At 28.9% G+C, this 42,421-nt stretch carries 40 protein-coding genes, 1 pseudogene, 3 riboswitches and 1 other annotated feature; of the genes and pseudogenes, 31 read left to right on the plus strand and 10 right to left on the minus strand.

Going from position 1 to position 42,421, the window contains the following annotated elements:
• Positions 1-99: riboswitch (SAM riboswitch) on the plus strand. This riboswitch is flagged as partial in the annotation.
• Positions 100-212: 113 nt separating this feature from the next.
• The 9 genes and pseudogenes from B2671_RS13165 (at position 213) to B2671_RS13205 (ending at position 10,391) form a co-directional block, all read left to right on the plus strand.
• Positions 213-1,512, plus strand: a pseudogene (locus tag B2671_RS13165) (O-acetylhomoserine aminocarboxypropyltransferase/cysteine synthase family protein).
• 4 nt (positions 1,513-1,516) lie between these two features.
• Positions 1,517-2,401 (plus strand): homoserine O-succinyltransferase, encoded by an 885-nt coding sequence (locus B2671_RS13170; protein ID WP_346870819.1) that lies wholly within the window; start codon positions 1,517-1,519, stop codon positions 2,399-2,401.
• A gap of 40 nt (positions 2,402-2,441) precedes the next feature.
• Positions 2,442-3,668, plus strand: coding sequence for a homoserine dehydrogenase (locus B2671_RS13175; RefSeq protein ID WP_346870820.1), 1,227 nt, complete (start codon positions 2,442-2,444; stop codon positions 3,666-3,668).
• Between the two features lie 35 nt (positions 3,669-3,703).
• Positions 3,704-4,591 (plus strand): methylenetetrahydrofolate reductase [NAD(P)H], encoded by an 888-nt coding sequence (metF, locus tag B2671_RS13180; protein WP_346870821.1) that lies wholly within the window; start codon positions 3,704-3,706, stop codon positions 4,589-4,591.
• Positions 4,592-4,627: 36 nt separating this feature from the next.
• Positions 4,628-5,308, plus strand: coding sequence for a methionine synthase (locus tag B2671_RS13185; RefSeq protein WP_346870822.1), 681 nt, complete (start codon positions 4,628-4,630; stop codon positions 5,306-5,308).
• Positions 5,298-7,676 (plus strand): homocysteine S-methyltransferase family protein, encoded by a 2,379-nt coding sequence (locus B2671_RS13190; protein WP_346870823.1) that lies wholly within the window; start codon positions 5,298-5,300, stop codon positions 7,674-7,676. Before B2671_RS13185 ends, B2671_RS13190 begins: the two co-directional genes overlap by 11 nt.
• A gap of 125 nt (positions 7,677-7,801) precedes the next feature.
• Positions 7,802-8,033: a binding site (T-box leader), on the plus strand.
• 131 nt (positions 8,034-8,164) lie between these two features.
• Positions 8,165-8,686, plus strand: coding sequence for a serine O-acetyltransferase EpsC (epsC, locus tag B2671_RS13195; protein WP_346870824.1), 522 nt, complete (start codon positions 8,165-8,167; stop codon positions 8,684-8,686).
• 36 nt (positions 8,687-8,722) lie between these two features.
• Entirely contained in the window at positions 8,723-9,652 is a 930-nt protein-coding gene (gene cysK / locus B2671_RS13200; protein ID WP_346870825.1) for a cysteine synthase A, read from the plus strand.
• Between the two features lie 154 nt (positions 9,653-9,806).
• Positions 9,807-10,391, plus strand: coding sequence for a hypothetical protein (locus B2671_RS13205; RefSeq protein ID WP_346870826.1), 585 nt, complete (start codon positions 9,807-9,809; stop codon positions 10,389-10,391).
• A gap of 224 nt (positions 10,392-10,615) precedes the next feature.
• Here B2671_RS13205 and B2671_RS13210 read toward each other — a convergent pair whose 3' ends face one another.
• Positions 10,616-11,095, minus strand: coding sequence for a TspO/MBR family protein (locus tag B2671_RS13210; protein WP_346870827.1), 480 nt, complete (start codon positions 11,093-11,095; stop codon positions 10,616-10,618).
• Between the two features lie 170 nt (positions 11,096-11,265).
• Here B2671_RS13210 and B2671_RS13215 point away from each other — a divergent pair, with 170 nt between their 5' ends.
• The 4 genes from B2671_RS13215 to B2671_RS13230 all read left to right on the plus strand — a co-directional run bounded on the left by B2671_RS13215 (position 11,266) and on the right by B2671_RS13230 (position 15,862).
• Entirely contained in the window at positions 11,266-11,787 is a 522-nt protein-coding gene (locus B2671_RS13215) for a hypothetical protein (protein ID WP_346870828.1), read from the plus strand.
• A 102-nt stretch (positions 11,788-11,889) separates the two neighbouring features.
• The gene (locus B2671_RS13220) at positions 11,890-12,750 is read left to right on the plus strand and encodes a rubredoxin-like domain-containing protein (RefSeq protein WP_346870829.1); all 861 of its coding nucleotides are present in this window, start codon (positions 11,890-11,892) and stop codon (positions 12,748-12,750) included.
• A 128-nt stretch (positions 12,751-12,878) separates the two neighbouring features.
• On the plus strand, positions 12,879-13,532 hold the full coding sequence (locus B2671_RS13225) for an FMN-dependent NADH-azoreductase (RefSeq protein WP_346870830.1): 654 nt from the start codon (positions 12,879-12,881) through the stop codon (positions 13,530-13,532).
• Between the two features lie 341 nt (positions 13,533-13,873).
• Positions 13,874-15,862, plus strand: coding sequence for a methyl-accepting chemotaxis protein (locus B2671_RS13230; RefSeq protein WP_346870831.1), 1,989 nt, complete (start codon positions 13,874-13,876; stop codon positions 15,860-15,862).
• 81 nt (positions 15,863-15,943) lie between these two features.
• On the opposite strand, the gene B2671_RS13235 is transcribed toward B2671_RS13230, so the two are convergent.
• The 3 genes from B2671_RS13235 to B2671_RS13245 form a co-directional block, all read right to left on the minus strand.
• Complete coding sequence (locus tag B2671_RS13235; protein WP_035132043.1) at positions 15,944-16,708, minus strand: ABC transporter ATP-binding protein; 765 nt, start codon at positions 16,706-16,708, stop codon at positions 15,944-15,946.
• Positions 16,708-17,745 carry an iron ABC transporter permease gene (locus B2671_RS13240; protein WP_346870880.1) on the minus strand — a complete coding sequence of 346 codons (1,038 nt, stop codon included), beginning with the start codon at positions 17,743-17,745 and terminating at the stop codon, positions 16,708-16,710. Before B2671_RS13240 ends, B2671_RS13235 begins: the two co-directional genes overlap by 1 nt.
• A gap of 18 nt (positions 17,746-17,763) precedes the next feature.
• Positions 17,764-18,789 (minus strand): ABC transporter substrate-binding protein, encoded by a 1,026-nt coding sequence (locus B2671_RS13245; protein ID WP_346870832.1) that lies wholly within the window; start codon positions 18,787-18,789, stop codon positions 17,764-17,766.
• A gap of 133 nt (positions 18,790-18,922) precedes the next feature.
• Positions 18,923-19,091, minus strand: a riboswitch (cobalamin riboswitch).
• 251 nt (positions 19,092-19,342) lie between these two features.
• On the opposite strand from B2671_RS13245, the gene B2671_RS13250 reads away from it, so the two are divergent.
• The 8 genes from B2671_RS13250 to B2671_RS13285 all read left to right on the plus strand — a co-directional run bounded on the left by B2671_RS13250 (position 19,343) and on the right by B2671_RS13285 (position 25,835).
• A complete protein-coding gene (locus B2671_RS13250; protein ID WP_346870833.1) occupies positions 19,343-19,663 on the plus strand; it encodes a (2Fe-2S)-binding protein in 321 nt (106 codons plus the stop codon).
• Positions 19,664-19,822: 159 nt separating this feature from the next.
• Positions 19,823-19,999 (plus strand): (2Fe-2S)-binding protein, encoded by a 177-nt coding sequence (locus B2671_RS13255; protein WP_346870834.1) that lies wholly within the window; start codon positions 19,823-19,825, stop codon positions 19,997-19,999.
• 190 nt (positions 20,000-20,189) lie between these two features.
• A complete protein-coding gene (locus B2671_RS13260; protein ID WP_346870835.1) occupies positions 20,190-20,579 on the plus strand; it encodes a hypothetical protein in 390 nt (129 codons plus the stop codon).
• A gap of 97 nt (positions 20,580-20,676) precedes the next feature.
• A complete protein-coding gene (locus B2671_RS13265) occupies positions 20,677-22,287 on the plus strand; it encodes a DUF4118 domain-containing protein (protein ID WP_346870836.1) in 1,611 nt (536 codons plus the stop codon).
• Positions 22,250-22,951, plus strand: coding sequence for a response regulator transcription factor (locus B2671_RS13270; RefSeq protein WP_346870837.1), 702 nt, complete (start codon positions 22,250-22,252; stop codon positions 22,949-22,951). Before B2671_RS13265 ends, B2671_RS13270 begins: the two co-directional genes overlap by 38 nt.
• 271 nt (positions 22,952-23,222) lie before the next feature.
• Positions 23,223-23,705, plus strand: coding sequence for a potassium channel family protein (locus tag B2671_RS13275; protein ID WP_346870838.1), 483 nt, complete (start codon positions 23,223-23,225; stop codon positions 23,703-23,705).
• A complete protein-coding gene (locus B2671_RS13280; RefSeq protein ID WP_346870839.1) occupies positions 23,705-24,385 on the plus strand; it encodes a potassium channel family protein in 681 nt (226 codons plus the stop codon). Before B2671_RS13275 ends, B2671_RS13280 begins: the two co-directional genes overlap by 1 nt.
• A gap of 154 nt (positions 24,386-24,539) precedes the next feature.
• Positions 24,540-25,835 (plus strand): TrkH family potassium uptake protein, encoded by a 1,296-nt coding sequence (locus tag B2671_RS13285; RefSeq protein ID WP_422653243.1) that lies wholly within the window; start codon positions 24,540-24,542, stop codon positions 25,833-25,835.
• Positions 25,836-25,897: 62 nt separating this feature from the next.
• Here the strand turns inward: B2671_RS13285 and B2671_RS13290 are convergent, their stop codons facing one another.
• On the minus strand, positions 25,898-26,182 hold the full coding sequence (locus tag B2671_RS13290; RefSeq protein WP_346870841.1) for a hypothetical protein: 285 nt from the start codon (positions 26,180-26,182) through the stop codon (positions 25,898-25,900).
• Between the two features lie 559 nt (positions 26,183-26,741).
• On the opposite strand from B2671_RS13290, the gene B2671_RS13295 reads away from it, so the two are divergent.
• Positions 26,742-28,103, plus strand: a complete 1,362-nt coding sequence (locus tag B2671_RS13295; RefSeq protein ID WP_346870842.1) for a short-chain fatty acid transporter — start codon at positions 26,742-26,744, stop codon at positions 28,101-28,103.
• A gap of 193 nt (positions 28,104-28,296) precedes the next feature.
• Here B2671_RS13295 and B2671_RS13300 read toward each other — a convergent pair whose 3' ends face one another.
• From B2671_RS13300 to B2671_RS13315, 4 genes are read right to left on the minus strand one after another with little or no spacing between them, the layout of a single operon-like run.
• Positions 28,297-29,211 carry a DUF4097 family beta strand repeat-containing protein gene (locus B2671_RS13300; protein ID WP_346870843.1) on the minus strand — a complete coding sequence of 305 codons (915 nt, stop codon included), beginning with the start codon at positions 29,209-29,211 and terminating at the stop codon, positions 28,297-28,299.
• Positions 29,212-29,238: 27 nt separating this feature from the next.
• Positions 29,239-29,955: a hypothetical protein gene (locus B2671_RS13305; protein WP_346870844.1), complete on the minus strand. Its 717-nt coding sequence runs from the start codon at positions 29,953-29,955 to the stop codon at positions 29,239-29,241.
• 9 nt (positions 29,956-29,964) lie between these two features.
• Positions 29,965-30,732, minus strand: a complete 768-nt coding sequence (locus B2671_RS13310) for an ABC transporter ATP-binding protein (protein WP_346870845.1) — start codon at positions 30,730-30,732, stop codon at positions 29,965-29,967.
• A gap of 2 nt (positions 30,733-30,734) precedes the next feature.
• A complete protein-coding gene (locus tag B2671_RS13315) occupies positions 30,735-31,100 on the minus strand; it encodes a GntR family transcriptional regulator (protein WP_150841796.1) in 366 nt (121 codons plus the stop codon).
• Positions 31,101-31,494: 394 nt separating this feature from the next.
• Here B2671_RS13315 and B2671_RS13320 point away from each other — a divergent pair, with 394 nt between their 5' ends.
• The 8 genes from B2671_RS13320 to B2671_RS13355 all read left to right on the plus strand — a co-directional run bounded on the left by B2671_RS13320 (position 31,495) and on the right by B2671_RS13355 (position 41,125).
• Complete coding sequence (locus B2671_RS13320) at positions 31,495-33,912, plus strand: PAS domain S-box protein (protein WP_346870846.1); 2,418 nt, start codon at positions 31,495-31,497, stop codon at positions 33,910-33,912.
• Positions 33,913-34,068: 156 nt separating this feature from the next.
• Positions 34,069-34,638: a TetR/AcrR family transcriptional regulator gene (locus B2671_RS13325; RefSeq protein WP_035132024.1), complete on the plus strand. Its 570-nt coding sequence runs from the start codon at positions 34,069-34,071 to the stop codon at positions 34,636-34,638.
• Positions 34,639-34,842: 204 nt separating this feature from the next.
• Positions 34,843-37,329, plus strand: a complete 2,487-nt coding sequence (locus tag B2671_RS13330) for a YhgE/Pip domain-containing protein (protein ID WP_346870847.1) — start codon at positions 34,843-34,845, stop codon at positions 37,327-37,329.
• 69 nt (positions 37,330-37,398) lie between these two features.
• Positions 37,399-37,500: riboswitch (purine riboswitch) on the plus strand.
• Positions 37,501-37,637: 137 nt separating this feature from the next.
• Positions 37,638-38,990 carry a nucleobase:cation symporter-2 family protein gene (locus B2671_RS13335; RefSeq protein ID WP_346870848.1) on the plus strand — a complete coding sequence of 451 codons (1,353 nt, stop codon included), beginning with the start codon at positions 37,638-37,640 and terminating at the stop codon, positions 38,988-38,990.
• Complete coding sequence (locus B2671_RS13340) at positions 38,990-39,565, plus strand: xanthine phosphoribosyltransferase (protein ID WP_346870849.1); 576 nt, start codon at positions 38,990-38,992, stop codon at positions 39,563-39,565. The genes B2671_RS13335 and B2671_RS13340 overlap by 1 nt, the downstream gene beginning before the upstream one ends.
• 298 nt (positions 39,566-39,863) lie before the next feature.
• Positions 39,864-40,124, plus strand: coding sequence for a hypothetical protein (locus tag B2671_RS13345; RefSeq protein WP_035133860.1), 261 nt, complete (start codon positions 39,864-39,866; stop codon positions 40,122-40,124).
• Positions 40,125-40,185: 61 nt separating this feature from the next.
• The gene (locus tag B2671_RS13350) at positions 40,186-40,617 is read left to right on the plus strand and encodes a DUF2752 domain-containing protein (protein ID WP_346870850.1); all 432 of its coding nucleotides are present in this window, start codon (positions 40,186-40,188) and stop codon (positions 40,615-40,617) included.
• 106 nt (positions 40,618-40,723) lie between these two features.
• Positions 40,724-41,125 carry a hypothetical protein gene (locus B2671_RS13355; RefSeq protein WP_346870851.1) on the plus strand — a complete coding sequence of 134 codons (402 nt, stop codon included), beginning with the start codon at positions 40,724-40,726 and terminating at the stop codon, positions 41,123-41,125.
• Positions 41,126-41,244: 119 nt separating this feature from the next.
• Here B2671_RS13355 and B2671_RS13360 read toward each other — a convergent pair whose 3' ends face one another.
• Positions 41,245-41,904, minus strand: coding sequence for a GTP pyrophosphokinase family protein (locus B2671_RS13360; protein WP_346870852.1), 660 nt, complete (start codon positions 41,902-41,904; stop codon positions 41,245-41,247).
• 118 nt (positions 41,905-42,022) lie between these two features.
• Here B2671_RS13360 and B2671_RS13365 point away from each other — a divergent pair.
• A partial coding sequence (locus B2671_RS13365; RefSeq protein WP_346870853.1) for a dihydrofolate reductase family protein occupies positions 42,023-42,421 on the plus strand: 399 nt, incomplete at its 3' end.

The raw sequence follows: 42,421 nt of genomic DNA on the forward strand, positions 1-42,421 counted from the left end.
AGGGATAGGCCCTATGAAACCTCGGCAACCTTCAGACCCATTTGTCTGAAAAGGTGCCAATTCCTACTCTAATTTTATAAATTTAGAGAAAGATGAGAGGGAGCTATAACATGGGTACCCTTGTATGTAAATCCCCTTTCATCTAGATTATTTAAATTTAGATGAAAGGGGATTTTATGTTATCTAATAAAATATTTTAAGGAGAGATTAAAATGGGAGAAAGAAAATTAAAATTTGATACGTTACAAGTTCATGGAGGTCAGGAAGTAGATAGTGCAACAGGCTCTAGAGCAGTTCCCATATACCAGACTACATCCTATGTTTTTAATAGCGTTGAGCATGGAGCTAATCTATTTGCTTTAAAGGAAGAAGGAAATATTTACACTAGAATAATGAATCCAACAACGGATGTTTTTGAAAAAAGAGTGGCAGCTTTAGAAGGGGGTGTGGGTGCTCTTGCAGTTGCATCTGGTTCTGCTGCAATCACATACGCAATAATTAATATAGCAGGAGCAGGAGACGAAATAGTTGCAGCTAGCACTTTATATGGAGGCACATACAATCTTTTATCTACAACTCTTACTAAGTTAGGTATTAAAACCGTATTTGTAAATCAAGATATCATAGAAGATTTTAGAAAGTCTATAAATAACAAAACTAAGGCTATTTATTTGGAAACCATAGGAAATCCAGGGATAAATCTTATTGATATTGAAGAGGTAGCCAACATTGCTCATGAGCACAATATACCACTAATTGTAGATAATACNNTTTGGGACACCATACCTTATACGTCCAATAGAACATGGAGCTGATATTGTAGTTCATTCTGCAACAAAGTTTATAGGGGGACATGGAACTTCAATAGGTGGAATAGTTGTAGATTCTGGAAAATTCCAATGGTTGAATAACTTGAAATTCCCTGATTTTAACAAACCAGATTCTAGTTATAACGGTATAGTATATGCAAAAGATATAGGAGCAGCAGCTTATATTGTAAAAGCTAGAGTGCAACTTTTAAGAGATACAGGAGCATCCTTAAGTCCTTTCAACTCATTTTTATTTTTACAAGGACTGGAGACTCTTTCATTGAGAGTAGAAAGACATGTGTCAAATGCTAAAAAGATTGCGCAGTTTTTACAACAACATCCACTTGTATCATGGGTAAATTATCCTAGCTTAGAAGGTAATAAATACTATGATCTTTCAAAAAAATATTTTCCAAAGGGTGTTGGTTCCATATTTACATTTGGGATAAAAGGTGGAGTAAAGGAAGGCGTAAGATTTATTGAATCACTTAGCATATTTTCACATCTTGCTAATGTTGCAGATGCAAAATCTCTTGTAATACACCCAGCAAGTACTACTCATGCTCAATTAAATGAAAAGGAACAATTAAATGCCGGAGTTACATCAGATATGATAAGACTTTCTATTGGAATAGAAGATGTGGATGACCTTATAGAAGATATAGATCAAGCTCTTAAAAAAGCAGTTTTAAAGGAATGGTGATGGAATGTCCTTAATAATAGATAAAAATCTTTTATCAGTAAATAAGTTAATTGAACATGGAATTCAAATTGAAGATGCTTCTCACAGTTACAATTCAGATGTGATACGTATTTTAATTGTAAATTTAATGCCTAAAAAGTGTGAAACAGAATTTCAGTTTTTAAGTATATTTGGCAATATGAATACAAGTATAAAGGTAGATTTCTTGTATATGGAAACACACACACCACTAAATACAGATAGAACCTATTTAGAGAGAAATTATAAAACCCTAAATCAGGTAGCAAATAGTAATTATGACGGGGCTATTATTACGGGAGCTCCCTTAGAATTTTTAAATTTTAATGATATAGAATACTGGAAGGAACTACAGAGAGTAATTGATTATTCTAATAAAAAAGTTAAGTCTACATTATATATATGTTGGGCAACAATAGCAGGATTATATCACAATTATGGAATAAATAAATGTGTAACAACAGAAAAGATTTTCGGAGTTTTTCCTCATGTAATTGTAAATAAAAAGGAGCCCCTATTAAAAGAACTTAATGATGGATTTATAGTTCCTCATTCAAGATATGGGAGAGTTAGAAAACAAGATATAGAAAAAATAAAAGAATTAGAAGTCCTATGCGAATCAGAAGAATCAGGTATCTATATAGTAAGCACTAGAGATAAAAAACAAATCTATATTACAGGACATCCTGAGTATGAGAACTGTACTTTAAAAAAGGAATATGAAAGAGATATAAAAAGTGGATTTAATATAAGCGTACCTAAAAATTATTTTCCTAATGATGATTCGAACCAAGAAATTAACTTAGATTGGAGTAGTAATTCACAGCGTTTATTCTCAAATTGGGTAAGAGAATGTTTAGTAAAAAGTTAAAATATACAACTAATTATATTAAAAGAGGAGTGATATTTTTATGAATATAGGATTATTAGGATTTGGAACTGTAGGTACAGGAGTTTATGAAATTATATATAAAAGAAAAAGGATTTTTAGAACATTAGTGGGTGATGAACTATCTATAAGTAAAATTCTTATTAAAGATATAAATAAGGATAGGAGTATAAAGGATTGTAAAAATAAACTAACAGATAATCCTTATTTTATTTTAGATGATCCAGATATAGATATAGTCATAGAAGCTATAGGAGGAATAAAAGAAGCTTATGAATATATAAAATATGCTTTAACAAAAGGGAAACATGTTATAACTGCAAATAAGGCGGTCGTTGCAAGGCATATGAAGGAATTTATAGATTTAGCGAATAAAAATAAAAGAGCATTTTTATATGAAGCTAGTGTGGCAGGTGGTGTTCCTATTGTTAAACCTTTAAAACAACAAGTAACCTTAAATGATATTAAAGAGATAAATAGTATATTAAACGGTACTTCTAACTTTATATTAAGTAAGATGATTAAAGAAAACCTAGACTTTTCACAGGCACTGGATATTGCTCAAAAGTTAGGTTATGCGGAAGCGGATCCAACAGATGATATTGACGGATATGATGTTAGAAGAAAATTAGCAATTTTATCTACCATAGCCTTTAAAAGAGAGATAAAAGAAGAAGATATTTACTGCAGAGGCATTAGAACTATTAAGTCAGTAGATATAAAGGCAATAAAGGAATTAGGATATACGGTAAAACTATTAGCAAAGGCTTTATTTAAAGAAAATAACTATTATTTATCTGTAGAACCCAATATTTTGTCTAAGGATTCATTTTATGCAAAGGTAGAAGATGCTAATAATTTAGTGTCTATTATTGGGAATGATATAGGGGAGCTGAAATTTTATGGTGCAGGTGCGGGTAAACTACCTACAGCAAATGCTGTGGTAAGTGATGTTCTTGATATTATATATAATAATTATGGAAGTTGTGGAATAAATCAGGAAGAAGATAGATTATGCAATAATACAGATTTAGTTAAAGATATATATTATATAAGAATAAGTCCTAAATATGGATTAAATGAGAAGGTATTAGCCGTTATTAAAGAAGAAAAAATAGTTGATAAAATGATAAAAATTGGTGAAAATATTATATTTACCTCTAAAGATATAGATTGTGTAAAAATAAGTAAATTTATTAGTAACATTAAAAACTCCATTAATGATGAGTTTTATGCTGTTATTAGATAACAAATATTGTATTATTCTAAGAGGGGGTATAGTAAATGCATATAAAAGAGTTATTTAAGGAAAAAGAAGTAGTTTTTTCTTTTGAAATATTTCCACCTAAACCTACATCACCAATAGAGACTGTATACGATACTTTAGAGGGATTACAAGGTTTGAATCCTGACTATATTAGCATTACCTATGGAGCTGGTGGGAGTGTTAATAATAATAGAACATGTGAGTTATCATCTTTAGTTAAAAATAAATATGGTATAGAGGCATTAGCACATTTAACGTGTATAGGTTCTACAAAAAGTGAAATAAATAGAATTTTAGAAAATTTAAATGAAAATGGAACCGAAAATATATTAGCTTTGAGGGGAGATGTTCCTGAAGGAAATCGCTCAATAGGGGAGTTTAATAATTCTCAAGAACTAATAAACCATATAAAGGAAACCAAGGAATTTGGAATAGCAGCAGCGTGCTACCCTGAAGGACATATTGAAAGTAGAGATATAGATAGGGAAATTGAAATATTAAAGTTAAAGGAGAATGCAGGAGCAGAATATTTAATTTCCCAGCTATTCTTTGATAATAATTATTTCTATAAATTTTTAAATTCTGTAGAGAAAAGTAGTATAGAGGTACCTATTCAAGCAGGTATTATGCCAGTAACCAATAAAAAACAAATTGAAAGGATAGTTTCTCTTTGTGGAGCTAATCTACCCTCAAAGTTCATAAAAATAATAAATAGATATGAGCATGATAAGGATGCACTGAGGGATGCAGGAATAGCCTATGCATTAGAACAAATAGTAGATTTAGTTTCTACTGGTGTAAGGGGAATACATCTTTATACAATGAACAATCCATATATAGCTAAAAGAATTACTAATAGCATTGGCTCAATACTAAATTCTATAAATAAAAGACAAGTAATTTAATATATAATTAATGAATAAGGGAGGTGGAGCTTGCCCATGAATAAATTTCTACAAAATAAAGATGAGGTCTTAAGATATTTAGGCTATAAAAATCAAGTTTTAGACAAAGTTACTAATGCTTTAATTGATGAATTAATGGATGAAATGAGAAGTTTAATCAAAGCTAGATATATATATAAATTCTTTAACATTAGGAAAGAGAAGGATAGAATATGTATTTTAAATAGCAATTTTAGTATAGCAGGAGAAAATATTAGAAAGCACTTAGATAAATCAGAAGTCTGTATCTTAATGGCTGCAACTCTAGGAAATAGTGTAGATGAAAAAATAAGATATTATGAAAAGATAAGCATGACTAAGGCGTTGATACTAGATGCTTGTGCTACAACAGCTATAGAAGAACTATGTGATAGAATATGTGAAGAGTTGGAGGAAGTTGTACAAAATGAAAACAATACACTAACATCTAGGTATAGTCCTGGATATGGGGATTTACCAATAGATATACAAAAAAAATTTCTCACTATGCTTAGTGCAGAAAAATCTATAGGGCTTACTGCATCCTCTAATAGTATTTTAATACCAAGAAAATCAGTTACAGCCATAGTAGGGGTTGTTAAAAGAGAGAAAAATAGCATAAAAAATATAAGCTGTTTACAGTGTAATAAATATTCTAATTGTATGTTTAGAAAAGGGGATGATAGATGTGGGAATTAAAGAAAAATTGAAAGAAGGAATTTTAATTTTTGATGGTGCTATGGGTACTATGTTGCAAAGTAGTGGATTACAGTTAGGTGAATTACCAGAAATGTTAAATATTACTGATTCAAAAATAATAATTGAAATACACAAAGCTTATATTGAAGCTGGTGCAAATGTTATTACTACCAACACATTTGGAGCTAACGAAATTAAGCTTAAAAATAGTAATTTTAGTGTAGAGAAAATAATTCATTCAGCAGTAGAAAATGCAAAAATAGCTACTAAGAATAAACAAGTATATATAGCTTTAGATATAGGTCTCATTGGTGAACTATTAGAGCCCATGGGGACTTTAACCTTTGATGAAGCCTATAATATTTTTAAAAGGCAGATTATTCAAGGGGTAAAAAGTGGTGTTGATTTAATATTAATAGAAACCATGACAGACTTATACGAAGCAAAGGCCGCAGTATTAGCAGCTAAGGAAAATTCAGATTTGCCAGTATTTTGTACAATGAGCTTTGAGGCAGACAAGAGGACTTTTACAGGGTGCAATGCAACATCTATGGTAATGGTACTAGAAGGGTTAGGCGTAGACGCTCTTGGAGTTAACTGTTCTTTAGGACCTAAAGAAATAGAACCTATAATAGATGAAATATTAAACATATCTAAAGTGCCTGTAATGGTCCAGCCTAATGCAGGATTACCTAATATTATAAAGGGTGATACGATATTTAATATTTTGCCAGAAGAATTTGCAGTTTACGGATCAAAGTTTAAAGAAAAAGGTGTAAAAGTAATAGGAGGATGCTGTGGTACAACAGATAGACATATAGAAAGTCTAGTAAAAGCTTTAAAGAAAGTAGAAATAAAAGACAAGAAATATAGTCCTTTAAGTGGTGTATGCACTCCTACTAAAGCAGTAATTATTGATCAGGTCAAAGTAATAGGAGAAAGGATAAATCCTACAGGTAAAAAATTATTTAAGGAAGCATTAAGAAATGGAGATTTAGATTATATTCTTAGAGAGGCTATAGCTCAAGTTGATGCAGGAGCCCATATTTTAGATGTTAATGTTGGTCTTCCAGAAATAAATGAAGAAGAAATAATGGTTAAGGTTATTAAAGAAATACAATCCATATTGGACGTACCTCTTCAGATAGATTCTACAAATTCTAAAGCTATAGAAATGGGATTAAGATATTATAATGGTAAGGCTATAGTTAATTCAGTAAATGGAGAAAATAAAGTTTTAGAAAGTATATTACCTATAGTAAAAAAATATGGAGCTGCTGTAGTGGGGCTTACTTTAGATGAAAGAGGAATACCTTCAAGTGGGGAAGAAAGATTTAGAATAGCTGAAAAAATAGTAAATACAGCAGAAAGTTATGGTATAGATAAAAAAGACATATATATAGATTGCTTAACATTAACAGCTGCTGCTCAACAGGAAGATGTTAAAGAAACTTTAAAAGCACTTTCCTTAGTAAAAGAGAAGTTAAATGTAAAGACTGTACTTGGAGTATCCAATGTATCTTTTGGATTACCTAATAGGGAAATTCTAAATAAAACATTTTTAGCAGCAAGTTTATTTGCGGGTTTGGATTTACCTATAATAAATCCCTTAAATAAAGAAATCATGGACACTATCGTAGCCTCTAAAGTTTTATGGGATGAAGATAAGGGCGCAAAGGAATATTTAAAATATAATGGAAATATATCTAAAGAACAAATACCTATAAAAAAAGATGTGAACAATATTCAAGAGGATTTATTTAAAATAATATTAAAAGGTATTAAAGAAGAAGCTAAAATAGCTACAGTAAAGTTATTAGAAAATAAACAACCACTAGAGATTGTAAATGAATATATAATTCCTGCCTTAGATATTGTAGGGGAAAAATATGAAGATGGAAATATATTTCTTCCACAACTAATACAATCTGCAGAAACAGTAAAAGAATCTTTTAAGGTTATAAAAAATAAGTTAAGTAAAGGAAATGATACTGAGATTTCAAAAGGAAAGATAGTATTAGCTACTGTAAAAGGTGATATACATGATATAGGAAAAAATATAGTAAAGGTACTTCTGGAAAATTATAATTATGAGATTATCGATTTAGGAAAAGATGTTTCTAAGGAGAAAATAGTAGACGCTGTTATTAAGAATAATGTTAAATTAATAGGACTTAGTGCCCTAATGACTACTACCGTTAAAAATATGGAAGAAACCATATTTGAACTAAAAAGGACTAAGCCAGATTGTGTAGTTATGGTGGGTGGAGCGGTACTTAATGAGGAATATGCAAATATGATTAAAGCAGATTTTTATGCTAAAGATGCAAAAGAATCTGTAACCATAGCTAGGAAAGTATTGGGATAAAGCAAGTTACATCTTATTAAAAATTAAAAATTAAAAATTAATAATAAAAAAATATATGTACATAAATAAAATCAGTTGACATTTTTTATTTATGTGCATATAATAAAATATAATAATTTAAATATACAAATACATTGAAGAAGGAAAGTAATATTTAATGAAGATTCAGAGAAAATATCCATTAGCTGAAAGGATATTTATTGGAATTATATATGAAGTGCCCTTTGGAGTACGATACCGAATTAAGTAGGCTATCGCGGTTTTAACCGTTATATTAATAGAGTATGATAGTACTTGAAGAGTGGGGTTATTTTTTTACCAAATAGAGTGGAACCGCGGATATTATCCGTCTCTAAGTTTATCTTAGAGGCGTTTTTTTTAACTCTAAAATCGCTTAAATATAGTATGAAGTTAATTATTTAGATTAAAAATAAGTATATTGTTGATTTATGGTTTTACAATTGAAATTTTTATGGAGGAAGTTTATTATGAAATTTTTTAGAGTGCTTAAATATGATATAGACTCAGTTTTTCCAAGAGATCCTGCAGCTAGAAGTAGGATTGAGATATTTTTATTATATCCTCACATAAAGTCTCTTATATTTTATAGAATATCTAATTTTTTATATAGAAAAAAATTATTCTTTTTAGCAAGATTTATTTCAAATATCAGTAGATTTATTACAGGTATAGAAATACATCCAGGAGCTAAAATAGGAAGAGGTTTATTTATTGATCATGGAATGGGGGTGGTAATTGGTGAAACAGCAGAAATTAAAGATAATGTAACTATGTATCATGGAGTTACACTTGGTGGAACGGGTAATGAAAAGGGAAAACGGCATCCAACTATAGGAGAGGATGTAATTATTGGAGCTGGTGCTAAGGTTCTAGGAAATATATATATTGGTAAAGGAACCAAAATAGGAGCTAACTCAGTAGTACTACAATCTACAGAAGAAAATTCAACTGTAGTAGGAATAGCTGCAAAACCTTTAAATAAAAAATAATATTAAATTTTAGTAAAATATAGGGAGGAATTACTCATGAAAAAGATTTATAGGAGTTTAACAGAATTAATAGGAAATACACCATTGCTAGAGCTTTCGAATTATAATAAAAAGCATAATTTAAAAGCAACTATAGTTGCAAAATTAGAATACTTTAACCCAGCGGGAAGTGTAAAGGATAGAATTGCAAAGGCAATGATTGATGATGCAGAGGCTAGGGGAATTTTAAATGAAGATTCCGTTATTATAGAACCAACTAGTGGAAATACTGGTATAGGGCTTGCTTCAGTGGCATCAGCAAGAGGATATAAAATTAAATTAGTGATGCCAGAAACCATGAGTATTGAAAGAAGAAACTTGATGAAGGCTTACGGAGCTGAGATTGTGTTAACTGAAGGTGCTAAAGGAATGAAGGGAGCCATAGCTAAGGCTGAAGAATTAGCTGGTGAAATTCCAAATTCATTTATTCCCGGACAATTTGTAAATCAAGCTAATCCAGCAATTCATAAAGCAACTACAGGACCAGAAATTTGGGAAGATACTGATGGTGAAGTAGATATTTTTGTAGCTGGAGTTGGAACAGGGGGGACTATAACTGGAACGGGTGAATTCTTAAAGTCAAAAAATTCAAATGTGTCAGTTGTAGCAGTAGAACCAGAAGATTCACCTGTGTTATCAGAGGGTAAAGCAGGACCTCATAAAATTCAAGGAATAGGTGCTGGATTTATTCCAGAGACTTTAAATAAAGAAGTTTATGATGAAATCGTAAAAGTATCTAATGATGATGCTTTTGATACAATTAAGGAACTAACAAAGACAGAAGGATTGTTAGTTGGAATATCTTCAGGAGCTGCATTAAAAGCAGCTACAGAATTAGCTCTTAAGCCAGAAAATGAAGGGAAAACTATAGTTGTTTTATTGCCAGATACTGGAGAAAGATATTTATCAATTCCAAATTTTATATAGAGTATAACTAGTTAAGGAGAAGGGATAAATTTATACCCTTCTTTTTGTTAATTGAAATTTAAATAATTCGTATTGTATTGAAATAATATTTAATATAACATTATATATAGAAATAAATGATAATAGTTAAATTAAATGTTAGGGGCGAGGTCTAGTGGCAGATAAAAATGGAGATGAATATGTAGTTTTATCCTTAAACCAATTAATAATAGACAATGAGGGGAAAGCGGGGATACCTTTCGAGGTACTGAGAAAGGTATTTGGGTTTTCCATAAATGTAAAGGGACCTCATATTTATGTTAAAAGTGTCTCAGATAAATTTGAAATTGCTACAGATAAATATAATAGGAAAGAGGGATCTACAGATAATTTTTTAGAAGACTTTAAATTTTTAAAGGAGAAATTTTCTTTTAAAGAATATTACCAGGGCTCTCTAATATATAGCTCAGACTTAAGGGGGCTTAAGCACTATGATGTATTAATTACGGAAAATTCAACTTGGTGTAATATAACCCTAAGAGGAGACTATGTGAATTATTGTGATTTCTCAAGTAATAAAAATATAATAGCTCCACTTATGAAATTTTACTTTCCTAAGGAATATGATAAAATTCTTAAGGATATTTTAGAAAAGGAAAATGCAAGATACATATGTGATGAAAGAGATGTACTTATAAGAAAAGATTTTGATGGTAATACCAAAGAAATCGTATTTTCTCAGTTAGGTGGAAGTTTGTAAAATAAAAAGAGATTTTTTAGTAGAATCTCAATGAGAAATAAATAGGATTGATTTTAAATTTGAAACTTAGGAAAAATACAAAATAAGGAATACTCTTATATGGTATTCCTTGTTTTGAGAGAAAATATTTATATTTAATCTTATTTTAATTTGTTCTTACGTGGTAAGTTCCAAATTGATGAAATGTAAAATAAAAGAGTGATAGCAATTAAAATTTGAATATATTAAATGTTTAAAAGAATTATATTAAAATTTAAGTACGCAGCAAATATTAGCCATAAAAGATATGGTATCTGTAAATATGCAGCAAATTTATTTATCTTATAAAAATTAAATATCATAAAGGAAACTAATACTATCAATACGAAAATCCAAATGAATGCAAAGGTAAATTGATTTAAATTGAAAAATATTATAGACCAAAAGAAGTTGACTATAAGTTGAGCTATATAAAGTTTAAGACTATATTCTTTATATGGAGAATTTGATTCATAAACTATATAGGCAGAAATACCCATAAGTATAAAAAGAATAGTCCACACAATTGGAAAGACAATAGCTGGAGGAGCTAAATTAGGCTTTATAAGATTAGCATAAACTTCTCTACTATTTTTTGTAAGTAGTGAAGAAAGAAATCCGGTTCCTAAACTGAGTATTAAACTAATTATTAATGGTTTTAATTTAATGGAATATATATTTGACATATTTTCACCTCCTTAATGCTATAGAATTTAAATTTAGAGTTTATATAAAGTATATTAAAACTATTATAAATTAGTACTTATATAATAATCATATTATTATGAATATATTTTAGATATAATTACATAATATTTATTTGTGAGTGAAACTCATATTATAGAAGGGGATTAAGATGAATAATTTATTACATCCAGTAAATGAGAATAAGTTTAAAGAAATAGTTAATATAAGATTTAACAACATTAATGAAGGATTTAATAATTATAAGAGTGCAATGTTACAAAGTAAAACTTTAGAGGAAGCTGAGGAAAATATAATTAAATTTATGGAGGAAGTTATAATATTAAATGGTGAGGATAACTCTTTTGTAGATTTATATTTTTCTACTTTAGAAAAAGAAGATAAGGAAAGACTAATAGGGTTATTGGAAGAAAAAGATAAAGAAATAATGGAAAGTATTAAGGATACTTTACAGGGAGACACAATTTATTTTAGGTTAACAAAAGATATCATACCATTTATAACTAGATTAAGTACTAGAGAAGTTCTATTCTGTACTGTATATTTCACAAAATACCCATTTACTATATGGGGTAACTATAATAAAAAATTTCCATGTTTTTACAAGGAAGATAAAGTATTGGATTTATATACTAATATTGCAAAGGAATGCGATGTTGAAGTTATTGTTTAATAATAGCTATTATTGACTAATTTATGAGTTAGTAATACTATAAGTATATAGCTATAAGGAAAATTACAGTTATAATATAGGGTGTATATGGAGGAATTCAACATGAAAAAATTTATTTGCAAAGTATGTGGATACATATATGAAGGTGAAAAATTACCAAGTGATTTTGTTTGTCCAGTCTGTGGCGTGGGATCAGAGATGTTTGAAGAATTGAAGGAAAGTAATTTATTTAGTAAATTTAAAGTGCTTAATAAGGTTAAAGAAAACGATGTAGTTACATCTTTTTATTTAGCTTCGGTAGATAAAAAAGTTTTAAAAACACATAAAGCTGGACAATTTATTTCTATAAAACCAATAACTGAAGAGGATAAATCTAGTGAGGTTAGACAATATTCCTTATCTATGAAGCCGGGAGAAGATTTTTATAGAATAAGTGTTAAGAGAGAAGATAAAGGATTAATTTCCAGATATCTTCATGACAATATAAATGTAAATGATGAAGTAGAAATAACAGAACCATTAGGTGAATTTATTTTAAAGGATAACAATAAACCCTTAGTGCTTATAAGTGGTGGAATTGGAATAACGCCTATGATGTCTATGCTTTATAAGGCTATAGAAGAAGGACGAAAAGTAAAATTTATTCAGGCAGTTATAAATTCAAATGTTCATACTTTTAAAAATGAGCTAAGGGATTTAGCTAAAAAATATGATAACGTAGACGTAGAAATTTTCTATAGTAAGCCATTAGACAATGATAAACTTGGAGAAGATTATCAATTTGAAGGATATTTAACTAAGGAATGGATTGAAAAAAATCTATCAAAGGATGAAGAATTTTATTTCTGTGGACCTTTAGGATTTATGAAAATGATATATGATGCTTTAAAGGCAATGGGAGTGTCAGAGGATTATATAAATTATGAAATGTTTGGTCCATCTGCTGACTTATCAAAAATATAGTTTACAGGGATATTTCAAAGTATATTTGAAGTATCCCTGTATTTTTTAAATGTTCTCCTAAATAGTTATGAATATTTTAAGCTTTAAAGCAAAGAATAGCAATATTAATAATTATAGAGGTGAAATTTATGAAGAAGTTATTGTATATAACTGTAAACTCTAAACCAGAAGAGTTATCTGCTAGTAAAACAGTAGGTAGAACATTTGTAAATAAGTTTTTAGAAAATCATAAGGATTTTATTTTAGAAGAATTAGATCTTTATCAGTGTCATATACCTAGACTTGAGTATGAATACTTTGAAAAAAGAAATTGTATGATTAAGGAAGAAGATTTTAGTAAGTTGAATGAAAAACAACAAGAAGAAGTTCATAAAATTGTAAAACTTGTGGATCAATTTAAAGAAGCTGACTTATATGTAATAGCAGCACCAATGTGGAGTCTTTCCTTTCCAGCTCCATTAAAAGAATATATTGATTGTATAGTTATGGATGGAAAAACTATAAATATATCAGAAAATAAAATGGAAGGACTATTAAATGACAAACCAAGGGCTATGGTATATATCCAATCATCAGGTGCACCGATTCCATGGATGTTAAGGTCTATTTTTAATAAAGGACTTGATTATGTAAGAGATATAATGAAGTATATAGGAATTAAGAAATTTGAGGAACTATTGGTGGATGGAACAGGTTTTACTGAAGAAGAAAGAAGAGAAGCTATAGAAGAGGCTAATAAAGAAGTAAATAAACTTATAGAAGAAATTTGGAAAAATAATTAATGTATTATAAAAACTGTTAATATTCTGCATATTAATAGTTTTTTGCGTATATATAGGATGTTTTTTTTACTAAAGTGTTTATTATAATTCCGTTGATACGATTATAATTGTGTAACCTTTAATAAACAAATAAATTATATATTTTTATTAATAAGATTACTATTTAATTTTAATATAGTTATATATTATAGAATATTGAAAAGGTTTAAAATTAGACTAAGAAAGGAGATGGATATGAAATATATGCTTGTAGAAAAAATAATATATAAAAAGTAAAATTGTATGTGTTGAGTAAGCAATGACTTATATTTAAGACTGGAATTAATTATAGGGGGAGAATTATGTTTAAGTTTAAGCGTTTAGGAACTAAAATGACTGTGTTTATAGTAGGCATAGTGTTAATAGGAATGTTAACAACTCAATTAACAACTACTATAATAATGAAACAAAATCTTAAAGAAGATACAAGTGAAAGAGGAACTACAGTAGTAGCAGAATTAGGAAAGTCCTTTGAAAAGGAGCTATTACAGTATGAAAAAGACTTAAAATTAATTGGAGAAGAAAGTGCTTTTAATAAGAAAGTGCTTAAGGATTCTGTAGCTTTAGAAGAGGTATCATCATTATTTAAGAATTATACTGAATCTAACTCACAGATATTAAGCATATATGTAGGATTTCAAGATAAAAGTATGCTTGCAGAACCTACATGGGAAGTGCCAGCAGACTATGATGTAACCCAAAGAGAATGGTACATAGAGGCATCAGAAAGTCCAGAAGATGTAATATGGACAGAACCATATATTGATGCCGACAATAATGTTCCAGTAATTACAGCAGCAAAAGCTATAGTTGAAAATGGAAAAGTAAAGGGCGTATTAGCTGTTGACTTATCTCTAGAAAACTCTTTAAACAATGTTAAAGAGCATAATGTAGGATACAAAGGTTATGCATTTTTAGTTAGCAATGAAGGAGTTGCATTATACCATCCAAAATTAATTAATGAAAACCTAAAAGAGCAACCTATGTTTGGTGAGATTTTCAAATCAGAATCAGGTTCTTATAAATTTAATGAAGGTAAGGAAGATCTAGAAGTATATTACTATACTATACCAAACTTCAATTGGAAAGTAGGAGCTGTATATAATGAGAAAGATATGCAAGCTAGTATAATTGAAATTAATAATTTTACTATGGCTATAACTTTTGTAGTGATGCTAGTATTAGCTATAATATTATTTATACTTATAAAAAGAATATCTAATCCTTTAGTTAAGTTATCTAAGGAAGCAAAGTTAGTAGCAGAAGGTGATTTAACAGTAGATATAAAATCTAAATTGAAGGATGAAATTGGACAAGTAACTAATAACTTCAATAGCATGGTTAAGGATATTAACAATATAGTATCTAATGTACAAAAATCTATATATCAAATCAATAGTGCTAGTGAAAACTTAAGTGCTATATCAGAAGAAACTACAGCTTCAACAGAAGAGATAAATGCTGCAGTTGCAGAAATAGCTAGAGATACCTCAAATCAAGCAGAGACTATTGTAGGCATAGTAGACAAGGTAGAAAAACTTAATGAATCTATTAAAGATATTAATAATATTATCAATAAAATGAATGAACTATCCAATTCTTCTACAGCAGCATCAGAATTAGGCTTAGAAAATGTAAGTAATTTAAATATAAAAATTAATGAAAACACCACTGAACTTAAGAAGGTAAATGACATATTCCAAGGATTAGTTTATAAGCTACAAGAAATAGATAAGGTTATCGATATGATAACTAATATATCTGGTCAAACTAATTTACTAGCCCTTAATGCAAGTATAGAAGCAGCCAGAGCTGGAGATGCTGGAAAAGGATTTGCTGTGGTAGCAGAAGAAGTTAGAAAATTAGCAGAGCAATCTAGTGATGCAACAAATAAGATTAAGGAATCTTTATCTAATATTAATAAAGAAACTAATAATGTGAAAAGTGCAATACTTTATGCTAATGATATAAACAAAGAAACTGCAAGTGCTGTATTAAGTACAGAACAATCTTTTAATTCTATTAATGATGAGTTACAAGAAATAGTTGAATTAATAAGAGAAACAAGTCATAGAACAGAAGATATTAATAACTATAGTGGAAATATCTTAGGTGGAGTAGAAGACATTTCAAATAATGCACAACAGAATGCATCTACCGTTGAAGAAGTTAGTGCTTCGATAGATGAACAAAGTGTTGTATTTGGAAGTATAGCACAACACTCTGAAGAATTATCACAATCTTGTCATGATTTATCACAATTAATCAATCATTTCAAAGTAAGTAAGTAGAAATATTTTTTAGACTATAATAATGAAATAAATTATGGATAAAATAAAGGGTATCTCAAGTTTTGGAGATACCCTTTATTGTTACATAGGGTTATAACAAATATTTAATAAAGTAGTTGTAGGATTTTCTATAATCACTGAATCAACTCCATAAACATCTTTAATTAACTTAGAAGTAAGAATTTCTTTAGGTGTACCATAAGCAACGATTATACCTTCTTTTAAAACATAAAGTTTGTCACAATACATTGCTGCAATATTTAAATCATGAATTGCAGCAACTACTTCTATGTTAAGATTTTTTACAATACTCATAAGCTGAATTTGATATTTTATATCTAAATGATTAGTTGGTTCATCCAAGATCAAACACTCGGTTTGTTGTGCTAATGCTCTAGCAAGAATAATACGTTGTTGTTCACCACCGGAAAGAGTTAAAAAGCTTCTATTTATAAAATTTACCATTCCTACTTTATCTAAGGCATCATAAATTATATCGTAGTCCTCTTTTGTATCTCTATCTAAAAATTTTTTATGTGGAGACCTACCCATGAGTAATATATCTTTTACAGAAAAATCAAAATTATAATTATTATGTTGAGAAAGAACAGCTAATTTTTTAGAGCTTTCTCTTACTGTAATTTTACTTAAGTCAATATCATCTAATTTTATTATGCCACTATTGGGTTTTAAGTTTCTATAGATACACTTTAATAAGGTAGACTTACCACTACCATTTGGTCCAATGATTCCTATGAATTCTTTATTATTAGCATTAATATTAATACCCTTTAGAATATCAGTATCGCCAATTTTAACTTTTATATTCTCTGTTGAAATATGCATTAATTGCTACCTCCAAATCCATAGGATTTTTTTATCATAAGCCATACAAAGCAAGGCGCACCTATCATAGAAATTAATATACCAATTGGAACCTCGGTGCCTTTTATTATAATTCTAGATAGTACATCTGCCCAAATTAGAAATATTGCACCTAGTATAGCCCCTATAGGAATTATTTTTTTATGATCTGTACCAAATAGTATTCTAACTATATGGGGAATTATAAGTCCAATAAATCCAATCATACCTGAGGAATATACTATTACACCAATCATTAAAGAAGTAATAATTAAATAAACGATTCTAAATTTATGTAAATCAGTACCTAAAGTAACAGATACTTCATCACCTAAAAGCATTAGGTTTAGAGTTCTATATTGGGTCATAAAGAATAATGTTCCTATAAAAATAATAGGGAGTATAAAANNACTACCCATAAGCCAAAAACTGATATTTTTCATTCCTTGAGAATCATTGGTAATATAAACTATAAAGCTTGAAAATGCACTACATACAGAGCTGAGAGCCATTCCAGAAAGAAGTAATTTTACAGAATTTGTTCTTCCACCTATATTAGAAAGCATTAAAACTAGCATTGAAATAGAAAAAGCGCCTATAAATCCCATTATTCCAATATAACTGCTACCTAAGCTTGTTCCAATACCGAGTAGAATTGCTAAAGTAGCCCCAAGGGATGCTCCAGAAGATATTCCTAAAATATAGGGGTCGGCTAACGGGTTTTTAACAATTGCTTGCATTACAATTCCAATTACGGATAATCCCATTCCAACGGCTATAGCTAAAACTATTCTAGGCATTCTAATCAACCATATAACATCTACTTTAGCAGCACTTGTAGAGAGCTCACCTATACTAAAAAGTTTATAAAGAATAATCCCATATACTTCTTTCATGGATATATTTACTGAGCCAATGGTAACAGCTAGTCCTATTGAAAGAATAAGTATTATTAAAAGAACANNAAATAGGCATTCTCTTAAAAATATTAGAATATCTAGTTCCGTGTAAATTTTTATTTTTAATCATCATAATTACTACTTACCTAAAGTTCCATATAAACCTTGAGAAAAGGTATTTATTCCATCTATAGTTCTGATGCCACTAGAATACATTTCTCCTAAAGATATAGGATATACTCTTTTATTTTTAATAGCTGAAAGTGTTTGAAGAGACTCATCCTTTAAAATTTTATCTACTTCTTGTTGAGGAATGTTTTCATCGCCTCTATCCATATATACCACAAATATACAATCAGGGTTAAGCGTTATTAAGTCTTCTTTACCAATACTGTTTCCTTCAGGACTAAGTAAATTGGCACCAAGTTTTGTTATCATATCACCAGCTAAAGTGCTAGTTCCATAAGTGCTGATTTTATCATCAAAGAATTCTACAACTAAAGCATTTTGCTTTTCCTTATCTTTAACTGAATTGGCAGTATTTTCAGCGGCTTCAGTAATTTTATTCACTAGAGCTTGTGCTTTATCTTCAACATTGAAAATTTTTCCTAAGTTTAATATGTCAGTAATTTCATTATCAATAGTTTTCTCTTCAGCAACACCACTATTTAAAGACATATATGTATTAGTACCATTATCATTCCAATAAGATACATCACCAAGATTTTTATCCTTAAAAAGTGAATACCAGCCAAGAATGAAGTCAGGTTCGGACATAACCACAGTTTCTTTTGAAGGCGTAAATTCTTTTAGGTAATTAATTTTTTCAAAAGCAACCCTATATTCTTCCTTTACAGGATGGTCAAGACCAGCTGCAGCCACTATTTTATCTTCAAGACCTAAAGCAAGAAGGGTTTCTATAGAGTTTTGATATACAGCAAAAACTTTTTCAGGCGCTTTATCAAAAGTTAGTTTTATAGGTTCTTTTTTGAAGTTATAAGTTTCAATTGTTACTGGATAATGAGAATCTTTAGATTCATTTTGAGATAAATTAGATTTCTCAGAAGAAGTGTTTTTATCAGATTTGTTATTACTACAACCTACTAGACTAAGGATAAGTAATAAGCTCAATAGAAGTGAAGTGATTTTTTTAAAGTGTTTCATTGTAATTCTCCTTTAACATTATAATTATAATCAGTTAAATATTATAATTTGTATGAATATAAGGATACTCTTGATAAAACCATAGACAAAAGCATAGTTGTCATGGCGAATATCACTCTTTACTCGAAGAGTATCGATATTTTTAATATTGGTAAGTATCCTGACTTATAGATCATTATATTAATTAACCTTCCCAAACAAAAGTTCAGTGGTATAAACAATTAATATTCCCTAATTACAGTAGCGGTACTGTGTGGAAATTTCATCCATCTTCCTTTAAAACCAATATCATTCATATACTATTATATTTCAACAACCCATACTTTATCATAGTTGAGAAAGGTTGTCAATGAATAAAAAGGAAGAAATCTTTAAATTTCCAGCAGGCGTAAATTCTATACTGAATATATTATTAAAAGTAACAAATAATAGAATTGTAGGTATATCTATCATGGAAGATGAATAGTGAATATGTAATAATAAATATTGATTAATAAAAATTATTAGGTTATAATGGAAATATATAAATAAGAGATTTAAGGAGGAATATGAAATGTCACTAGAAAAAATCGTATGTTTATGCAACGGGGTTACTTATGCTGGAGTAAGAGAGGCTATGGCTCAAGGAGCTAGATCAGTACAAGATATTCAAGCTACTACAGGAGCAGGAGATGTTTGTGGAGGATGTATTGAAAGAATTGAAAAAATACTAGGGGATGTATGCACATGTAGAAATGTTTCTACTGAAGAGGTAGCAAAAGCAATACAAAATGGAGATACTACTGTAGAAAAGGTAGGTGTAACTACAGGGGCAGGAACAGCATGTGGAAAATGTAAATGTGTTATTGAGAGTTTAATTGACTCAAATAAATAATATGTTTTAATGTTACAAACAACTTCATTGGATGTAAATATAAAATCTTAAAATATAGTGTATTGAAATGTGATTTATAGTAATACTATTATAGAATAATTACATTATATATGATTAATCACGTTAATCATATATGTCTATATTAAGGAGGAAAAATAAATGTCAGAAAATAGAATTGTATGTACTTGTCAAGATGTAGACTATAATACTATAAAGAAAGCCATTGAAGATGGTGCTAAGACAGTAGATGATATAATGGAAGCTACAGGAGCAGGAACTGTTTGTGGAGGATGTATTAGTGAAATAGAAGAAATTCTCCAAGAATTAAAAAAATAATTAATATAAATTTTTAGGTCTATATTGATATATAAAGTAGTTATATCAATATAGGTCTATTTTTTATAATTTCAACTTTGAAATCTTAACATTATCTTTATATAGTAAATAAGTATCTTAATACAAAACTTATTAATATATTGTTAAACTAATAATATAAAGATATATTAGAAATAGGAGTTGAGGCAACATGAAAACTAATCATAAAGAAAATAAATTTAAATTTTATATGGACAAGGCTATTTTAGAATTAAAAAATAGGAATTATGAATCAGCTAGAGGCTATATTTTTAAGGCTATGATGATAGATGATTCAGCTCCGGAAATTCACAATTTATTTGGAATATTTTATGAATTGAATAAAAATATAGATTTAGCGCATAAGCATTATAGTGCATCATACTCACTTAATGCTACATTTAGACCAGCAAGGAATAATCTACAGAGAATCAGTGACTTTTCATATAAATATAGTACCTGTAATATTGATTATGGAAATAATGAAGAAAATATTGAAAAACAATTGTATACAGTAATTTATGATGAAAATAACATAGGTAGATTTGTGAAAATAAATTGATATTAAATATGAATTAATGATAATTAATACAACTTATAGTAATTGTCTTTAACCTTTTTTAGAAATATAATTAATACTTGCAAGGGAGATAGATACAATGAAATATGATAAAAATATATATAATTATGATGATAAAGAAATAGGTAAAAAGACATATTGGATTAGAGATTTATTAAAAACTATGTTAATAATGATTTTTAGCACACTGATATCTATCATGTTTGGAAAATTTGGTTTTAACGAGTCCAACATTATTCTCATATTTATACTAGGAGTAATATTCACAGCTAGAAGCACAGAAGGATATTTTTATGGTACTATTGCATCAATAATAGGAGTATTAGCTTTTAATTTTTTCTTTACAGTACCTTATTATACTTTTAGAGCATATAGAAGTGATTATCCTATAACTTTTTTAGTAATGCTACTAGTAGCTATAATTACAAGTATGTTGACGTCTAAGGTCAAAAGGGAAGCCAAAATTGCATATATAAGAGAACGTAGAATTAGATTATTATATGAAAATAACAAGAGGTTACTAATAGCCAGAAATAAAAATCAGATAATTAAATTGTGTGGCGAAAGTTTAGTAGATATGTGTAATAGAACTGTTATGATAATTGTTAAAGATTCTAAAAATAATTTAATTGATCCAAGAATATATGGTGAAGAAAGGGATGGAGGAGATGGCAACATATTTAAGTCATCTTTGGAGAAAAATATATTAGAAGAAGCATTCAAACTAGAGCGTGCGGTTGGAATAGGTACGAATTATTGTAGCGAAAGTAGTGTTTATTACTATCCAATAAAAGGCCAGCATCATGTATTAGGAGTAATATGTATGAACTGCTTCCAAAAGGGTGAACTAACATCAAATGAAAAAATAACAGTAGCAGCTATATCAGCCCAGGTGGCATTGGCTATTGAGAGGGAAGAGTTGTTTGAAAAAAATGAAAAAGTAAATTTAGATGCAGAAAGGGAACGATTAAGAGGAAATTTGTTAAGATCCATATCTCATGATTTAAGAACTCCCCTTACAAGTATTATGGGTTCAGCATCAACTATTCTTGAGAATTATGATTTATTGGACAAAAGCATACAAAAGGAACTTTTACAAAATATCTGTGAAGACACTAGTTGGCTTATTCACTCGGTTGAAAATATATTAAGTATGACTAGGGTTGATGAGGGAAAGCTTGAAATAAAAAAAGAGCCTGAAATAATTGAAGAAATCATTACACAAGCAATTTCTAGAGTAAGAAAATTTGCAGATAATCGTAATATTAAAATAGATTTACCAAGAGAGATGGTTTTGATATCTGTAGATTGGGTGTTAATTGAACAAGTTTTTGTGAATTTAATTCATAATGCAATAAAGTATACACCTGATAATTCAGAGATAAAGATTAAATTAGAGGATATAGGGAGTAAAGTGATTTTTGAAGTTTCAGATAATGGAAATGGTATACCGAAAGAAGATTTACCTAATATATTCACAAGATTTTACACAAAATCAAAAGTAAAACATATAGAAAATAGGGGGATAGGATTAGGGTTAGCAATATGTAAATCCATAATTAAAGCTCATAATGGAGAAATGGAAGCTTTTAATAATGAGTTAGGTGGAGCTACATTTAGATTTAGTATACCTAGAGAAGAAGGAGGCATATATGGAGATAAAACCATTAATTTTAATTGTAGAAGATGATAAACCTATAAGTAAATTTATAAGGGTATCTATGGAAACACAAGGTTATAAATGTATAGATACTAAATATGGAGATGCTGCTATATCTTTAGTTTTTTCTATGAATCCAGATATAGTAATTCTAGATTTAGGACTTCCAGATATGGATGGATTACAAGTTATAGACAAAATTGTAGGTAAAACGAAAGCTAAAGTAATTGTAGTATCTGCCAGAGGACATGAAAGGTCAAAAGTTGAAGCTTTGGACTGTGGAGCTGATGATTATTTAACAAAGCCATTTAGTGTTTCTGAGCTTTTAGCTCGAGTTAGAGTAGCTCTTAGAAATCAAAATAAAGATATGCATAATCAGAATAATAAATCAAAAGTATTTGAAATTAGAGGGTTTAAAATAGATTTTGATAGACATAGAGTATTTGTAGAAGGTAAAGAAATACATTTAACACCTATAGAATATAAATTGATTGAATTAATGTCAAGGTATTCAGGAAGAGTTTTAACTCATAAATTTATTGTAAATGAAATATGGGGAGGGTATTGTGAAAATGAAACACAATCTCTTAGAGTGTTTATGGCAAGTATAAGAAGAAAGATAGAAAAAGATCCAGCAGAACCACAATATATAAAGACTGAAGTAGGCGTAGGATACAGGCTAGTAGATGAATAAATACACAGATTAAATATGTTATATCTAATGTAATTATTAAAATTAGATATAACATATTTTTATGCATATAATTTGTCAACTTAACTCAACCATATTATTAATACAATTTAATGATATATTTATGTTTTAATGATTATCTTAACACAATCTTTATATTTTAGATAGTAATATATTTATATACAGTAATAGTAAGAATAGAAATGTTTAAACTAACGTATGAATTTTAAAATTAATAATAAATAAAAAATGATGTTAAGGAGTGCATTAAATTATGAAAAGAAAATCTTCAGATTATCTAATAGTAGCAGGATGTAGTAAGTTTGGAGCTAATATAGCATCTATGTTATCGGCAAGAGGAAAGTCTGTTATTATTATAGATATAAATAAAAATTCATTTAGAAAACTTTCACCAGACTATAGTGGTTATAAAATTGAAGGAGATGCTACAGATATAGACGTTTTAATAGAAAGTGGAATAGAAATAGCAGGAACATTAGTGGCTGCTACAGGTGATGATAATACGAATATTATGATTGCTGAAATAGGAAGTAAGATTTTTGGAGTAGATAAAGTGGTATCTAGATTGTATGATACGGAGAAAGAAGTTGTATATGATGAATTTAATGTGAATATTATCAGACCTACTCAACTAACCATAAGGGAGTTTGAAAACATTAATAATAATGATATGGATAAAATATGTATAACAGATTTTGCGAAGAAAAAAACAAAGAACATCATGGGGGCACTATAATGAATATTTTAATAATAGGTGGAAAGAAGAAAGCTGACTTTTTAATGAAATCTCTTATAGATAAAGGGAATAAAATAACTGTGATTCATGATGATTACGAGTACTGCAAAACTTTATCTCGTAAATATGATGAAGAAATTATTTGTGGTGATGCAACTAAAATGTATATCCTTGAAGAAGCTAAGATAAATAGTATGGATATGGTAATTGCAATGACTCCAAAGGACTCTGACAATTTAGTTATATGCCAATTAGCTAAAAATATATACGGGGTTAACAAAACTTTTGCAACAGTTGCTGATCCTAAAAATGTTAAAGTATTTAAACAGTTAGGAGTAGATATAGTTATTAGTGCTACTTATGTTGTATCAAGGATTATAGAACAAATGGCTACAGTTAATGATATATATAATTATATTCCCATTGAGGATGGAAAAGCTAGCATAATGGAAGTTATTATAAAAGAACATTACTCCTTATGTGGTAAATATATTAAAGATATTAAATTTTCTCAAGAAGCTATTGTAGGATGTATTATTAGAGATGGGAATATAATTATTCCAAATGGGAATACTAAAATTTTTGCAGAAGATAAATTTTTAATTATATCCTCTACACAAATGCAAGATAACATAATTAAATCATTAGTTGGAGGTAAGGGGCAAAGTGAAATCATGTAGTAATAATAGCACAAGCTATAAGATAATATTTGCGCATATAGGAATTTTAATGATTATAATAGGAGCCATAATATTACTTCCTTTGTTAATATTAATTGCATACCCACATGAAGTAAAATATGCTCCGACTTTTATTATTCCATCTATTATATCTATGGGTATTGGAATTTTATTAAGTAGACTTGTTGATTTTAAAAAGTGCAGCAATATATCATTAGGAGGAGATGCAATAATTGTAGTAGCTACTTGGATTATTGCTACAATTTTTTCATCAATGCCATTTATATTACTAGGAGAGTTTAATTTTACTCAGGCATATTTTGAAGCTGTTAGTGGNNGATGGACAACCACTGGATTGTCAGTGGTAAATGTTGAAAATATACCTAAAATTTATCTTATACATAGGAGTATAATGCAATTTTTTGGAGGCGTAGGCATAGTGCTTGTAATGGTGTCTGCACTATCAGCTACATTTGGTATGAGGCTTTATAATTCAGAAGGTCATTCAGATAAACTATTACCTAATCTAATTAAATCATCTAGAATGATATTGACAATTTATGTGGGATATGTTTTATCAGGAACTATATTATATTATATTTTTGATATGCCGCTATTTGATGCTTTAAATCACTCTATTGCAGCATTATCTACAGGCGGTTTCTCAGTAAGAGGCAATAGTATAGGAGAATATAATAGTTTTTCCATAGAGCTAATAACTATAATTTTAATGCTTTTAGGAACTACAAATTTTGCAGCTCACTTGCTTCTTTTGAAGGGAAAGTTTAAAAAATTTTTTAAACTTGGAGAAGTAAGATTTATGCTTATATTGCTTGGAGTTACAATACCTTTAGTCACTTTTGTTTCATTAAATAGATTATACGGAAGTTTATCCAGAGCATTAAGAGTAGCTGCTTTTGAACTTGTTTCAGCACTTTCAACTACAGGATTTTCAACGGTTGGATATGGGAAGTGGCCTAGTTTTGCTATTTTAGTTATGATAAGTTTAATGGTTATAGGCGGAGGAGCAGGATCTACTGCTGGTGGAATAAAACTTAATAGAATATATTTGATAATGAAAAGAATGATTTGGAATTTAAAAAGAAAGTTTAAGCCTGAGCATGTGGTAAGTGAAGATAGTATATATAAGCCAGAGGGGAAAGTTTATATAGATGATAGTAATATATTAGATGCTTCAAACTATGCTTTTGCTTATATAATATTATTTATTATTGGAACTGGAGTTATAACTGCATATGGATATCCTCTTCAAGATGCTATGTTTGAATTTGCATCATCATTAGGTACTGTTGGGTTATCGGTTGGAATAACAGGGATATCAGCGCCATCAGCTATATTATGGATAGAAATTTTAGGAATGTTATTTGGGAGACTAGAGATATGGGTAATATTTATTGCTATAGTGAAAATATTTAAGAGAAATAATTAATATAAGTTTAAATATCCAATAATAGATATACTGTTATTGGATATTTAAACTTTTAGATTTAACTACTGGTTTTTCATCTCATTTTTAACATCATTTTTTAATTCTTTAGCTATTGTTTTTCCTCCAACCATAGCTTTATTGTACAGGTTTTTAGCTAATTGACCTTCTTCTCTAACTTCATCTTTCATTTGATTTTTAAGGTCGTGAACAAATTTCTTATTTGAAATAAACTCTTTAATATCTTCCTTTTTTTCACCATACTGAATTTTAACTTCATTATACATATCCTTAACTTCACTAGTAACTTTATTCATACCTTCTTTAACTTCATCACCTATTTTATTCATAAAAATCGCCTCCCATAAAATTATTTTAAATGAAATTTGGTATCATATAGTAGAAATAATTATAAAAAATAAAAGTAAAATTTAATTCTATTTTCTATATAGTTTACTCAAAATACAAAATAATATTTAATGAATTTAATGGATATTCAATTTTAAAATTTAACTAATAAATTTAAATGATTATATTGAAAAATATAGTGATAGAATATACTCATTCCATGTATTTATAAAATAAATAACCATATATTAATCTATATGAAAAAAATACTATAAATGTATTATTAAGTAATAAATTTATAAAAAGTAATATGTATATTTTAAAAACATAGAAAATATGGTATACTAAACATGGATTGAGTATACATGACTTGAAGTATTAGGTTTGAACTAGAATAATGTTCATGTAGAGAATATAGTATAGCTAATATAGTTAAAAATTTAACTATTCTAATGAATCTAATATAAATAGATAGCAACAAATAGCAACAAATAGCTACATAAAAAATATAACTATTTGCTGATATAAAGAAATCCATATATTTATTAAGGGGGAAAGAAAATGTTTAAAAAATTTACAAATGGTTGCGTTAAATTAGTTCAAAATTACCTACCAGATCCATTTTTATTTTGTATCATTTTAACTTTCATAATCTTTATTTCAGGTGTTTTATTTACAGGACAATCTCCATTATCTATGATTATTCATTGGACAAATGGATTTTGGAGTTTATTAGCATTTGCAATGCAAATGGCATTGGTTCTTGTTTTTGGTCATACTTTAGCTAGTGCACCAGCATTTAAAAAAATCACAAAGAAACTAGCTAGAATCCCCAAAACACCAACTCAAGCAATCTTATTAGTTACTTTTGTATCTTCTATAGCATGTATATTAAACTGGGGGTTTGGATTAGTTATAGGAGCAATATTTGCAAAAGAACTTGCAAAGGAAGTAGATGGTGTTGACTATAGGCTTCTAATAGCTTCAGCTTATTCAGGTTTCTTATTATGGCATGCTGGACTATCAGCATCAATTCCATTAACTCTTGCTACTGGTGGAGAATCTTTAGTTAAAGCTACATCAGGAGCAGTAAGTGCTGCAGGAGTACCAACTACCGAAACTATATTTTCACTATGTAATTTAGTTATAGTAGGAGTTTTAGTAGTAACTTTACCACTTATAAATAGAGCTATGCACCCGGATAAAGGCAATATTGTAGTTATAGACAAAGGCTTATTAGAGGATGAAAAAGCATTTGTAGAGATGCCAAAGGAAAATATGACTCCAGCTGATAAGTTAGAAAATAGTAAGATAGTTACTTGGTTAATTTCAATAATGGGATTTACCTATATAATATATTATTTTATTACTTCAGGATTTAATTTAAACCTTAACATAGTAAACTTTATATTTTTATTTTTAGGTATTTTGTTACATGGAACTCCTAAGCGATTTATAAATGCTTTAATGGAGGGTGCTAAAGGAGCTGGTCCTATATTACTTCAGTTCCCATTTTATGCAGGTATAATGGGAATGATGACAGGAGCTAATGCAGAGGGAATATCTTTAGCAGTATTAATGTCAAATGTGTTTGTAACTATTTCTAACAAAGTTACATTTCCAATGTTCTCATTTTTAAGTGCAGGATTAGTTAATTTTTTTGTACCATCTGGTGGTGGACAATGGGCTGTACAAGCACCTATCATGATGCCAGCTGGAGCAGAACTTGGAGTAAGCACAGCTAAAACAGCAATGTCAATTGCTTGGGGAGATGCATGGACAAATATGATTCAACCATTCTGGGCTTTGCCAGCACTTGGAATAGCAGGTCTAGGGGCAAAGGATATTATGGGATATTGTATAATAGATTTATTATACTCAGGAGTGATAATTACAGTAGGCCTTACTGTTATAGGTATGTAGAATTAATTTATAAATCTATATACCTAGAATAAATACTGTCTATAATATAATACAAAGGACTTTTATAAAAATATATAAATAATCTTATATAAAATATTGAGCATATACTTTAATATTACGAGGGGTTTTAGCCTTAATAATATAAGTACTTGCTCAATTTTTTTTCAAACTGATTTATTTTTTTATAAATTAGCTAGTTTACAATCAGATTACCTACTCCTACATTTAAATCAAAGGTGTATATATCTTCACCAGAAGTTTTGGCATTTATATCTATACTACCTATACCAGTAGAAGTATCTAGCTTTACAGGAGAATTATTTGGAATAGATATAACAGTTTTACCTACACCACCATCATAAGTTAAGTCTCCTCCAACTTCAGCAAAGATAATGGAAAGATTACCTACACCACCATCAATATCTATATCACCACATTTACTAGAAAGATCTATGGTTGTATTTCCAACTCCTTGTTCAAGCTTTAGATCTTGAAAAACTATATCTTTCAAGGTAAGATTTCCAGCACCACCTTCAATCTTTAATTTATTAATATTTATTCCATTAATAGAAATATTACCAGCACCACCATGTAATTCTAAATCTTTATTAAAACCTTTAGGAATATTAATAGTAATTTCTCTAGATGTAGATTTATTAAAAAAACCTAAGTTTATAGAGGAATTTACACCATGTTCTTTAATATTGAGGGTATTTCCAATAACATCAATTGTGGTTTTATCTACAAAGGAATTAGATCCCCTGCAAGTTATAGTAAAATCTGAACTGTCAACAGAGTTAATATTTACATTAGAAGCATGGATTTCAATATCTATATCTTCTATATTTTTCATAGGAATGGTTTTGGATATGCCTTCATCATAAGTGGTTAAATTTCCATTATTATCAAAGTCATCAAAGTTATTACTAATATCATCTAAATTATCTAGAAAGTCTGTACCTAGATTCCCAAAAAATTTATCATTATTAAAATTCACTGAACTACTATTCTTAGGTCGAGATTTCACACCAAACTCTACATTACAACCCACAAGAAGAGTAGTCGTAAGGATTAGAGTAGGAATTATAATAAAAAGTTTCTTTTTCATAAAAACACCTCTATTTTAATAAATTAATTAAATTATATCTAGTTTTTTGTCTATTCTATTGGCAGCAACCAATTGAAGTATAATTAGGGCTAATATATCTATAATTATTGCAAATATATCTAATTCAATAGCTCCATATTTACCTATGGTCATATATATATAAGGTAAAAAGTACAATATTAAATTAGCTATAAAGGAGTAAATAATATTTCCAACAATACTAGCACCTATTACAGCTAATACACATAAAGCAGTACTTTTAATATAGGAACCTAGTATTGCGATTAATGCAGTTATAATTAAATAACTTATAATAGTACCTAAGGAGATAGATAATGAAATATTAAGAACTATGGATGGAAAATTGCCAGAGTTAACCATAGCACCTAAAGCTACAATTATAGTAATAAAAAGATTTATAAAAATTAATTCTAAAAGATTACCTAGAATAAAATCTATACCAGATATAGGAGCTAAAAATAAAAGTCGCCCATATTCCTTTGATAATTGCATAGAAAATATTATTATATGAGCTATGAAATTCGTAGCGATAAGAATTGAAATAGCTGGTATTAGGTCTAATCCTTGAGTGAACTTAGACAAAAATGAACTTGACCCAAGAGCTAAAACTAGAATAATAGCTTCTATTAAATACATAATTCTCAAGGTTCTAAAAGAATATTTAGCTATACTGAAAATATTTTTTATTTTAATTGATTTACTTTTAATTATTTTATTTTCCATAATATTCACCTACTCTGCAAATACCTTTCTATATATTTTGTCTATAGATGTACCGTACTTTATACGTAATTCTTCTGCATCGCCTTTTTCAATTATTGAGCCATCACCTAAAAATATTACTTCATCAAAAATCTGCTCAAGCTCTCCTACATAATGAGTTGTAATTATCATTGAAGCGTTACTATCTAAATTATCTATAATTGCATTAATTATCTTATCTCTACTTATAATATCAACTCCAAAAATAGGCTCATCAAGGATATATAAGTTACAATTTCTACTTAAGGTTAGGCTAAGAGCAACCTTTTCTAACATTCCCTTAGATAGTGATTTAAGTTTTGCATCTGTTTGGATATTCATAAATTTTAATAAGCTTAAAGCTTTAGATTCATTAAAATCATAAAAGAAATCTTTATAAAACTTAAGAGCATCATTTACCTTCATCCACTTAAATAGATAATCTTTTTCCTGTAGGTATGAAACAAACTGTTTAGTTTCCCTTCCAACTGACATGCCGTTAATAGTTACAGTTCCTAGAGTGGGTTTAAAAAGTCCAGATATAACATTTAACAAGGTTGTTTTTCCTTGACCGTTTGGTCCAAGGACTCCAAGAACTTTTCCTTTTTTCAAGTTAAAACTTATTTCATTTAAAATATGCTTAGCTCCAAAATTTTTGGATAGAGCAGTTATTTCTAGTACATTATCACAAAATGTGTTTAAATCAACATTATTTAAAAGTTCATCTTTAGTTACTATGGTAGTTGCGTCATTATTCAAGACTATTCCTCCTCATACATATTCATAATTAGTTCTAAAATTTCTTCTTTTGAAAACCCTAAGGTTTTACTTTTGTGGATAAAATCCCTTAGTAATTCTTTAGAATATTCTTTTCTTAGGTTATCTATTATAGTTTCATCCTCTGTTAAAAATTTTCCGATACCCCTTTGAGTATTTATTAATCCTTCATTTTCAAGTTCAGAATAAACTCTTAATATAGTGTTTGGGTTAACTTTGAGTTCACTGGCATAATCTCTAACAGACAATAATCTCTCCCCCTTTTTTAGTTCTCCAGAAACAATTTTCATTTTCATGTAATTTTTTATCTGAATATATATAGGTTCCTTTGAGTTTAATTCTAACTCCATTTCATCACCTCATCTTATCAGTTATAGTGTATTAATTACATGATACACTAATACTGGTTTAAATGGTATTGCGAAAAAATGCCATATAGTCTGATTAGAGTAGAATAGATATAAATAACTCTTATTTTCTTTAATTCATAAGTAAATAGCTAATTTAAAAGATAAAATACTACAAAATAATCTAATATACAATAATTCGTTTCACTAATTTGTTGCTATATATTGTAATATATTACTTTAAAATGTATAATTGGTAGTGTGAATATACACTTTTAAAGAAATATGTAGATACAATAGAAATGAATATACATATATGATTAAAAAGTTATAAAAATTAATTTTTATAATAATTTTAGTACAGTGAGGAAAGTTATAATAAAGGGGATGGAAGTTTATGGAACAGGTTTTTAATAGTCTAGATGAAATGATATTAGTAGTTGATAGTAAAGAAAAAGTTCTATTTGCAAACTCTAAGTTAATGGAACGGTTTGAATTAAATGAAAAAGACTTACAAAAATCTTATAGAGACATAGCTTTACAAAAAAATAGGGATATACTAAGGGAACTTATATGTAATTTTGAAAAGTATACTAATAGAGTTATAGAGTATACGCTTTCTTTACAAGGGTTAGATAAAATTCACTGTGATATAAATGTTAACAAAGGAATGTGGTACGGAGAGTCAGCTTTTTTTGTTACGTTAAAAGAAAAAGAAATATATAGTAAAAAGAATTTAGAAATACTTCTAGACAATCTACCCTATAGCATGTGGATGAAGGATGTTGAGGGTAAATATATATATGCAAATACTCAATATGTAAAAAACTTGGATGTTGATAAGGAGAGGGTTATAGGATCTTATGATTGGAACTTTTGTGATGGAGACCAATGTGATTATTCAAGTGAAACAGATCATGAAGTACTTGTTAACAAAAGACCAATATTATATGAAAGAGTGATTCATAATTCAGAAGGTGATATGTGGCTTGAAACTTATAAGTCTCCAATATTAGATGAGTATGGAGAAGTAAAGTATATAATTGGTGTTTCAAGGGATATAACTTTTAATAAAAAAGTAGAATTAGAATTATTGGATAATCATAAACAATTTTGCGCTTTATATGAAGTATTAAGTAATAGCTATAATGAAATAAGTGGAAGATTTGATAATTTAAAAGAAGATATTATCCAAAAACTAGGTGTGGATGATATAAATATATGGACTTATGACGATAAGGAAGGTAAACTTAACTGTAAATGTTATCTAGGAAAGTATAATGAAAGAGATATTGATAATATAGAACTTCCAATAACTTATGAAGAATTGGAGGGGTTTTTTGAAGAAGAAGGAGCAGAGGGAATAAAACTCTTATGTGATAGAAAAAACTATCCTAATAAAGACATATTAGAAAAAAAAGGTGTTAAATTTGTTGGAGTATATAAACTTGAATATAATAATAGAATTATCGGTGTAATGAATTTCTTATACAGTAAAATAGATGATAAAAAACTAAATAACCATAATTTTATAAAAGTATTGTGTAATCAAATCGCAGTAATAATAAAAAATCATAGTTTATCTAAAGAAATTAAATTAGAACTAAAAAAACGTATGGAAACAGAAAGTGAATTACAACTATTTTTAGATACAGCCATTGATTTAATGGTTATAATTGGTGATAATGATAAACATAGAAAGTTAAATTCAGGGTGGGAAAAGACCTTAGGATGGAGCAAAGAGGAACTTTCAAAGATGAAGTGGACAGATATAATTTACCCAGAGGATTTAGAATTAAAGAATGAATTTATAAAAAAATTAAAGACAGAAGAAAAGATAATGAGTTTTAAGATTAGACTTATGTGCAAAAATGGAGATTCAAAGTGGATTCAATGGAATAGTAGATATTTAAAAAGTAGAGGAATATCTATATGTACAGGTAAGGATGTAACAGAGCAGCATCAGCTAGAAGAGCAAAGAAAAAATTATGAAGAAGCAATAAAATTAGAGAAAATTAAGGGTGAATTTTTCTCTAATATATCCCATGAATTTAAAACTCCTTTAAATATTATTCTTACAACTATGCAACTTATAAATAGTAATATAGAAAAAGAGCGTATTTGTGCTGATAAAGGGGTGGCTTTAAAAAGGTACATGAATTCTATTAAACAAAATTCTTATAGATTATTAAGACTTGTTAATAATTTAATAGATATAACTAAGATAGATGCAGGGTATTATAAGTTACAACTTGAAAATCATAATATTGTTAATGTAGTGGAAGATATTACGATTTCTGTAGCTCAATATGTAGAAAATAAAGGGATAGAATTAATATTTGATACAGAAATTGAAGAAGAAATAATTGCTTGTGATCCAGACAAAATTGAGAGAATAATGCTTAATTTATTATCCAATGCAATTAAATATACAAAGGTAAATGGAAGAATTGAAGTATATTTAGGTATTGAAGATGGAAAAGTCTTTATATCAGTTATGGATAATGGAGAAGGAATAGAAAATGAAAAGGTAAATTTAGTATTTAATAGATTTATTCAAGCGGATGACACTTCAGAAAGAAGATATGAAGGTAGTGGAATTGGATTATCACTGGTTAAATCCTTAATTGAAATGCATGGTGGTAGCATTAATGTGACAAGTAAGGTTGGTGAAGGTACTAAATTTACATTTTATCTTCCAATAAGGATTGTAGAAATGGAGGAGGACGAAAAAGACCATGTGCCTCATAAAAGTGAAATGATAAGTTCAAAGGTAGAAAAATGTAATATAGAATTTTCGGATATATACAATTAATGTGACTCCTAAAATCATTATTAGAAATTTTATTTTAGTTTATTATTTAGTAGTATATAAATATTATGCTATAATAATGTTTATATTACTAAAAGATAAAATATAAATTATAAGGAGTTGTGTTGCTTCATATCATGATGGATAGAAGCGTATATTATGAATAAGACTAGAAAAATTATTTTTGAGGCTGCAATAAAAGTATTTTCAAGCAATGGTTACGAGAGTGCCACTATGGATGAAGTAGCAAGCGAAGCTGGAGTTGCAAAGGGAACTTTATATTATCACTTTAAAAGTAAAGAGGAATTATTTTATTTTGTTGTTCAGACAGGAATTGATTTAATAAACAGTGAAGTTGAAGAATCCATAAAAGAAATAAGTGACCCTATAGAAAGATTGAAGGAATCTGCTAGGGTTCAGTTAAAATATGTGTATATTAATAAGGATTTATTTAGAGTAATAATGAGTCAGGTATGGGGACAAAAGGAACGTCATGAAGAAATAAGAGAGCAGGTAATGAACTTAATTAATATGAATTCTAAATTTTTAGAAGGAATTACAAAAAGTAGAAATATTTCTGACGAAGATTCGGATATATTAAGTTACTGCTTTATAGGGGTATTATTTTCATCTGCACTCTATGAAATTATAAATAATGACAATTATAATCATGATGAAGTAGTAGAAAAATTTATGGATTATATTAACTATGACATAAGGTTATCTTGAGATATGAAATATAAATAAAAAATAATATACAATTTTAATAGAAGAGTTTTCTAGCTAAGATAATAGCAAGTTAGAAAGCTCTTTTTAATATTTTTGAAAAGGATACCAATAAAAAAATTTTTTTATAATATTGACTAGTCAGTTTAAAAATAGTATATATATAATATTGACTGTAAAGTATAAAAAATTAAAGAAGGTGATAGTGTGAACTTTTTAAAAATTGCCGGTGAGGATATTAAAAGCATTTTTAAGAACAGATTCATAAGAGTATCGGTTATTGCAATTATTATAGTACCATTACTATACTCATTATTGTACTTAGATGCCTTTTGGGATCCTTATGCACGAATTCAGGACATGACCATAGCCGTAGTCAATGAAGATGGTGGTGCCTTACTTGATGGAGAACAGGTAAACTACGGTGAAGATATTGTAGAAAACCTAAAGGGAAATGAAGAGGTTGGCTGGGATTTCACTAGCAATGAAAAAGCCAACGAAGGTTTAGAAAAACAAGGGTATTATGCTAAATTTGTAATTCCAGAAGATTTTTCAAAAAGCGTTGTGGCTGCAAAAGAAGGTAAGCCTCAGATAGCAGATTTACAATTTGTCTGTAACGAAAAGAAAAACTTTTTAGCAGCTCAAATCAATTCACAGGTTGAAAAGTTACTAAAAGAAGAAATTGTAGGAACAATTTCAAACAACTATGTCACCGTTGCTTTTGATAAATTATATGAAGCAAAAGATGGATTTATAAAGGCAGCTGATGGAAGTGAAAAACTTTATAATGGAATTGGTGAACTAAATGAAAAGGTACCTATGCTAGCGGAAGGTGCTAATAAGCTTGGAGATGGTTCATCACAATTAAAGGATGGACAAGGTGCTCTTAACTCTGGAATAAAGTCAATAAATAATGGCTTATCAGAAGTTAATAGTAAGGTGCCAACTTTAGGTTCAGGTGTAGAAAAATTATATAATGGTTCACAGGAATTGAAAAATGGACTAGGAATTGCAGCAAATGGATCAAATGCATTAGCAGCAGGAAGTGAAAGTCTTTATAGTGCATTTGGTAATACAATTTATCCAGCTGTAAATTCACTTAAAAATGGAGCTAATGAGCTAAATGGTGCTTTAAAAGCTGGAAAAGGTAGTGTAAACACTTTAAAAGAAGGTGGAGCAGGATTAAAAACAGCTAGTGATAAAATAGTGGTAGCATCATCAGGTATAAATACTGGATATCAATCAGTTGTAGATGGAGTTGATCAGCTTATAAGTGGTGTTAATACATCTTCAGCAGCAGTGAAGGATATAGTTACAAGTATTGAAGCTGCAGTTAAATCAAATCCTGAAGTAGCAAAAGATCCCAATATTCAAGCTGCACTTGTAAATATACAAGCTTTGAACAAAGCTACTAGTGAAACACCAAAGCAGATACAAGAATTAAAAGAAGGAAGTAAGAAGTTTGGTGATAGCCTAGGAACGTTTAATGGTGTTGTGAATGGGTACACTGGTAGTGTTAAGAAATTTGCAACAGGTACAGTAGCTTTAACAGATAGCGTGAATGACATGGGTGTAGCAGTAAACAAAATAAGTGGAGGCTTAAATTCCTTAGAAGCTGGACTTAACGAAAATACTAAAGATTCCTTTGGAGCTGGATTAAAATCATTATCAGACAATATGTTTGCTTTAAATTCAGGAATTAATAAGTTAAATGGTGGATCAGGTGAAATAAATGGAGGACTTGGACAGTTAAGAAGCAATATTCCAGCTTTAAGTGGTGGAATACAAGCTTTATATAATGGTTCAAATCAACTAGTAGATGGATCTAATGCTCTAGTTGATGGACAAAACAAGTTAAATAATGGAGTGTCAGAGTTAACAGGAAAAGTACCACAATTAGAAGATGGAGTAGATAAGTTATATAAAGGATCAAATGAGCTTGCAACCGCTTTAAAAGATGGTGCAGGAGAGATGAAATCCGGACTTAAAAATTCATCTGAGGAAATGGGTGACTTTGTATCAGCTCCAATAAATATGAAAAATGAACCAATAAATAAAGTGCCTAACTATGGAACAGGTTTTGCACCATACTTTATATCACTATCTTTATGGATAGGTGCAATAATGATGTTCTTCGTTATCTCAGCTAAAACTGATGATGATGCTAATTTATCCAAGTTTGATAAAGTTATAGGTAAATACTTATCCTTTGGATTTATAGGTTTATTACAAGCATTACTTGTAAGTGCAGTTGTAATGGGACTAGGATTAACCCCAACAAGTACAGGTATGTATTTTGCATCCATAGTATTCTTATCATTGGTATTTATTGCAATAATTCAATGTTTAATATCCCTATTTGGAGATGCAGGAAGACTTTTAGGAATAGTATTATTAATACTTCAACTAACAGCTTGTGCAGGTACATTCCCGTTAGAGATAGTACCTAAATTCTTTAAAGTGATTAATCCATATATGCCATTTACTTATAGTGTAGAATTATTAAGAGAAGTTATTTCAGCCAATACAATTAATTATGGAATAGTTGGAAAAGACTTTTTAATCCTTGGAATTGTTCTTCTTGTATTTTTAACAATATCAATAGTATTTAAAAATGTAGGGGAAAATCTCCAAAATATAATTGAAGGAAGAAAAGAAAAATCAGTGGAAAATATAAAAGAACAATCAATGTAGCAGTAAACTTATTATTACAAATAATCCTAACAATAGCTGGTTGTAAAATATAAATGTTCGTGTTATAATGACAATACAATTGGTAAGACTCGTATATAATCGGTAATATGGTCCGAAAGTTTCTACCTGCAAACCATAAATTTGCAGACTACGGGGAGTTGTATTTTATTATAACTATAATAATTATAGTGATGAATCACAGCACCTCAATTTTTATTGAGGTGCTTTTATTTTTTGATTTAAATAAATCTAAGGAAGTAGCTAACCCTTAGATAAAATTAAAACAATATCTAAAAGGAGATGAACTTATGAATAATGAAGAACTATTAACTAATGATATTGAATTAACTTATGGTGTTGATGATAACCCAACTTTAGTTAAAAAGATATTATTTGGTTTACAGCATATATTTGCAGCTTTTGGAGGGATAGTAGTAGTGCCTCTAGTAATAGCAAGTGCATTAGGATTTGATGCAAAAATAACTACAACATTAATAAGTGCAACAATTTTAGCTTCTGGTATTGCTACTATAATTCAAGCTAGAGGTTTCGGAGTTATAGGTTCAAGGGTTGCTTGTATCATGGGTACAGACTTTACCTTCGTATCACCAGCTATTTCAGTAGGGACAGTACTTGGACTTCCAGGAATAATTGGAGCTACTATTTTAGGAGCATNNGCATTCTTTGAAATTATTTTAAGTTACTTTATTAAACCTCTTATGAAATTATTTCCGCCAATAGTTACAGGAACAGTGGTATGTTTGATTGGACTTACATTATTACCAGTATCTATTGATTGGGCTGCGGGTGGAGTTGGAGCTGCAGATTATGGTAGTATTAAGAATTTATCAATAGCCATGTTTGTTTTAATTTTTACATTGATTTTAAATAGATATGGAAAAGGTATGGTTAGTAGTGCATCAATTTTAATTGGGATGGTTGCGGGATATATAATTTGTATTCCCTTAGACTTAGTTAGTTTTACAGCTATTAAAGAAGCTAGTTGGGTTTCATTCCCTAAAATATTTGAGTATGGAGTAACCTTTGATATAAAAGCTGTAATTGCATTTATTCCAGCATATTTTGTAACTACTATAGAAACCGTTGGATGTCTTAAGGCTATTGGAGAAACTTCTCAGATACATATGGATGAAAAACGTGTGGGTGCTGGTGTATTAGCAGATGGTATAGGAAGTATGCTAGGTGGAATAGTGGGTTCCTTCCCAAACACTACCTTCAGCCAAAATGTAGGACTAATACCTTTAACAAAGGTAGCAAGTAAGCACGTGGCAATTATGTCAGGAATAATAATGGTGATTTTAGGTTTCCTACCTAAACTGGCAGGACTAGTAAGTGGAATACCACAACCGGTTCTTGGTGGAGTTGGAGTAGTAATGTTTGGAACTGTTGCAGCAGCAGGAATAAAGACTTTAAGCAGAGTAAGACTAACTGAAAGAAATCTACTTATAATAGCTACATCTATAGCTTTAGGTCTTGGAGTTACATTTAGGCCAGATGTTATAGCACAATTACCAGAAGGATTAAAGATGATTTTCTCATCAGGAATATCTACAGGAACTATAACTGCTTTAATATTAAATTTAGTATTAAAAGAAGATAAAGTAGAGAAAATAAAAGTAGAAAAAAGTGAGGTGGCATAATGGAAACTTTAAAAAATCGTATATTAAAAGATGGACATGCGTTAAATGAATCTGTATTAAAGGTAGATTCTTTCTTAAACCATGGAGTAGATGCTAAATTAATGCAGGAAATAGGAACAACCTTTAAAGAACATTTTGAAAACCATGGAATAACTAAAATCTTTACCATTGAAAGTTCAGGCATAGCGCCTACAGTTATGACCGCTCTTCAAATGGAATTACCAATGGTAACACTAAAGAAACAAACATCTAAGATTTTAAGTGGAGATGTATATCAAACTACAGTACATTCTTTTACTAAAGCTGTAGATTATGAGTTAACTTTGTCAAAGAAATTTATATCACCAGAAGATAATATACTTATAATAGATGATTTCTTAGCCTATGGAGAGGCAGCACAAGGCGCTATAAGATTGATAGAAGAAGCTGGAGCAAAAGTTGCAGGAATTGGAATAGTCATAGAAAAGTCCTTCCAACCAGGTCGTAAAAATCTTGAAGATAAAGGCTATGAAGTATATTCGCTAGCAAGAGTAAGTAAGCTTGGTAAAGATATTATAGAATTTGTAGAAGAATAATAAAAAAGGTGCCTGGGCACCTTTTTTATTTTGTAATACGCTAGTATCTATATTAGATATTTATGAATCTCTCAAACCCGCACTATGACAACAACTAGTTAACTATTTAACTAGTTTTATATATGAATAGTTTCCTATATAAATATTTATATAGGATTATAGTAAAATATATCTATAGATATATTTTTAAATTTATATAGTCATATCTGATAAATGATTTTGTTAATAAAATTGTAATAATATTGGATACAGATTAATAAAATGAATGGAGTGATAAAATTTACAAGGAGGATTTTGTATGGGTGTTGCTTCATTAGTAGTTGGAATTTGTAGTATTGTATTTGCTGTAATTTCATGGGGGTGCCTATGGTGGTTATCTCTAATTTTAGGTGTTGTAGGTGTAGTATTAGGAATTATAGACATGAAGAAAAAGAAAGAATCAGGTGAAGCTTTTGCAATGGCTAAAGGTGGATTTATATGTTCCATAATAGGAATATGTATGGCTATTATATTTTTAATATTTATTGTGGGATTAGCTTCATTAGGAGCAGCAGTATAAAATTATATCATTAAAAGATGTCTGTATAGGCATCTTATTTTAGTTACAAGGAGGTTGAAATTTGAAAAGCGAAGGAATAATAAAAGAATATAATATTTTTAATGTGATATTAATTACTTTAGTAATAGCTATGATATTTTTACCCTTTATATCTAGAGCTGTGAATAAATTATTTCCTATCACCTATGGATGCCTTTCTTATAGAATTTTAGGAGAGCCTTGCCCTCTTTGTGGATTTACTAGAGATATGAGAAATATTATATCTGGTGATATTTTTGCTACTAAGCTAAACTTATTATCAGTACCAGCAGTTTTATTAGGGATATTTGAAATTTTTTTTAGAATGAAAATATTATTATCAAAGAAAAAATTAATGAATAATAAATTTAGAAATAATATAATAAAATTTGATGTTATATATCATGTATTTATGTGCTTTTCTTTTATAATCTATGGAATTCTATTTTATATATTAGATTTATCAAGGGTTTAGAAGATGTAATAATTATTTCATTTTTGCTCAGTATAATAATTCTATCCTTTGGAAAACTTAATATATAGTATAGTAAAATCCACTGAAAAGGAGAATGCATTTAGTTATGAATACACGTGTACCTTATCATAATTATATAGTTGTAACACCAAATGGAGACGTATTAGGCTTTGGAGAAGAGGATGATGCAAGAAAATATGTAGCAGGATATTATGTAGGAAAAATAGAAGAATTATCAGATGATAGAAGTAAAGTCTATGTTGATTATGGAACAGACCCCCTTCAAGCTTCGGTAGATATATGTACTGAATTAGGAGCCTATGAAGGAGATTGTATGATTTATGATTTATATAGTTTCATAGAAAATATTCAAAACTCTGGTATATTTGAAGATGAAAAGGAAGAACTTATACTAAAGCTTATGCAAGAAAAAATAAATTTGAATATTAATGACTATCAAGTAGATGACCTTTTATATGATACAAAAGTAGTTCCTAATCGAGATTAAAATACAAAACTTTCCTAATATAAAATAATTTATATAAAATTTGAGCATGTCTCTATATTAGAGTACATGCTCAAATTTTATGAAAAATAAATATTTGTAAAAGCTTTACTTAATAAACATTAAACATGATTGTTCATAAGTCTGTTATGTGCCATAAGCATTTCTTCATCAAGGTGTGTTGTAGCACCAGCACAGTTTAATAGCATGGTGCTAATATCATCAGGCATTTCTCCCTCATATTTATATCTAAGCTTATGTTCTAGGCTTGCCCAAGTATCCATTGAGATTGTTCTAAACTGAATTTCTACAGGAACATTTTCAACTTTCTTTGAAAAGAATACAGGAATACTAACAACTAAATGAAGGCTGCGGTAACCGTTGTTTTTTGGATTTTTTATGTAATCACGTTCTTTTATAATAGTTAAATCAGTTTGTGCCTTAATTGAAGCTGCAATTTCATAAACATCACTGAGAAAAGAGCAAATAACTCTAATTCCAGCAATATCAGTTAAAGTTTCTGCAGACTCAATAGAGAGTTCCAATCCTCTTCTTTGAAGTTTTTCAAGCATACTCTCAGGAGCTTTAAGCCTAGATTTCATATGTTCAATAGGATTATAAGAGTGAATACTTTTATATTCATCATTAAGTATTGCAAATTTTGTTTCGATTTCACGAAGGGCACAACGATATTTTAAAGAAAGAGATTTAAAATCTTCAATTTGGGTACCAAATTGTGAAATATCTATGTTTTTAAGATCCTTAAAAGGCAATTGTGGCATAATAAATTCTCCTTTGTATATGTGTATTAAGTCTTATATTAGTATAATATAAATAGCTTTTTTATTAAAGTAGATATAAAATTAATTTATAATAAATTTGTGTTATAAGGAGATTAAAATGGAAAGAAAAATAGTTTTATATATAGCCATGAGTTTAGATGGATATATAGCAAGAATTAATGGATCAGTTGATTGGTTAAGTGGGCATGGGAAAGTATTAGAAGTAGATAATGGATATGAAGAGTTTTATAATAATGTAGATACTATCATTATGGGGAGAGTTACCTATGAGCAAGTGGTTAATGAATTATCTCCAGATAATTGGGTTTATGAAGGGAAAAATTGTTATGTATTTACTAAAAAAGAATATGAAACTAATGAAAAAGTCAAATTTATTTCAGGAAGTATTACAAACTTTGTATCAGATATAAAAAATCAATTAGGGAAAGATATTTGGCTTGTTGGTGGAGGAAAGTTAATTCATGAGTTTGTAAGGGAAAATCTTGTTGATAAGTAT

It is taken from the genome of Clostridium sp. UBA5119 (assembly GCF_002414285.1).
GTDB classification, from domain to species: domain Bacteria; phylum Bacillota; class Clostridia; order Clostridiales; family Clostridiaceae; genus Clostridium_J; species Clostridium_J sulfidigenes.

Excerpts from the sequence above, each read along its gene's own strand:
- B2671_RS13170 (WP_346870819.1), top strand. The coding sequence starts at position 1,517 with ATGTCCTTAATAATAGATAAAAATCTTTTATCAGTAAATAAGTTAATT.
- B2671_RS13175 (WP_346870820.1), top strand. The coding sequence starts at position 2,442 with ATGAATATAGGATTATTAGGATTTGGAACTGTAGGTACAGGAGTTTAT.
- metF (WP_346870821.1), top strand. The coding sequence starts at position 3,704 with ATGCATATAAAAGAGTTATTTAAGGAAAAAGAAGTAGTTTTTTCTTTT.
- B2671_RS13185 (WP_346870822.1), top strand. The coding sequence starts at position 4,628 with ATGAATAAATTTCTACAAAATAAAGATGAGGTCTTAAGATATTTAGGC.
- epsC (WP_346870824.1), top strand. The coding sequence starts at position 8,165 with ATGAAATTTTTTAGAGTGCTTAAATATGATATAGACTCAGTTTTTCCA.
- cysK (WP_346870825.1), top strand. The coding sequence starts at position 8,723 with ATGAAAAAGATTTATAGGAGTTTAACAGAATTAATAGGAAATACACCA.
- B2671_RS13210 (WP_346870827.1), bottom strand. The coding sequence starts at position 11,095 with ATGTCAAATATATATTCCATTAAATTAAAACCATTAATAATTAGTTTA.
- B2671_RS13215 (WP_346870828.1), top strand. The coding sequence starts at position 11,266 with ATGAATAATTTATTACATCCAGTAAATGAGAATAAGTTTAAAGAAATA.
- B2671_RS13220 (WP_346870829.1), top strand. The coding sequence starts at position 11,890 with ATGAAAAAATTTATTTGCAAAGTATGTGGATACATATATGAAGGTGAA.
- B2671_RS13225 (WP_346870830.1), top strand. The coding sequence starts at position 12,879 with ATGAAGAAGTTATTGTATATAACTGTAAACTCTAAACCAGAAGAGTTA.
- B2671_RS13230 (WP_346870831.1), top strand. The coding sequence starts at position 13,874 with ATGTTTAAGTTTAAGCGTTTAGGAACTAAAATGACTGTGTTTATAGTA.
- B2671_RS13235 (WP_035132043.1), bottom strand. The coding sequence starts at position 16,708 with ATGCATATTTCAACAGAGAATATAAAAGTTAAAATTGGCGATACTGAT.
- B2671_RS13245 (WP_346870832.1), bottom strand. The coding sequence starts at position 18,789 with ATGAAACACTTTAAAAAAATCACTTCACTTCTATTGAGCTTATTACTT.
- B2671_RS13250 (WP_346870833.1), top strand. The coding sequence starts at position 19,343 with ATGTCACTAGAAAAAATCGTATGTTTATGCAACGGGGTTACTTATGCT.
- B2671_RS13255 (WP_346870834.1), top strand. The coding sequence starts at position 19,823 with ATGTCAGAAAATAGAATTGTATGTACTTGTCAAGATGTAGACTATAAT.
- B2671_RS13260 (WP_346870835.1), top strand. The coding sequence starts at position 20,190 with ATGAAAACTAATCATAAAGAAAATAAATTTAAATTTTATATGGACAAG.
- B2671_RS13265 (WP_346870836.1), top strand. The coding sequence starts at position 20,677 with ATGAAATATGATAAAAATATATATAATTATGATGATAAAGAAATAGGT.
- B2671_RS13270 (WP_346870837.1), top strand. The coding sequence starts at position 22,250 with ATGGAGATAAAACCATTAATTTTAATTGTAGAAGATGATAAACCTATA.
- B2671_RS13275 (WP_346870838.1), top strand. The coding sequence starts at position 23,223 with ATGAAAAGAAAATCTTCAGATTATCTAATAGTAGCAGGATGTAGTAAG.
- B2671_RS13280 (WP_346870839.1), top strand. The coding sequence starts at position 23,705 with ATGAATATTTTAATAATAGGTGGAAAGAAGAAAGCTGACTTTTTAATG.
- B2671_RS13290 (WP_346870841.1), bottom strand. The coding sequence starts at position 26,182 with ATGAATAAAATAGGTGATGAAGTTAAAGAAGGTATGAATAAAGTTACT.
- B2671_RS13295 (WP_346870842.1), top strand. The coding sequence starts at position 26,742 with ATGTTTAAAAAATTTACAAATGGTTGCGTTAAATTAGTTCAAAATTAC.
- B2671_RS13300 (WP_346870843.1), bottom strand. The coding sequence starts at position 29,211 with ATGAAAAAGAAACTTTTTATTATAATTCCTACTCTAATCCTTACGACT.
- B2671_RS13305 (WP_346870844.1), bottom strand. The coding sequence starts at position 29,955 with ATGGAAAATAAAATAATTAAAAGTAAATCAATTAAAATAAAAAATATT.
- B2671_RS13315 (WP_150841796.1), bottom strand. The coding sequence starts at position 31,100 with ATGGAGTTAGAATTAAACTCAAAGGAACCTATATATATTCAGATAAAA.
- B2671_RS13320 (WP_346870846.1), top strand. The coding sequence starts at position 31,495 with ATGGAACAGGTTTTTAATAGTCTAGATGAAATGATATTAGTAGTTGAT.
- B2671_RS13325 (WP_035132024.1), top strand. The coding sequence starts at position 34,069 with ATGAATAAGACTAGAAAAATTATTTTTGAGGCTGCAATAAAAGTATTT.
- B2671_RS13340 (WP_346870849.1), top strand. The coding sequence starts at position 38,990 with ATGGAAACTTTAAAAAATCGTATATTAAAAGATGGACATGCGTTAAAT.
- B2671_RS13345 (WP_035133860.1), top strand. The coding sequence starts at position 39,864 with ATGGGTGTTGCTTCATTAGTAGTTGGAATTTGTAGTATTGTATTTGCT.
- B2671_RS13355 (WP_346870851.1), top strand. The coding sequence starts at position 40,724 with ATGAATACACGTGTACCTTATCATAATTATATAGTTGTAACACCAAAT.
- B2671_RS13360 (WP_346870852.1), bottom strand. The coding sequence starts at position 41,904 with ATGCCACAATTGCCTTTTAAGGATCTTAAAAACATAGATATTTCACAA.